This is a genomic window from Rhodococcus sp. Z13_19A (assembly GCF_058133575.1).
This window is the reverse complement of the sequence record NZ_JBYUNN010000004.1, coordinates 336951-393936: the sequence shown is the minus strand read 5'-3', so window position 1 is coordinate 393936 and position 56986 is coordinate 336951. Positions and strand designations below refer to the sequence as shown.

Genomic DNA, 56986 nt, shown 5'->3' with positions numbered 1-56986 from the left:
AGGTTGCGCTTGGAGATGTACTGCACCACGCCGTCGGGCACCAGGTACCAGACGGGCCGGCCCTGTCCGGCGCGCTCGCGGCAGTCGGTGGAGGAGATGGCCATGGCCGGGATCTCCACCAGGGTCAGCTGGCCCGGCGCGAGGTGCGTCAGGTGCTTGGCCTCCAGCGCGTAGCCCGGACGGGTGACCCCGACGAAGCGGGCGAGGTCGAACAGCTCCTCCACCCGGTGCCAGGACAGGATCGCCTCCAGCGCGTCGGCGCCGGTGATGAAGTAGAGCTCGGCGTCGGGGTGCTGGGCCTGCAGGTCGCTGAGGGTGTCCGCGGTGTAGGTGACCCCGGCCCGGTCGATGTCCACCCGGCTGACCGAGAACTGCGGGTTGGACGCCGTGGCGATCACCGTCATCAGGTAGCGGTCCTCGGCCGGGCTCACGTCGGTGTGCGCCTTCTGCCAGGGCTGGCCGGTGGGCACGAACACCACCTCGTCCAGCCCGAACCGGTGGGCGACCTCGCTGGCCGCCACCAGGTGCCCGTGGTGGATGGGGTCGAACGTGCCGCCCATCACCCCGAGCTTGCGTCGGGCGGGCGCGGAGGTGGACACGACGCCACATCCTAGTGCGTCGCCCGCGGCCTGGTCCCGGCGCTGGTCGCGGGGCACTCCCGTGCTGTTCGTGGCCGACCTCAGACCGGCAGCAGGCGGGAGACGACGGCGGCGAGCTGCTCGGCGGTGCGGCACTCGTGCATCGGCACCACCGCGGCGTAGTCGGTGGCCGCGGAGTCCCCACTGCCCCACTGCGACTGCGGCTCGGGGTTGAGCCAGTAGGCGTGCTTGGCCACCGAGTCCAGCCGCCGCAGCACGGCAAGGTTGGGGTCGCGGTAGTTGGTGCGCCCGTCGCCGAGGATCAGCAGCGAGGAGCGCGGGGTGAGGGCGTCGCCGAACTGCTCGGCGAAGGTGCCCAGCGCGTGGCCGTAGTCGGAGTGCCCGTCGTAGGTGACCAGCTGGGCCTCGTGGGTCATCCGGGTCATCGCCTGGGCCAGGTCGGCGCCGCCGGCGAAGTACTGGGTGACCTCGTCGGTGGTGTCCACGAAGGCGAAGATGCGCACCCGGGAGAACTGCTCGCGCAGCGCGTTGACCAGCAGCAGGGTGAAGTGGCTGAACCCGGCCACCGAGCCGGAGACGTCGCACAGGATGACCAGCTCGGGACGGCCCGGCCGCGGCTTGCGCTGCTCGAGCTTGAGCGGCACTCCCCCGGTGGACATGGACTTGCGCATGGTGCGGCGCATGTCGATGGTGCCGTGGCGGCTGCGGCGCCGGCGGGCGGCCAGGCGGCTGGCCAGGCGCCGCGCCAGCGGGGTGACGGTGCGCCGCAGCTCGGCCAGCTCGTCGCTGCGGGCGCGCAGGAAGTCGACCTGCTCGGCGATGCGCGGCACCGAGGAGGCGGCCACCTTCTCCTTGCCCACCCGCTCGGCAGTGCGTCGGCGCACCTCCTCCTCCACCGCACGGCGGAACTCGGCGATGCGCTCGCGGGCGGTGCGCCTGGCGATCTCGCTGTCGAAGTCGCTGGCCTCGGCCACACCCTCGGGCCCGCCCAGCAGGCCCTCCAGGATCTGGGCCAGCAGCGTCTCCGGGCTGATGCCGCGCAGCGCCTGGTAGGCGGAGTAGGCGGGGCCGCTGCGGGTCTCGTAGCGCCCCATCTGCTCGGCCACCTCGCGGGCGAGCAGCCGCATCAGCTCGCGGCTCTCCGCGGAGCCGTCAGCGAGGAAGTCGGCCAGCAGGTCGCGGATGGCGTCGGTGTCGATGTCCCCCTGCTCGTCGCGGGGCAGCTCGGTGTCCACCGGCCGCTCGGCGCGGTCGCCGATGACCGCGGGAAACCACAGGTCGAACAGGCTGTCGTAGGTGCGCCGGTGGGTGGGCCGCCGCAGCAGCGCGGCGGCCAGGCCCTCCCGCAGCGCCTCCCGGTCGAGCAGGTCGAGCACGCTCATGACCTGGCCGGCGTCCACCGTCTCCGACGGTCCGACCCCGATCCCCCTGGCGCGCAGTGCCTCGACGAAGCTGACGAGGTGCCCGGGCAGCCCGTGTGGGGCCGCGGGACGGTCCGCGGCGAGCCACGGGGGTCGGCTGGTCATGGTCTCGGCCCTCTCAGTTGAGCCGCAGCTCGCCGGCGGCACGCTGCTGGTCGCTCTGGTGCTTGAGCACCACGCCCAGGGTGGAGCGCACGGCCGCGTCGTCCAGGGTGTCGATGCCCAGTGCCAGCAGTGTGCGCCCCCAGTCGATGGTCTCGGCGACGGAAGGCAGCTTCTTCAGCTGCATGCCGCGCAGCACCCGCATGGTGCGCACCAGCTGCTCGGCCAGCGCCTCGGGCAGGTCGGGCACCCGGCTGGCCAGGATGCGTCGCTCCAGGTCGGCGTCGGGGAAGTCCAGGTGCAGGAACAGGCAGCGCCGCTTGAGGGCCTCGGACAGCTCCCGGGTGGCGTTGGAGGTGAGCACCACGAACGGCTTGCGGGTGGCGGTGATGGTGCCCAGCTCGGGCACCGTGACGGCGAAGTCGCTGAGCACCTCCAGCAGCAGGCCCTCGATCTCCACGTCGGCCTTGTCGGTCTCGTCGATGAGCAGGACGGTGGGCCCGGTGCGCCGGATGGCGGTGAGCAGCGGACGGCTGAGCAGGAACTCCTCGGAGAACACGTCGGTCTGCAGCGCCTCCCAGTCGCCGCCGCCGGCCTGGCCGGCCTGGATGCGCAGCAGCTGCTTGGCGTGGTTCCACTCGTAGAGCGCGCGGGCCTCGTCCACACCCTCGTAGCACTGCAGCCGGATCAGCTCGGAGCCCGTGGCCTGCGCGACGGCGCGGGACAGCTCGGTCTTGCCCACCCCGGCGGGGCCCTCGATCAGCAGCGGCTTGCCCAGGCGGTCAGCCAGGAACACCGTGGTGGCGGTGGCCTTGTCGGCCAGGTAGCCGGTGGTGGCCAGCTTCGCCATCACGTCGTCGACGGAGCTGAACAGGGGCGGGGTGGTGGGGAGTACGCGGTCCACGCGGGGCCTCTCGGTCGGGTGCTGGTGGTGGCGATCAGTGTCGTTGTCGGCGAGGCCGTTGCGCGAGAGTCACTCCCGGACGTGCCCGTCGCCCTGGAACATCATCCCCGGACGTGCCCGTCGCCCTGGGACATCATTCCCGGACGTGCCCGTCCCCCCAGGCGATCCACTTGGTCGACGTCAGCTCCGGCAGTCCCATCGGCCCGCGGGCGTGCAGCTTCTGGGTGCTGATGCCGATCTCCGCGCCGAAGCCGAACTGCTCGCCGTCGGTGAACGAGGTGGAGGCGTTCACCATCACCGCGGCGGCGTCCACCCGGGCGGTGAACTCCCGGGCCGCGGCCAGGTCGGTGGTGACGATGGCCTCGGTGTGGCCGGTGCCGTAGCGGTCGATGTGGCGCACCGCGGCGTCCAGGTCGTCCACCACCGCGAGCGCGACGTCCATGCTGAGGTACTCCTCGGCCCAGTCGGCCTCGGTCACCGGCACCATGCCGGCGCCCTCGCCGTGCACGGTCACCCCGGCCTCGCCCAGCGCGGCCAGCAGCTGGGGCACCGCGACGTCGGCGACGGCACGGTCGACCAGCACCGTCTCCGCGGCGTTGCACACGCTGGGGCGGCGGGTCTTGGCGTTGAGCACGATGCGCTGCGCCATGTCCAGGTCGGCCGCGGCGTGCACGTAGACGTGGCAGTTGCCCACCCCGGTCTCGATGGTGGGCACCAGGGCGTCGCGCACCACGGCGGCGATCAGCCCGGCCCCGCCCCGGGGGATCACCACGTCCACCAGCCCGCGGGCCTGGATGAGGTGCGTGACGCTGGCCCGGTCGGACGCCGGCAGCAGCTGCACCGCGTCGGCGGGCAGGCCCTGCGCGGCCAGCGCCTCCCGCAGCACCTGCACCAGGGCGGCGTTGCTGTGCGCGGCCGAGGACGAGCCGCGCAGCAGGACGGCGTTGCCGGACTTCAGGCACAGCCCGGCAGCGTCCACGGTGACGTTGGGCCGCGCCTCGTAGACGATGCCGACCACCCCCAGGGGGACCCGCTGCTGGCGCAGCTCCATCCCGTTGGGCAGCGTCGACCCGCGCAGCACCTCCCCCACCGGGTCGGGCAGCCCGGCCACCTGGCGCAGCCCGGCCGCCACGCCCGCCACCCGCTCGTCGGTCAGCCGCAGCCGGTCCAGCAGTCCCTCGCTCATGCCGGCCGCACGACCGGCGGTGAGGTCGGCCTCGTTGGCCGCCAGGATCTGCGGGGTGGCGGCCAGCACAGCATCGGCGGCGGCGTGCAGCGCAGCGTCCTTGTCGGCGCGGGTGAGCAGGGCCAGCGTGCGGCTGGCCACCCGCGCGCGGCGGGCGGCCTCGTGCACGGTCTCGCGGAGGTCCTCGCTGGTGTGCGACACGGCGTCGGTGGCCTCAGCGGCCTGAAGATCGGTAGCCACGGTCATGACCCCAGCCTATGGCAGAACACCGTCGCGATCCCGCTCTCGTGTGCACCCCCACGGGAACCGTCGGGCTCGGCGGGCACCATGGGGCCATGACCACCTCCACCGTCCCCGCCGGCACCACCGAGCTGCGCGCCCAGGCTGAGCAGCTGCTGCAGCGCCTCGCCGGCGAGGGGGCGGTGCTGCGGGAGGACCAGTGGGTGGCCATCGAGGCCCTGGTGGTGCAGCGCCGCCGCGCCCTGGTGGTGCAGCGCACCGGCTGGGGCAAGTCGGCCGTGTACTTCCTGGCCGCCTCCCTGCTGCGCAGCCGCGGCTCGGGCCCCACCGTCATCGTCTCCCCGCTGCTGGCCCTGATGCGCAACCAGGTCGCCGCCGCCGAGCGCGCCGGGGTGCGGGCGGCCACCATCAACTCCGGCAACGTCACCGAGTGGGACGAGGTGCGCGCCCAGGTCACCGCGGGTGAGCTGGACGTGCTGCTGGTGAGCCCGGAGCGGCTGAACAACCCCGACTTCCGCGAGCAGGTGCTGCCCTCGCTGGCCGCCAACGCGGGCCTGGTGGTGGTGGACGAGGCGCACTGCGTCTCCGACTGGGGCCACGACTTCCGCCCCGACTACCGCCGCATCCGCACCCTGCTGGCCGACCTGCCCGACGGCGTCCCGGTGCTGGCCACCACTGCCACCGCCAACGACCGGGTGGTGGCCGACGTGGCCAGCCAGCTCGGCGTGGGCGGCGGCGACACGCTGGTGCTGCGCGGCGGGCTGGACCGGGAGTCGCTGCACCTGTCGGTGGTGCACGTGGACGGCTCCCAGCGACGCGCCGCGTGGCTGGCCCAGCACCTGGACCAGCTGCCCGGCTCGGGCATCATCTACACCCTCACCGTCTCCCAGGCCGAGGAGCTGGCGGGCCACCTCACCGACCAGGGCCACACCGTCGCCGCGTACACCGGGCGCACCGACGCCGCCGAGCGCGAGTCGCTGGAGGCCGACCTGCTCGGCAACCGGGTGAAGGCACTGGTGGCCACCTCGGCGCTGGGCATGGGCTTCGACAAGCCCGACCTCGGCTTCGTGGTGCACCTGGGGGCACCGGCCTCGCCCATCGCCTACTACCAGCAGGTGGGCCGCGCCGGCCGCGCCAGCGCCCGCGCCGAGGTGATCCTGCTGCCCGGCGCCGAGGACCGCGACATCTGGGCCTACTTCGCCTCGCTGGCCTTTCCCGCCGAGCCGGTGGTGCGCTCGGTGATCGAGGCCCTGTCCGCGGCGAGCAAGCCGCTGTCCACCGCCGCCCTGGAGCCGCTGGTGGAGCTCAACCGCAGCCGCCTGGAGATGGTGCTCAAGGTGCTCGACGTCGACGGCGCCGTGCAGCGGGTGCGCGGCGGCTGGATCGCCACCGGCGCCGACTGGTCCTACGACGCCGCCCGCTACGAGCACCTGGCTGCTGCGCGGGCCACCGAGCAGCAGGCGATGCTGGACTACCAGCGCACCACCACCTGCCGGATGGACTTCCTGCGCCGCCAGCTCGACGACCCGGAGCTGGGCAGCGAGCCGGTGGCCTGTGGGCGCTGCGACGTGTGCTGCGGACCCACCTGGTCACCGGAGGTGGACGCCAGCGCCGCCCAGGCCGCCCGCGCCCGGCTGGACCGCCCGGGCGTCGACCTCGCTCCGCGCAAGCTGTGGCCCACCGGCATGTCCCGTCTCGGCGTGGACCTCAGCGGGAAGATCACCCAGGGTCCGCAGCCGGGCAAGGCGCTGGGCCGGCTCACCGACCTGGGCTGGGGCCAGCGGCTGCGGCCGCTGCTCGCCGGCCCCGACGCCGAGGTGAGCGAGGAGGTGGTGCAGGCCTGCGTGCAGGTGCTCGCCGCCTGGGACTGGGCGCAGCGCCCGGTGGCCGTGCTCAACCTGGACTCCGGCAGCCACCCGGTGCTGCTGCGCAGCCTGGCTGCGCGGCTGGCATCGGTGGGGCGGCTGCGCGACCTGGGGGTGCTGCGCTACCGGGAGGGGCACGTGCCGCCGTCAGCCGCCAACTCCGCGCACCGGGTGGCCGGGCTGTGGGACGCCTGGGACACCAGCAGCGTGCCCGGTCTGGCCGAGCTCGACGGCCCGGTGCTGGTGGTGGACGACCTGCTGGACACCGGCTGGACCATGGCCATGGCCGCGCGCACCCTGCTGGCTGCCGGCGCCCCCGCGGTCCTGCCGCTCACCCTGGGCAGCGTGGCCTGAGCCGAGCGGCTGGGTCAGGCCTGCACGTTGGTCAGCGCCATGCCCGCCACCGCCGCGAGCGCCCCGGGGGCCTGCTCGGGGGTGACGCTGCCGGGAGCCATGGACACCAGGATGGCGTAGGTGCCGGTGGCGGCCACCAGCACGGGGCCGTCGGGCAGGGCCAGGTAGCTGGCGTTCATCCGCCCGATGGTCAGCGGCACGGCCTCCACCCCGGGGGTGCGGCGCGCCTCCACCGTGACCGGGACCCGCACCGCGGCCGCGGCCACGTCGGTGTAGGCGGTGAGGCTCACCTCGAGGGCGTACGTGCCTGCGGGCGAGGGAATCCCGTAGCTGCAGGTGACCCGCCCGGTGAGCCCGATGTCCGGGTTGGGCACGCCCACCAGCGTCTTGACCACCGCTGACAAGGGCATGCCCAGAGCGGCGTCCAGCTGGTCGCCGTTCATGAGGTCCTTGCAGCTGGTGGGCAGGCCCTCCTTGGTCAGCTGGGCGGTAGCCGGCGGCGGCGTGGCCGAGGTGGTGGCCGGGAACGTGGGCACCACCGGCGCCGCGACGGGGGAGACCAGCGAGCACCCGCCCGCCAGCACCGCGATCGCCGCCACACCGATTGCCAACCCTGCCCGCATGGTGCCGATGTTAGACGCGGACACGCCCGTCCACCCCTCGCCACGCGGCCCGTGCACATACCGTGACCTGCGGGGGTCTCAGGTCACAAAGTGGTGACACCTGGTGAGTCGATGTGGCTCTAAGTGATCAGCGCCAGGCGCTCTGCGGCACCGGACCTGGTGAGATCAGGCCCGCACGAGGTCGTCGGCGTGCACCACCGGCCGACGCAGCTCGGGGGGCAGCTGAGACGCTGGGACGCCCACCATCCCGGCCAGCTCGGCGGCGTCGAAGGCGACCACGCCACGGGCCACCGGAGTGCCGTCGGGTCCGATCAGCCGGACCACGTCGCTGGCGTGGAAGTCGCCCTTGACGGCCGTGATCCCCGGCAGCAGCAGCGAGCGGCGCCCGTCGATGACGGCGCTGACCGCACCGGCGTCGAGGCAGATGCTGCCCGAGGTCTCCGCGGCGTAGCGCACCCAGAACCGGCGGGCGGAGAGCCGTCGAGCGCGAGCGGCGAAGGCGGTGCCCACCTGGGCGTCGCCGAGGGCCTCCGGGGCCTGTGCCGCCGAGGCCAGCAGCACCGGGACCCCGGCGTCGGCGGCCAACCGGGCGGCGGTGAGCTTGGAGGCCATCCCGCCCGTGCCCAGGGTGCCCCCGGAGCCGGCCACCACGCCGTCCAGCTCCGCGCCGTCGGCGCTCACCTCGCGGATGAGGGTGGCCCCGCCCTGGCGCGGGTCTCCGTCGTAGAGCCCGGCGACGTCCGACAGCAGCACCATGGCGTCGGCGCTGACCAGGTGCGAGACCAGCGCGGCGAGGCGGTCGTTGTCGCCGAAGCGGATCTCGGCGGTGGCCACGGTGTCGTTCTCGTTGACGATGGGCACCACGCCCAGCACCCGCAGCCGGTCCAGGGTGCGCTGGGCGTTGCGGTGCTGGGAGCGCCGGGCGACGTCCTCGGCGGTGAGGAGCACCTGCCCCACCGTGCGTCCGTAGCGGGCGAACGAGGTGCGCCAGGCCTGCACCAGCTCGAGCTGGCCCACCGCGGCCGCGGCCTGCTGGGTGGCCAGGTCGCGCGGACGCGCCCGCAGACCCAGCGGGGCGATGCCTGCGGCGATGGCGCCGGAGGAGACCACCAGCACGTCCGAACCGGCAGCCATCCGGGCCTCGAGGGCGTCCACCAGCCGGTCGAGGCGCTCCAGGTCGAGGCCCCCGCTGAGGCTGGTCAGGCCCGAGGACCCGATCTTGACCACGACACGACGGGCGGCCGCAACAGCATCCCGGGTCTGCACGGCTAGCTCATGCCCTCCACGTCGAGCCCACGACGCACGCGGTGGGCAACCTTGCGCTCGGCCGCACCGATCCGCTCGTCGGCGTCGATGCGGATGTCGGTGCCGCGACCGGTGCGGGTCATGGCGATGCCCGCAGGAGTGGACGGCTCCCAGTCGAAGGTGACGTCGCCGATGGTCACCGACGATCCCGGCACCGCCCCCATCTTGGCCAGCTTGTCCTCCACGCCCAGCCGGGCCAGGCGGTCGCCCAGGTAGCCCACGGCCTCGTCGTTGTCGAACTGCGTCTGGCGGATCCACCGCTCGGGGCGGGTGCCGCGGACAATGAAGCCGTTCTCGTCCTCGGGGTCGTGCTCCACGGTGAACCCCTTGTCGTCCACTGCCGTCGGGCGCAGGACGGTGCGGGTGGGCGCCGCCGGCGGGTGCGCCGTGCGGTAGGCCTCCACGGCCTTGCCCAGCGCGAAGACCAGCGGGCGCAGTCCCTCGTGGGTGGCCGCGGAGATCGCGAACACCGGCCACTGCCGAGCCTTGAACTCCTCGCTGACCATCTCGGCCAGCTCGGCTGCCTCGGGCACGTCGACCTTGTTCAGCACCACGATGCGGGGCCGGTCGGCCAGGTCGCCCAGGCTGACGTCGGTGGTCAGCGCGGAGCGGTAGGCGGCCAGCTCGGCCTCGAGGGCGTCCACGTCGGAGATGGGGTCGCGCCCCGGGTCCAGGGTGGCGCAGTCCACCACGTGCACCAGCACGGCGCAGCGCTCCAGGTGGCGCAGGAACTCCAGGCCCAGCCCGCGGCCCTGGCTGGCACCGGGGATGAGGCCGGGCACGTCGGCCACGGTGAAGGTGGTGTCGCCGGTGGTCACCACGCCCAGGTTGGGCACCAGGGTGGTGAAGGGGTAGTCGGCGATCTTCGGCTTGGCCGCCGAGAGCACCGAGACCAGCGAGGACTTGCCGGCGGAGGGAAACCCGACCAGGCCGACGTCGGCCACCGACTTGAGCTCGAGCACCAGGTCGCGGGTGATGCCGGGCTCGCCCAGCAGCGCGAAGCCGGGAGCGCGGCGGGCCTTGGAGGCCAGCGCGGCGTTGCCCAGTCCCCCACGACCGCCCTGCGCGGCGACGAAGCGACTGCCCACGCCGACCAGGTCGGCGAGCAGGTTGCCGTCGGGATCGAGGACCACGGTGCCGTCGGGCACGGGCAGGATCAGGTCCTCACCGCGTGCCCCGTCCCGGTGGCTGCCCATGCCCTGCTTGCCGCGCTCGGACTTGACGTGCGGGTGGTGGTGAAAGTCCAGCAGCGTGTGCACGTTGGGGTCGACGACGAGCACGACGTCGCCACCGCGTCCACCGTTGCCACCGTCGGGACCACCGAGGGGCTTGAACTTCTCCCGGTGCACGGAGGAGCAGCCGTTGCCACCGTCTCCGGCAGAAACATGCAGGACCACACGATCGACGAATCGGGACATCGGGCCCTCCTAACCTGTGCGAGTGCGGATCCGGAGCCCGCGCCGGAGGCGGCGGGTCGGACCCTGATGAGACAACGGCGGGGACGGGCGGGGTTGCTCCCCCTGCCCGTCCCCGCCGTCGTCAGGACGTGTGTTGCGTGGTGAAGCTCAGACCGCTGCCGTCTCGAGTGCCTCGACGGGCACGATGTTGACGGTCTTGCGGCCACGCTTGCGGCCGAAGAGCACCGAGCCGGCGGCAAGCGCGAACAGGGTGTCGTCACCGCCGCGGCCGACGTTGTCGCCCGGGTGGAAGTGCGTGCCACGCTGGCGGACGATGATCTCGCCGGACTTGACGACCTGGCCGCCGAAGCGCTTCACGCCCAGGTACTGAGCGTTCGAGTCGCGACCGTTGCGGGAGCTGGAAGCACCCTTCTTGTGAGCCATGGAGCGTCCCTCCTGGGGGAAGTCTGGGCAGGGGCTGCGAGCACCTGCTCCGGGTGACCTACTTGCTGATGTTGGTGACCTTGACCACGGTCAGCTTCTGGCGGTGGCCCTGGCGCTTGTGGTACCCGGTCTTGTTCTTGAACTTGTGGATCCGGATCTTGGGGCCCTTGGTGTGCTCCACCACCTCACCGGTGACGGAGGCCTTGGCCAGCGCGCCGGCGTCGGTCGTGACGTCGGAGCCATCGACGAGCAGCAGCGCGGGCAGCGCGATCTCCACGCCCGGGGCTCCGTCGAGCTTCTCGACCTCAACAAGGTCACCAACGGCGACCTTGTACTGCTTGCCACCGGTCTTGACGATCGCGTACATCGGAGGGCTTCTCCTGTTGCTCGTTCGAACTCTGGCCGCGCCCGCCTCGAGGGTCGGAACGCGCATCTGGGTCAGTGTCGGTCTTCCTCCGACATCGCGTGCGCCTAGGCGCAGGCGCGCGACAACGACGCCACCAAAAGGTGACCGGCCAAGGTTACGGGGCGTGCACCGGCGGGGTCAAACCGCCTCCCCGCAACCTTGGCCCAGCGCACTACTGCTCTTCCACCGGCGGTCCCGCAGGGCGGGCCGCCGCACGACGGCGCCTCGGCCGGGTGGCCGTGGCAGGGGCTGCCACGGCGGTGGCGGCGGCTGCTGAGCCACCCGCTTCCCCGGGCTCCGCCTCGGACGGGGCCGGTGCGCTCGCCGCAGGGGCGGGCTCGGCCGGGGCAGGGGCGGGCGCCGCAGGGGCGGGCTCGGCCGGGGCAGGGGCGGGCGCCGCAGGGGCGGGCTCGGCCGGGACAGGGGCGGGCGCCGCAGCGGGCACCACGATCGGTTCCACCGGCGTGCTGAGCGCCTCGGGGGCCGCGGTGGGCCGGGAGGCCCGTCGCGCCCTGCTGCGCCGCGGTGGGCTCGCCACGGGAGCCGGCTCCACGCCGTTGCGGTCGGCCTGCTCCACCTGCTCCACCGCCTGGGTGGCCTCAGCCACCTCAGCGGCCACGGGCTCGACAGTGGTGGTGCTCGGTTCCACCGCGGGCGCCGGAGCGGCCTCGGAGGCGACCACCACCGGCTCCAGGTCCACCGCGGCCGGGGCTGCGGTGGGCCGGGAGGCACGGCGCGAGCGGCTGCGGCGCGCCGGCGCCTTCACCTCGGCCTGCTCCGCCTGCGGGTGCTCGATCACGGCAGGCTCGGCCTGGCTCGACTCGGCCTGGGCCGGCTCGGCCGCGGTCTGCTGGGCCTGGGTCGACCCAGCCTGCTCGGTGCTTTCCGGCTGGGGTGCGACCGCGGCAGCTGCCGCGCTCTGCTCCACCGCAACGGGCTCGGTCGCCGCCACCTCGGCCAGCTCCGGCTGCGGCGCGGTCGACTGTGCGGTGGCGGTCTGCGCCTTGGCCGACGACGCCGGGATCAGCGCGGCGGGCCAGGGCTCCTTGACGGTGGGCACCACGGCGGGCTTGGGCGCCGGCGGCTGCTGCTTGGGCTGGCTGGGCTGGTTGTCGCCACCCTTGCCCCGACGCGAGCGCCGTCCGCTGTCGCCGTGCACGTGCTCCGACTCGTGCGCCACCACCGGCTCGTCCTGCACGATCACGCCACGGCCGTGGCAGTGCTCGCAGGGGGTGGAGAACTCCTCGATGAGACCGGCACCCATGCGCTTGCGCGTCATCTGCACCAGGCCGAGCGAGGTGACCTCGGAGACCTGGTGGCGGGTGCGGTCGCGGCCGAGGCACTCGGTGAGGCGGCGCAGCACCAGGTCGCGGTTGCTCTCCAGCACCATGTCGATGAAGTCGACGACGATCATGCCGCCGATGTCGCGCAGGCGCATCTGCCGCACGATCTCCTCGGCAGCCTCCAGGTTGTTGCGCGTCACCGTCTCCTCGAGGTTGCCCCCGGCGCCGGTGAACTTGCCCGTGTTGACGTCGACCACGGTCATCGCCTCGGTGCGGTCGATCACCAGGGTGCCGCCGGAGGGCAGCCACACCTTGCGGTCCATCGCCTTGGCCAGCTGCTCGTCGATGCGGTACGCGGTGAACACGTCCACGTCCCCGCTGTAGCGCTCGACGCGCTCGGCCAGGTCGGGTGCAACCTCGTTGACGTAGCCCTCGACCACGTCCCAGACGGAGTCACCGGCCACGACCAGCTTGCTGAAGTCCTCGTTGAACTGGTCGCGGACCACCTTGAGCAGCAGGTCGGGCTCCTCGTAGAGCGCGACCGGGTTGGTGGACTTGGCCTCCATCGCCGCGGTGGCCTTGGTGTTGATGGCGTCCCACTGCGCCCGCAGCCGCTCGACGTCGGTGGTGAGCTCCTCCTCGCTGACCCCCTCGGCCGCGGTGCGGATGATCACCCCAGCCTCGGCGGGCACGATGCGCTTGAGGATCTCCTTGAGGCGCTTGCGCTCGGTGTCGGGCAGCTTGCGGCTGATGCCGGTGGAGCCACCGCCGGGCACGTACACCAGGAAGCGGCCGGGCAGGCTGATCTGCGTGGTGAGCCGGGCACCCTTGTGGCCCACCGGGTCCTTGCTGACCTGCACCACCACGTTGTCGCCGGAGTGCAGCGCCTGCTCGATCTTGCGGGACTTGCCGCCGAGGCCGGCGGCGTCCCAGTCGACCTCGCCGGCGTAGAGCACGCCGTTGCGACCGCGGCCCACGTCGATGAAGGCGGCCTCCATGCTGGGCAGCACGTTCTGCACGCGGCCCAGGTAGATGTTGCCCACCATCGCCGAGGAGCTGGCGCTGGTGACGAAGTGCTCCACCAGGATGTCGTCCTCGAGCACGGCGACCTGCGTCTGCTTGCCGCGCTCGCGCACCACCATCTTGCGGTTCACGGCCTCGCGGCGGGCGAGGAACTCCGACTCGGTGAGGATCGCGGGGCGGCGGCGGCCGGCGTCACGGCCGTCCCGACGGCGCTGCCGCTTGGCCTCCAGCCGGGTGGAGCCGGTGATGCCCTGCACCTGGTCGCTGCTGGCCTCGCGACCCTGCCGGCTCTTGCCGCGGCTGCGGGGCTCGCGCTCGTGCACCACGGTGTTGGGCGGGTCGTCCTCGCGGTTGTCGCCGGAGTCCTCACCGCTGGCGTCGCCGCCCTGGCCACCGCTCTTGCGGCGACGACGGCGACGGCGACGGCTGCCGGTGCCGTCCTCGCTGCCGGAGTCGTTGTCGGCGTCGGTGCCCTGGTCGTCAGCGCCCTGGTCGTCGCTGCTCGTGTCCGCGTCGTCGGCACCCGTCTCGATCTTGTCGGCGTCGCCGGTCGACTGCTCGTCCGAGCTGGTCTCGCTGGCGGGATCCACGTCGGTCTTGTCCGCTGCCGCTCGGCCGCCGCGGGAGCGGCCACCACGAGAGCGACCACCACGAGAGCGACCACCACCGGAGCTCTCGGACTCCTCCTCGGCGACCTCCGGCTCCACGGCCTGGGGCTCGGGCGCACTGGTCTCGGCCTGAGCCTCGGCGGTGTCGTCGCCGTCGTGGCCCGAGTCGTCGCCGTCGTTGTCGTCGTAGCTGTCCTCGCCCTGCGGGCCCCGGCCCCGGCCACGGCCACGACGACCGCGGCGGCGGCGCTTGGGGGCGTCGTCGTCCTCGTCTCCGCCGGTGACGGCCGGGGCGTCGGTGGTGGCCTCGGTGACCGCGGCGGCCGCTGCCTCCTCGACCTCCTCCGGCACGTCCTGCGGCACCGCGGGGGCGGCGGGACGGCTCGCCCGGCGACGCGGCGGTGCCTTGACCACCTCGGGCTGGATGAACAGCGGGGCGGCGACCGGCCGGGCCGGGGCGCGGGTCTCGGCGATCGCGGGCTCGGGCTGCGCGGGCTCGGCCTGCGCGGGTGCTGCCGGTGCCGGCTCGGCGACCGGTGCCGCCGCGACGTCGGCGCCGGGGTTGAGCTCGGCGCGCACCTGCTCGGCGACGTCGCGGTTGATGCTCGACTGGGCCGAGCGCACCGGGGCGCCGAGCTTGTCGAGCGCGGCGGCGACGGCCTTGCTGGTCACCCCCAGCAGCTTGGCCAGGGCGTGCACGCGCATCCGCGCAGGCAGCTCGTCAGTGTTCTGGGGCGGCACGTTCTCGGCCACGTTGTTCTCCTCGGCCCCCGGGCGCGTCCACCGTTGAGGTGTCACGCGGCCACGCGGGGGCTACTCGTCCGTATCCGACCACCTGCGGGGGTCGGCAGTGCAGGTCGTGCCAGTTCTGGCGCTGTAAAAGGTGGTGCCGTTGTCACTTAACACTTGGTTCGGTGACGTGCGACTCGTGCTGCCCCGCGTGCTGCGACCCTGTGGGATCGTCCTGCACCCGGTCAGGCGCGAAAGGATCGCCGAGCGTCCTGTCGTCATCGTCGAGCGGACCCTGCGCCAACCGGGTTGCCTTGACAGGCACGGTCGGCACCAGATCAGCGACGACGAGCAGCGCGCTCATGACGTCATCGGGTCGCACCGCAGGACTTGTCTGCCGCACGACTGCCCTTATTGTCCCACACTGACGGCCAGGCGCCATGTCCCCTGCAGGTGTGGACGGCGTTTCGTCCTCCGGCACCGCCATGCTGACCACTGCCCCACGGGCGTCGAGCTGGCGGCGACCGTCCTTGGTGAGCCGTTCCACCATCGCGGTCTCCTGGGCGAGGAACTTCTCCACCGCCGCGCGCAGCGCCGCCGGCGCCACCCCCTCGACCGCGATCTCCCACAGGCTGGCGTGGATGCGCTCGGGCAGCGAGCCGGTCACCGCCGTCACCGCGTCGATCACGTCCAGGCCCGGCGGCAGCGCCTTGTCCACCTCGTGGGCGAGGACCTGCGGGTCCACCACCCGCACCAGCGACATCTCCACGTACTCGGCCTCGCTGGCCACCCCGGTCGGCGCGGCGCCCACCCAGGAGATCTTGGGGTGGGGGTTGAAGCCCTGCGAGTACGCCATCGGCACCCCGGCCCGGCGGATGGCGCGCTCGAAGGCACGGGCCACGTCGCGGTGGGACGTGAAGCGCAGCCGGCCGCGCTTGGTGTAGCGCAGCCGCACCTTCTGGACGGGCGGGGCGGAGGGGTTGGGTTCGTGCTGCTTGGCCACGGGCGATCAGCCGGCCAGCGCGGGGTTGGTGATGGGGCTGCCGACGCTGACGGGGGCGATCGGGATGAGCGTCTTGCCGGTGGGGCCCACCTCGATGTCGGTGCCCATGGACGGGCACACGCCGCAGTCGAAGCACGGCGTCCAGCGGCAGTCGTCCTGCTCCTCGGAGTTGAGCGCGTCCTCCCAGTCAGCCCAGAGCCACTCCTTGTCCAGCCCCGAGTCCAGGTGGTCCCAGGGCAGCACCTCGGTGCGCTCGCGCTCGCGGGTGGTGAACCAGTCCAGGCTCACTCCCAGCGGGGTGAGCTCCTCGGCGGCAGCGTCCACCCAGCGGTCGTAGGAGAAGTGCTCGCTCCAGCCGTCGAAGCGGCCGCCGTTGCGCCACACCCGCTCGATGACGCGGCCCACCCGGCGGTCGCCGCGGGAGAGCAGTCCCTCGATCAGGCTGGGCTTGCCGTCGTGGTAGCGCATGCCGATGGCGCGGCTCATCTTGCGGTCCGCACCGACCTCGGCGCGCAGCTTGCGCAGCCGGTCGTCCACCACGTCGGGGTGGCACTGCGCCGCCCACTGGAACGGGGTGTGCGGCTTGGGCACGAACCCCCCGATGGAGATGGTGCAGCGGATGTCCTTGTGCCCGGCCGCCTCGCGCCCGGTCTTGATGACCTCGCGGGCCATCCGGCCGATCTGCAGCACGTCCTCGTCGGTCTCAGTGGGCAGCCCGCACATGAAGTACAGCTTCACCTGCCGCCAGCCGTTGGCGTAGGCGGTGGAGACGGTGCGGATGAGGTCTTCCTCGCTGACCATCTTGTTGATGACCTTGCGGATGCGCTCGCTGCCGCCCTCGGGGGCAAAGGTCAGCCCGGAGCGGCGGCCGTTGCGGGAGATCTCGTTGGCCAGGTCCACGTTGAAGGCGTCGACGCGGGTGGAGGGCAGGCTCAGGCCGGTGCCGGTGCCCTCGTAGCGGTCGGCCAGGCCCTTGGTGACGTCGGCGATCTCGGAGTGGTCGGCGCTGGACAGGCTGAGCAGGCCCACCTCGTTGTAGCCGGTGGCGGCCAGGGACTGCTGCACGATGGCACCGATGCCCTCGATGGAGCGCTCGCGGACCGGACGGGTGATCATCCCGGCCTGGCAGAAGCGGCAGCCGCGGGTGCAGCCACGGAAGATCTCCACGCTGGCCCGCTCGTGCACGGTCTCCGCCAGCGGCACCAGCGGCTTCTTCGGGTAGGGCCAGGCGTCGAGGTCCATGGTGGTGCGCTTGAACACCCGGTAGGGCACGCGGGGGTCGGTGGGCACCACGCGCTGGATGCGGCCGTCGGGCAGGTAGTCCACGGCGTAGAAGCGCGGCACGTACACGCCGCCAGTCTCGGCCAGGCGCAGCAGCAGCTCCTCGCGCCCGCCCGGGGAGCCCTCCTCCTTGTGGGCGCGGATGATCTCGGTGATCTCCAGCACGGCCTCCTCCCCGTCGCCCAGCACCGCGGCGTCGATGAAGTCCGCGATGGGCTCGGGGTTGAACGAGGCGTGCCCGCCGGCGAGCACGATGGGGTGGCGCTCGTCGCGGTCGGCGGCGTGCAGCGGGATGCCGGACAGGTCCAGCGCGGCGAGCAGGTTGGTGTAGCCGAGCTCGGTGGAGAAGCTGACGCCGAGCACGTCGAAGTCGATGACGGGGCGGTGGCCGTCCACGGTGAACTGGGGCACGCCGGCCTCGCGCATGAGGACCTCGAGGTCGGGCCACACGGCGTAGGTGCGCTCAGCGAGAACGTCATCCATCTCGTTGAGCAGCTCGTAGAGGATCATGACGCCCTGGTTGGGCAGGCCGACCTCGTAGGCGTCGGGATACATCAAGGCCCAGCGGACGGCGGTGTCGTTCCACTCCTTGAGGCTGGCGTTGAGCTCACCGCCGACGTACTGCACAGGCTTGGACACGCGGGGAAGCAGCGGTTCCAGCTCGGCGAAAACGGACGCACCAGGCGTACGGGTGGTAGTACTCATGGTCCCCAGGGTAGATGGGGCGTCTGCAAGTACCACCCACTGCGGGCAGCAGGGTCTGCAACTACCACCAAGCCAGAGACCCGGGTCTCCCCCGGCCGAGCCGCAGCCCTGTGCTCAGGTGCCGGCGCGGGCCAGCGCCCGACGGACGGTGTCGACGAAGCGCTCGGTGTCGTGCACCACGTCCCACCAGGTGAAGCGCAGCACGCGCCAGCCGGCCGCCTCCAGGGCGTTCTGCCGGAACCGGTCGCGCAGGATCGCCTCGGGCGCGGAGTGCACCGAGCGTCCGTCGAGCTCCAGGCCCAGCCGCAGCTGCGGGTAGCCGCCGTCCAGCCGGCCGATCAGCCGCCCGTCGGCGTCGTGCACCTCCAGCTGCGCCACCGGCAGGGGCACCTGCGCGTCGGCCAGGGCGAGACGGCTGGCGGTCTCCAGGATCGACTCGGCCAGCCCGTCCGCCTGCCCGATCCGCTCGGCGGCCCTCGCCTCCCCCGGCCCGCCGCGGCGCACCTCGACGGTGGCCCGCAGCTGCGCACGGGTGAGCAGCCCGCGGCGCAGCGCGTCGTCCACGCACCACACCGCCTCCCGCCGAGGCAGGGTCGCGCACAGGTCGAACACCGTGCGCGCGACGCTGGTCAGCTGCACCCCGCCGACCAGCTCCACGTCGCCCAGCGCCAGGGCGCGGCTGTGGAAGTGCAGGTCGCGGCGGCGGATGCGGCGCTGCTCCCGGCGGACGGTGACGTGCTCGGCGGCCGGGCGGTCCGGCACCGCGAGGTCGTGCACCCGCGCCGCGGTCTGGTGGCTGGCGACGGCGTCGAGCACCCCGCTGGAGAGCACCGCGGCACGGGCCCTGCCCAGCGCGGTGGGCGGGTGCGCGCGGGCGCAGTAGACCCCGCGCTGCACCCGATACATCCGCCCGGTGCGCAGCGCCACCACGAGGTGGTCGGGATCCACGCCCTCGGTGAGCACCTGCTCGCGCAGGATCAACCCGTCGGGCGCCGTGTACGGCTTCCACCACTGCTCCATGCGGCAGAGGCTCGCACCCCGGCGCGCGGCGCTCGGGGGTCGTCCGGCGGCTGTGGAGGACGCACCGCGGTGTGCACAACGCTGGGTAGCGGTTGCAGACCGGTCTCGGCGCGGATGGTGGTACTTGCAGACGCCCCTAGAGCTCGGGGAACCAGAGCGCGATCTCCCGCGCGGCGCTCTCCGGGGAGTCTGACCCGTGCACGATGTTCGACTGCGTCTCCAGCGCCAGGTCGCCGCGGATCGACCCGGGCGCGGCCTTCTCCACCGGGTCGGTGCCACCGGCCAGCTGGCGGAACGCCGGGATCGCCCGGGGGCCCTCCACCACCGCGGCCACCACGGGCCCGGAGGTGATGAACTCCAGCAGCGACTCGTAGAAGCCCTTGCCCTCGTGCTCGGCGTAGTGCGCCGCGGCCAGGTCACGGGCCACCGGCACCATCTTCAGCGCCGCCAGGGTCAGCCCCTTGCGCTCGATGCGGGCCAGCACCTCGCCGGTGAGCCCGCGGGCTACGCCGTCGGGCTTGATCAGGACCAGGGTGCGCTCGCTCACGGGGTGCTCTCCTCAGCTGGGCCCGTGCAGCCACGCCGGACGCGGGTGGACGGGGGTGGTAACGGTCGCGCTCAGGGTAATCGACGCCCTGCCGACGACCGGCACGCTCAGCCCTGCTGGCTGGGCAGCCGGCCCGTGGCGATGCGTTGCTGCACGTCGCGACGCAGGTACAGGATGTAGGCCCACACCGCGGCGAACACCAGCCCCATGATCCCCAGCGAGGGGTGCACCGCCCAGCCCGCGATCATCGCCACCTGCAGCGCCACGTCCACCGGCACCGCCCACGGTCGCCGCTGCATCCCGCTGGCCACGATCATCACCACCGCCAGCGCCACCACGTACCCGCCGGACAGCCACGACACCCCGCCGCCGAGCTTGGCCACCACCGGCAGCACCAGCAGCACCACGATGGCCTCCAGGACCAGCGTCCCGGCCATCACTCCGCGCAGGCCCTTCCACGGGTCGGTGGCGGGGGCCCGGACCGGCTCGGGGACGCTCACGCCGGCTCCTTGCCGAGCAGCGTGCGCGCCTCACCCGCGGTGACGACCGATCCGGTGACCACCACGCCGGCGCCGGACACCGACTCCCCCGGCTCGGCCACGTCCTCGGCCATGGCGATCGCCTGCTCCAGCGCGCCGGCCATGTCGTCGGCCACCACCACCCGCTCGTCGCCGAAGCGGGCCACGGCGAACTCGGCCAGCTGCTCCACGTCCATCGCCCGCGGCGAGCTGTTCTGCGTCACCACGATCTCGTCGAGCACCGGCTCCAGCGCGGCCAGCAGCCCGGCCACGTCCTTGTCCTCCAGCACCGACACCACCCCGACGAGCTTGCGGAAGTCGAACTCCTCCGTGAGCGCCGCGGCCAGCGCCTGGGCCCCGTGCGGGTTGTGCGCGGCGTCGATGAACACCGTGGGCGCGCTGCGCACCCGCTCCAGCCGGCCGGGCACGGTGACGGTCGCGAACGCCTCGCGCACCGCCTCCACGTCCAGCTGGCGCTGCGGGCCGGCGCCGAAGAACGCCTCCACCGCGGCCAGCGCGAGCACCGCGTTGCGCGCCTGGTGGGCTCCGTGCAGCGGCAGGAAGATCTCGTCGTACACCCCGCCCAGGCCCTGCAGCTGCAGCTGCTGCCCGCCGACGGCCACCTGCCGGCCGAGCACGGCGAACTCCGAGCCCTCCCTGGCGACGGCGACGTCGACCTGCACGCAGCGGCGCAGGATCACCTCCTGCACCTCCGGCTGCTGCTCGGCCATGATCACGGTGCAGCCGGGCTTGATGATCCCGGCCTTGTTCTCGGCGATCTCGCTGAGGTCGGTGCCCAGGTACTCGCTGTGGTCCATGGCGATCGGGGTGATCACCGCGACCTGCGTGTTGAGCACGTTGGTGGAGTCCCAGGTGCCGCCCAGGCCCACCTCGACCACGGCGACGTCCACCGGGGCGTCGGCGAAGGCGGAAAACCCCATCGCGGTGAGCACCTCGAACTTGCTCATCGCCGGCCCGCCGGCGGCGGTGGAGCGCTCGTCCACCATGGCCACGAAGGGCTCGACGTCGGCGAAGGTGCTCACGTAGCGCTCCGGGCTGACCGGCTCGTTGTCCACGCTGATCCGCTCGGTGGCCAGCTGCAGGTGCGGACTGGTGTAGCGCCCCGTGCGCAGCTGCAGCCGGGTGAACAGCGCGTCCACCATGCGGGTGACCGAGGACTTGCCGTTGGTTCCGGCGACGTGCACGGCCGGATAGCTCAGCTGCGGGGAGCCGAGGATGTCCAGCAGCGCGTTGATGCGGGTCAGCGACGGCTCGATCTTGGTCTCCGGCCAGCGCTCGTTGAGCCGCGCCTCCACCGCGGCCAGCGCGGCGAGCTCGTCGCGACCGGGACGCGCCCCCTCCGAGGTGCTCACTGTGCCGCCAGCGCGCTGAGGCGGGCGTTGATGCGCTCCACCTCGGCCTGGGCGGTGGCCTGGCGAGCCTTGATCTTCTCGACCACCTGCGGCGGGGCCTTGCTGGTGAAGGACTCGTTCGCCAGCTTGGCCGTGGTGCCGGCGAGCTCCTTCTCGTTCACCGCCAGGTCCTTCTCCAGCCGGCGACGCTCGGCGGCGACGTCCACGGTGCCGGAGGTGTCCAGCTCCACCACCACGGTCGCCGCGTGCAGGCGCACCTCGATGGATGCGGTGGCGGCGAAGCCAGCGTCGGGCTCGGTGAGCCGGGCCAGGGAGGTGACCTGCCCGGACAGCCCGGTGAGGTCGGCGGTGTCCAGGCCGGAGATGCGGGCGGCAACCCGGCGCGAGGGCGCCACGCCCTGGTCGGCCCGGAAGCGGCGCACCTCGGTGATCAGCTTCTGCGCGTCGGCGACCCGCTGGGCGGCAGCATCGTCGGGCACCACACCGGTGGCGGTGGGCCACGCCGCGACGACCAGGGACTCCCCGCCGGTGAGCACGGTCCACAGCGTCTCGGTGACGAAGGGCATCACCGGGTGCAGCAGGCGCAGCAGCACGTCCAGGACGTGGCCCAGCACCGCCCGGGTGCCGGCCGCGGTGGCCTCGTCAGCCAGCTGGGCCTTGGCCAGCTCCAGGTACCAGTCGCACACCTCGTCCCAGGCGAAGTGGAACAGGGTCTCGCAGGCGCGGCCGAACTCGAAGCGGTCGAAGTAGCCGTCCACCTCGGTGACCACCGCGTCCAGGCGGTCCAGGATCCAGCGGTCGGGGTCGGTCAGCGCCTCCCGCGCCGGCAGCGCACCCACGGTGGCCTGGTTCATCAGCGCCAGCTTGGTGGCGTTGAACAGCTTGGTGGCGAAGCGGCGGGAGGCCTCGGCGTGCTCGTCACCCACGGACAGGTCGGCGCCGGGGTTGGCTCCGCGGGTGAGGGTGAAGCGCAGCGCGTCGGCGCCGTAGCGGTCCACCCAGTCCAGCGGGTCGATGCCGTTGCCGCGGCTCTTGGACATCTTCTTGCCCTCGGCGTCGCGCAGCAGCCCGTGCAGGAAGACGTCGTGGAAGGGCACCGAGTCGGCGGCGGCGCGCCCGTCGCCCTCGGCGGCGTAGAGGCCGAACATCATCATCCGGGCGACCCAGAAGAAGAGGATGTCGTAGCCGGTGACCAGCACGCTGGTGGGGTAGAACTTCGCCAGCTCGTCGGTCTGCTCCGGCCAGCCCATGGTGGAGAACGGCCACAGGCCCGAGGAGAACCAGGTGTCCAGCACGTCCGGGTCCTGGGTCCAGCCCTCGCCGGTGGGCGCGTCCTCGTCGGGACCGACGCAGACCACCTCGCCGTTGGGGCCGTAGAAGATTGGGATGCGGTGGCCCCACCACAGCTGGCGGGAGATGCACCAGTCGTGCATGTGGTCCACCCAGGCGAACCAGCGCGGCTCCAGGCTCTCCGGGTGGATGGTGGTGCGGCCGTCGCGCACGGCGTCGCCGGCGGACTTGGCCAGCTTGTCCACCGCCACGAACCACTGCAGGCTCAGCCGCGGCTCGATGGGCTCCCCGGTGCGCTCGCTGTGCCCGACGCTGTGCACGTAGGGGCGCTTCTCGGCCACCACCCGGCCCTGCTCGGCCAGCGCCTCGCGCACGGCCACGCGCGCCTCGAAGCGGTCCATCCCGTCGAACTGGGTTCCGGTGCCGGTGATGCGCCCGGACTCGTCCATGATCGAGGGCATCGGCAGGTCGTGCCGCTTGCCCATCTCGAAGTCGTTGGGGTCGTGCGCCGGGGTGATCTTCACCGCGCCGGTGCCGAACTCCGGGTCCACGTAGGAGTCGGCGATCACCGGGATCCGTCGCCCGGTGAAGGGGTGCTCCAGGGTGGTGCCGATCAGCGCGGCGTAGCGCTCGTCGTCGGGGTGCACGGCCACCGCGGTGTCACCGAGCATGGTCTCCACCCGGGTGGTGGCCACGACGACGTGCGGCTCGTCGTCGCGCAGCGAGCCGTAGCGCAGCGAGACCAGCTCGCCCTCCACGTCGGAGTAGCTGACCTCGATGTCGCTGATGGCGCTCTGCAGCTTGGGCGACCAGTTGACCAGCCGCTCCGCGCGGTAGATCAGGCCGTCGTCGAAGAGCCGCTTGAAGATGGTCTGCACGGCGCGGGACAGGCCCTCGTCCATGGTGAACCGCTCGCGGGACCAGTCCACGCCGTCACCCAGGCGTCGCATCTGGGCGCCGATGCTGCCGCCGGAGGTGTGCTTCCACTCCCAGACCTTCTCCAGGAAGGCCTCCCGCCCCAGCTCGTGCCGGCTGGTGCCCTGCGCGGTGAGCTGCTTCTCCACCACGGTCTGGGTGGCGATGCCGGCGTGGTCCATGCCCGGCAGCCACAGCACCTCGTAGCCCTGCATCCGCTTGCGGCGGGTGAGGGCGTCCATCACCGCGTGCTCCATGGCGTGGCCCATGTGCAGGCTGCCGGTGACGTTGGGCGGGGGCAGGACGATGGAGAACGGCGGCTTGTCGCTGGTCGCGTCGGCGGTGAAGTACCCGGCGTCCACCCAGCGCTGGTACAGCGCGTCCTCTACCTCGGCCGGCTCCCACTTGTCGGGGAGCTGGGCAGGTGCAGGGGTGTTCTCGGGCGGGGTCACCCGGCAAGTCTAGGAAACGTCAGCAGCGCCGATCACCGGGCCGGTGCCGCTGCCGCGCGGCGGCCAGCTCGGCCGGGGTGTTCACGTTCAGCAGCGAGTCCAGCTCCGGGTCGGCGGCGGCCAGCGCGGGGTCGGCCAGCAGCTCGGCACGGGTGATGCGGCGCACCCGGCAGCGCGCACCCAGCGCCCGCACCCGCCGCTCCCCCGCCGCCAGCAGCTCCGCGGCCGGCCCGGCCAGCGCGGTGGCGTAGGCCGCCGCCAGCGGGTGCTCGTGGTCGGCGTCCACCGGCATCACCACGTCCGGGCGCGGCTCCGCCTCCGGACCGCGGGCGGCGAGCACGGCGGCCACCAGCGCGGGGTGCAGCAGCGGCATGTCGGTGGCGCAGACGAAGGCGGTGTCCGCGCCCAGCTCCCCCGCCCGGGCCAGGCCGGTGGCCAGGCCCTGCAGCGGACCCTGGTCGGCCACCGCGTCGTGCAGCACCTCCGCGCCGGTCACCGTGAGCAGCTGCCCGGGGGCGGCGACCACCAGCACCCGGGCACCGTGGTGGCCGAGCACGTCCACGGTGCGCTGCAGCAGGGTGGCGCCGTCCCACTCCAGGGCAGCCTTGGGCGAGCCCATCCGGCGAGACCTCCCCCCGGCCAGCACCACTCCGCACACACCCACCAGCGCAGGCTAAGCCTCGTGTGTCGCGGGGGACTCACGTGGCGCACTATGGGGCCATGGCGCACGAGATCGAGATCGACAGCACCGGTGGGCACAAGCGGTACCGCGGCAAGGTCAGGCGGCCCGACATCGACGAGAGCAGCCTCAAGGTCACCAAGCCGGAGAAGTCGGCCGCGGGCGTGCCCGCCGTCCTTGTCGCCGCCCAGCGCGGACTCAAGCTGATGGGCGCGGACCGCACCGCCCGCACCTGGCTGCGAATCAACCAGCGCAACGGCTTCGACTGTCCCAGCTGTGCGTGGCCGGAGCCTGCCGACGGCCGCAAGACCTTCGAGTTCTGCGAGAACGGCGCCAAGGCGGTGGCCGACGACGCCACCACCCGCACCGTCACGCCGGAGTTCTTCGCCCAGCACTCCATCGACGAGCTGAACAGCAAGAGCAGCTACTGGCTCAACCTGCAGGGCCGGCTCACCCACCCGATGGTGGTGCGTCCGGGCGGAACGCACTACGAGCCGATCACCTGGGACGACGCCATCGCCCTGGTTGCCGACGAGCTCAACGGGTTGGCCAGCCCGGACGAGGCGCTGTTCTACACCTCCGGCCGGGCCAGCAACGAGTCCGCCTTCGTCTTCCAGCTGCTGGCCCGCAGCTTCGGCACCAACAACCTGCCGGACTGCTCCAACATGTGCCACGAATCCTCGGGCCACGCGCTCACCGAGTCCATCGGCATCGGCAAGGGCACCGTCACCATCCTGGACGTCCAGGAGGCCGACCTCATCATCATCGCCGGGCAGAACCCCGGCACCAACCACCCGCGCATGCTCAGCTTCCTGGAGGAGGCCAAGCACAACGGCGCCAAGATCGTGGCCATCAACCCGCTGCTGGAGGCGGGGCTGCGCCGCTTCCACGACCCGCAGTCGGTCAGCGGGGTGCTGGGCAACGGCACCAAGCTGGCCGACGAGTACCTGCAGATCAAGCTCGGCGGCGACATGGTGCTCTTCCGCGCCCTGGCCAAGATGCTGCTGCAGGCCGAGGAGGACAACCCCGGCAGCGTCGTCGACCGCACCTTCATCGACACCAAGTCAGCCGGCTTCGAGGAGTGGGCGAAGGCCGCCCGCGACCTCGACCTGGGCATCGTCGAGGAGGCCACCGGCCTCACGCTGGCCGACATCGAGAAGGTCGCCGCCCTGATGGCGAGCTCCCAGCGCACGGTGCTGTGCTGGGCCATGGGGCTGACCCAGCACCGGGCCGGCGTGGCCACCATCCAGGAGGGCACCAACCTCATGCTCATGCGCGGCATGATCGGCAAGCCCGGTGCCGGCCTGTGCCCCGTCCGCGGCCACTCCAACGTGCAGGGCGACCGCACGATGGGCATCTGGGAGCAGATGCCCGAGGGGTTCCTGGCAGCGCTGGACACCGAGTTCGGCATCACCTGCCCCCGCCCGCACGGGGTGGACACGGTCGGCGCGATGCACGCGATGAAGGAGGGCAAGGCCAAGGTGTTCATCAGCCTGGGCGGCAACTTCGCCTCGGCCACCTCCGACACCGACTACACCGAGGAGGGCCTGCGCCAGTGCTCCCTGACGGTGCAGATCTCCACCAAGCTCAACCGCAGCCACCTGGCCCACGGGCGCACCGCCCTGATCCTGCCCTGCCTGAGCCGCACCGACCGCGACATCCAGAACGGGCGCAAGCAGAAGGTGTCGGTGGAGGACTCCATGTCCATGGTGCACCTGTCCCGCGGGAACCTGAAGCCGGTGAGCGAGGACCTGCTCAGCGAGATCGTCATCATGGGGCGCCTGGCCCTGGCCACCCTGGGCACCGACCACCCGGTGCCGTGGCGGGCGTTCATGAAGAACTACGACACCATCCGCGACTCCATCGCCCGGGTGGTGGGCGGCTGCGAGGACTACAACCAGCGGGTGCGCCAGCCCGACGGCTTCATGCTGCCCAACCCGCCGCGGGACGGTCAGGACTTCACCGACACCGACAACGGCAAGGCCAACTTCGTCACCAACGAGCTGGAGTGGGTCAAGGTCCCGCCGGGCCGCCTCGTCCTGCAGTCGCTGCGCAGCCACGACCAGTTCAACAGCACCATCTACGGGCTGGACGACCGCTACCGGGGCATCGACAACGCCCGCAAGGTGGTGATGGTCAACCCACAGGACATCACCGAGCTCGGCCTCACCGACGGTGCGGTGGTGAACATCATCTCCGAGTACACCGGCAAGGACGGGGTGCTGCAGGAACGCCGCGCGGAGGGCTACCGGGTGGTCTCCTACGACACCCCGAAGGGCAACGCCGCGGGCTACTACCCGGAGACCAACGTGCTCTACCCGGTCCACGACGTGGCGAAGAAGTCCAACACCCCGGTCTCCAAGGCCGTGGTGGTGCGACTCGAGCCGGTCGGCTGATCCGTCCGCGCGCCGGTCGACCGCGGGGGTGTCTAGGCTCGGTGGATGGCCACCCTCTTCACCCGCATCCTCAACGGGGAGCTGCCCGGTCGCTTCGTCTGGCGTGACGACGTGTGCGGGGTCTTCCTGACCATCAACCCGCTCGCTCCGGGTCATGTGCTGGTGGTGCCGCGGGTGGAGGTCGACCACTGGATCGACCTGCCCGCCGACGTCGCCGCCCATCTCTGGGACGTCAGCCAGAAGGTCGGGCAGGCCCAGCAGCAGGCGTTCTCCCCGTCCAAGGTCGCCGTCCTGGTGGTGGGTGAGGAGGTACCGCACACCCACATCCACCTGGTGCCCTACCACCAGCTGTCCCAGGTCAACTTCGCCAACGCCGACCCTGACCCCAGCCCGGAGAGCCTGGACGCCGCCGCCGACAAGCTGCGGGCGGCGCTGCGCGAAGCCGGGCACCCCGAGGCTGGGCACCCCGAAGCAACCACCTGACTGGAGCCCCACCATGGGTCGCGTCACCACCCGACGACCGGTTCGCCGCATCACCGCTGACGGGGAGCTCCGCCGGCCGGACACCCTCGCCGTCGAGGAACCGATGGAGCTGCGCGTGGGCGGCCGGGCCCTGGCCGTCACCATGCGCACCCCGGGCAGCGACATCGAGCTGGTGCACGGCTTCCTGCTCACCGAGGGCGTCATCGGCGACCGGGAGGACGTCAGCATCGCCCGCTACTGCAACGGCGTGGACGACGAGGGCCGCAACACCTACAACGTGATCGACGTGGAGCTGGCGCCCGGCGTGGCCCCGCCCGAGGCCGGCGTGGAGCGCAACTTCTACACCACCTCCTCGTGCGGGGTGTGCGGCAAGGCGTCCCTGGACGCGGTGCGGCTGAAGAGCCGCTACTCCCCCGCCGCCGACCCGGTGTCGGTCAGCACCTCCGTGCTGGCCACCCTGCCGGACCAGCTCCGCGCCGCGCAGAAGGTCTTCGACACCACCGGGGGGCTGCACGCGGCCGGGTTGTTCACCGCCGACGGTGAGCTGCTGGCCGTGCGCGAGGACGTGGGCCGGCACAACGCGGTGGACAAGGTGATCGGCTGGGCGGTGCAGTCTGGCCGGGTGCCGCTGAGCGGCTGCGTGCTGATGGTCAGCGGGCGCGCGTCCTTCGAGCTGGTGCAGAAGGCGGTGATGGCCGGCATCCCCGTGCTGGCCGCAGTCTCCGCGCCGTCGTCGCTGGCGGTGGAGCTGGCCGCCGAGACGGGCATGACGGTGATCGGCTTCCTGCGCGGGACGAGCATGAACGTCTACACCGACGCTGCGAAGGCCCGCGTGGTGGTGCCGGAGCACAGCACGGCCTGAACACGCCGCCAGGCCCGTCCCCGTGGTGGTGGGGGCCGGACCTGGCGGTCAGTGCAGCGGATCAGGCGGACTTGTCGCGGCGCTCGGCCCGGGTCGGCTTGCGCGGCACGATGGTGGGAAGCACGTTGTTGCGGACCACGTCCTCGGTGATGACCACCTTGGCCACGTCGTCGCGGCTGGGGATGTCGAACATGATCGGCAGCAGCACCTCCTCCATGATGGCGCGCAGCCCACGGGCCCCGGTGCCGCGGAGGATGGCCTGGTCGGCGATGGCCTCCAGGGCCTCCTCCTCGAACTCCAGCTCCACGTTGTCCATCTCGAAGAGCCGCTTGTACTGCTTGACCATCGCGTTCTTGGGCTCGCGCAGGATGGTCACCAGCGACTGCTTGTCCAGGTTGGTGACGCTGGCCAGCACGGGCAGCCGACCGATGAACTCCGGGATGAGCCCGAACTTGATCAGGTCCTCGGGCATCACGTCGGCGAAGCGGTCCACGGTGTCGGTCTCGATCCTGGAGTGCACCTCGGCGCCGAAGCCCAGGCCACGCTTGCCCACTCGGTCGGACACGATCCGGTCGAGCCCGGCGAAGGCGCCGGCCACGATGAACAGCACGTTGGTGGTGTCGATCTGGATGAACTCCTGGTGCGGGTGCTTGCGGCCCCCCTGCGGCGGCACGCTGGCCTGGGTGCCCTCCAGGATCTTCAGCAGCGCCTGCTGCACTCCCTCGCCGGAGACGTCCCTGGTGATCGAGGGGTTCTCGCTCTTGCGGGCGATCTTGTCGACCTCGTCGATGTAGATGATGCCCGTCTCGGCGCGCTTGACGTCGTAGTCGGCGGCCTGGATGAGCTTGAGGAGGATGTTCTCCACGTCCTCGCCCACGTAGCCCGCCTCGGTGAGCGCGGTGGCGTCGGCGATGGCGAAGGGGACGTTGAGCATCTTGGCCAACGTCTGCGCCAGGTAGGTCTTGCCACAGCCGGTGGGCCCCAGCAGCAGGATGTTGGACTTGGCCAGCTCGATGGACTCCTCGCGCGGGTCGCGCAGCTTGTCCCCGGCCTGGATGCGCTTGTAGTGGTTGTAGACCGCCACCGCCAGCGTCCGCTTGGCCTTGTCCTGGCCGATGACGTACTTCTCCAGGAAGTCGCGGATCTCGTTGGGCTTGGGCAGCTCCTCGAGCTTGACCTCACCGGTCTCGGCGAGCTCTTCCTCGATGATCTCGTTGCACAGGTCGATGCACTCGTCGCAGATGTACACGCCCGGACCAGCGATCAGCTTCTTGACCTGCTTCTGGCTCTTCCCACAGAAGGAGCACTTCAGCAGATCTCCACCGTCTCCGATGCGTGCCATACCTGTCGCCCTCTACTTCCGTGTGCGGATGACGCCTTCGAGCTCAACGACTTCGAAACCAACGCGTGCCCGGCCCGAGCCCGTAACCGCTGCGGGACAGGACTTCCGCTGCTCCGCCGGTACCGGCGTCGTCGCTGCCCGTTCCTGATGACGTTACCCGTGGATCCCGACGAGCTCGCCGGTGAACGCCGAGCGCGGTCTCGGTGTGTGCCGCCGGGTGCCGCGCCGGGCTACAGCGTGCCTGTCCGGTTCGCCGCTCGAGCGCAGGCTGGCTCGAGCGGCGTGTCGGACAGGCACGCCGAGCTGGTCAGGACTGGGCCGACAGCTTCCGGTACGGCAGCACCTGGTCGATGATGCCGTAGGCCTTGGCCTCCTCGGCGGTGAGGATCTTGTCGCGCTCGATGTCCGTGCGCACCTGGTCAGCCTCGCGGCCGGTGTGCTTGGCCAGGGTGCTCTCCAGCAGGCGCCGCATGCGCTGGATCTCCGCGGCCTGGATGGCGAGGTCGGAGACCTGGCCGTAGACACCCTCGGTGGCCGGCTGGTGGATGAGCACCCGGGCGTTGGGCAGCGCCAGGCGCTTGCCAGGGGTGCCCGCGGCGAGCAGCACCGCAGCGGCCGAGGCGGCCTGGCCCAGGCAGACGGTCTGGATGTCGGCCCGCACGTACTGCATGGTGTCGTAGATCGCCATCAGCGAGGTGAACGAGCCACCGGGTGAGTTGATGTAGATGGTGATGTCGCGGTCGGGGTCGTCGGACTCCAGGCACAGCAGCTGCGCCATGATGTCGTTGGCCGAGGCGTCGTCCACCTGCACCCCGAGGAAGATGATGCGCTCCTCGAAGAGCTTGTTGTAGGGGTTGGACTCCTTCATGCCGTAGCTGGTCCGCTCGACGAACGAGGGCAGCACGTAGCGGGAGCTCGGCATCTGCATGCCGTTCGGGAAGCTGGTCATCGTGTCTCCATCAGGTTCGGGTCAGCCGGGACTGGGGGTGAGGTCGGACCGGCTACGCGCTGCCGGTTCCGCCGACCTGCGCGGCCCGGCTGATGACGTGGTCGACGAACCCGTACTCCAGTGCCTCCTGGGCAGTGAACCAGCGGTCCCGGTCGGAGTCCTTCTCGATCTGCTCCACGGTCTGCCCGGTGAACTGGGCCTGCAGCTCGTTCATCTCACGCTTGGTGTGCTCGAACTGCTCGGCCTGGATGGCGATGTCGGTGGCGGAGCCGCCGATGCCGGCCGAGGGCTGGTGCATCATGATCCGCGCGTGCGGCAGGACGAAGCGCTTGCCCTTGGTGCCGGCGGCGAGCAGGAACTGGCCCATCGAGGCGGCCAGGCCCATGCCGTAGGTGGCGACGTCGCACTCGGCGAACTGCATGGTGTCGAACATCGCCATGCCCGCGGTCACCGAGCCGCCGGGAGAGTTGATGTACAGGGAGATGTCGCGGGTGGGGTCCTCCGCCGAGAGCAGCAGGATCTGGGCGCAGACGCGGTTGGCGATCTCGTCGTCGACCTGGGTGCCCAGGAAGATGATGCGCTCCTGCAGCAGACGCTCGAATACCGAGTCGCTGAGGTTCAGTCCTGTGGTTCCTGCCATCTGAGGGTTCTGCGGCGTCGGGTTCTGCGGCGTCACGAGCGGGCCTGCCTTCCGGTGTGTGTTGAGCTTGTCTCTGACCCTAACGAACACGGGCGGCACCGGAGTCCCGGTACCGCCCGTGTTCGCTGTGAGCGTCAGTCGTTCTTACTTGTCGGCGTCAGACTTCTCGGCGTCGGCCTCGTCGGTCACGGCCTCCGCAGCGGCGTCCTCGGTGCCCGCCTCAGCGTCGGTGTCCGCAGCGTCGGTGCCCTCAGCGTCGGCGTCCTCAGCCTTGCGGCCGAGCAGCTCGTCGAGGTCGATGGCGTTGCCCGCGGTGTCGGTGACGGTGGCCTGGGCCACGACCCCGGCCAGCGCCTTGCCGCGGCGGACGTCGGCGAAGATCGCGCCGAGCTGGTTGGCCTGCTGCGCCTGCTGGATGTACTCCTCGGGGCTGACCCCGAAGCGCTGCGCCTGGTAGACGATGCGCTCGGTCAGCTCCTCGTTGCCCACCGTGGTGCCCTCGGCCTCCGCGATGGCGTCCAGCAGCAGCTGGGTCTTGACCGACTCCTCGGCCTCCTTGCGCGACTCCGCGTCGAACTCCTCGCGGCTGCTGCCCTGCGCCACCAGCGCGGCGGCCAGCTTGTCCTCGTCGTGGTCGAAGGGGTGCACCGCGTCGTGCAGGCGGGACTCCACCTCGGCCTCCACGACTGCCTCGGGCACCGGGATCTCGGTGACCTCCAGCAGCGCCTCGAGCACCTTGTCGCGAGCGGCGGTGGCCTGCTCGACCTTCTTCACCCGGGTGAGGCGCTCGCGCAGGTCGGCGAGCAGCTCGTCCATGGTGTCGAACTCGCTGGCCATCTGGGCGAACTCGTCGTCGGCCTCAGGCAGCTCGCGCTCCTTGACGTTGTTGATCACCGCAGTGACCACCGCGTCCCGGCCGGCGAACTCCCCCGCCAGCAGGGCGGTGGTGAAGTCCGCGCTCTCGCCGGCGGACTTGCCGATCAGCGCCTCGTCGATGCCGTCGATGAGCTCGCCGGAGCCGACCTCGTAGGACATGCCGGTGGTGGAGGCCTCGGGGACGTCCTCACCGTCCACGGTGGCCGACAGGTCGATGCTGACGAAGTCGCCGTCCTGGACGGGACGCTCGACGCCGGTGAGGGTGCCGAAGCGGGCCCGCAGCGAGTGCAGCTGCTCGTCGACCTCCTCGTCGGTGATCTCGATGGGGTCGACGGTGACGGAGAGCTCGCCGAAGGCGGGGATGGTGATGTCCGGGCGGACGTCGACCTCCGCGGTGAAGGCGACCTCCTGGCCGTCCTCCAGCTTGGTCACCTCGATCTCGGGCTGACCCAGCGGCCGGATGTCGGCGTTGGTGATCGCCTCGGAGTACTTGTTCGGCAGGGCGGCGTTGATGACCTGCTCCAGCACGGCGCCTCGGCCGACACGGGCCTCCAGCAGGCGCGCGGGAGCCTTGCCGGGACGGAACCCGGGCAGGCGGATCTGCTGGGCGAGGGTCTTGTACGCGGCGTCAAAGTCGGGTTTGAGCTCCTCGAAGGGCACCTCGACGTTGATGCGCACCCTTGTAGGGCTCAGCTGCTCGACGGTGCTCTTCACAGACATGCTCCTCAGGTAATACGTGAGTTCGGCAAATTGACCCAGGATGAACCTGGTCGGGGTGACAGGATTTGAACCTGCGACCCTCCGCTCCCAAAGCGGATGCGCTACCAAGCTGCGCCACACCCCGTCGTGACGATCCTACTGGGCCGTTAGGTAGCATCTGACACCGCACACGAAGAGCCGGTAGCTGAAGGGCCACTGGCAGGCGCGGGTGCACGCGGGCGTAGCTCAATGGTAGAGCCTCAGTCTTCCAAACTGATTACGCGGGTTCGATTCCCGTCGCCCGCTCCACGGTGCCAGTCGAGCACCCACGAGCGACCACCTCTCCCGCGCCCGCCGCGGCGGGCAGCCTGTGGCACAACACCTCTCGGTCGCAGCGCCGCTGAGCCACCGCCGTATTGTCGGCGGGTGCGCCTGATCCGGGCGCGTCGTGACGAAAGGTGAACCATGTCCACCCGAATGAAGACCGCGCTGGCGCTGGCGACGGTGGGCATCGCGCTCGCCGCCGGCTGCAGCTCCGAGGAGTCTGGCGCCGCCCAGGCCGACCCGGCCGCCACCACCTCCGCCGCCGCCTCCAGCAGCACCGCGTCCTCATCGACCTCCAGCGCGCCCACGTCGACCACCACGTCGGCCGCGCCCACTCCCGCGCCCGGCTCGGTGACGCTGACCAGCCCGGACCCCCGCGCCCCCAAGCTGACGGTGACTCCGCCGGCCGGCTGGACCCAGTCCACCGAGAAGATCTCCGAGAGCCCGGACCTGATCGGCGCCTTCCTCGTCAACGACGCCCGGGCCAACGACTTCACCCCGAACACCACCATCGTGATCAGCAACATCACCGGCAAGGCCGGCTCCAAGGAGGAGGCGCTGGCCCTGGACAAGAAGACCCTGAGCACCCAGCTGGCCGGCTACGTGGAGACCGGCACCAAGCCCCTCACCGTGAGCGGCAGCCCCGGCCAGCGCATCACCGGCCAGTGGACCAGCCCGCAGGTGGGCTCGCCGCTGCTGGTGACCGTCACCTCGGTGGCCGTCAACAACGACGAGGGCCTCTTCCTGGTGGACCTGGTCTCGCAGAGCACCCAGACCCTCGCCCCCGGCTGGGAGCAGGCAGTGCAGAGCTTCCACGAGAGCCTCGTCATCAGCTGACGAGCACCCGGCTACGAGAGCGGCCCCGGACACCGTTGCAGGTGTCCGGGGCCGCTCTGTCTTCGCTGTTCAGGTGGGCCGGTGCTCAGGCCTCGGGCAGTGCCGGCGGTGTGCCGGTGCGCTCGTACTCGGCCAGGATGTCGATGCGACGCTGGTGCCGCTCGTCACCGGAGAACGGCGTCTGCAGGAACGCGTCCACGATGGCCAGCGCCTCCTCCAGGCTGTGCATCCGACCGCCGATGCCGATCACCTGCGCGTTGTTGTGCTGGCGGGCCAGCTGCGCGGTCTCCACGCTCCACGCCAGCGCCGCACGGCAGCCGGGCACCTTGTTCGCGGCGATCTGCTCACCGTTGCCCGACCCGCCGAGCACCAGCCCGAGGCTGCCCGGGTCGTCCACCACCCGCTGGGCGGCGGCGATGCAGAAGGCCGGGTAGTCGTCCACGGCGTCGTAGGTGTGCGCACCCACGTCGACCGGGTCGTGTCCCGCCTCCTGCAAGTGCTGGACGATCTGTGCTTTGAGCTCGAAGCCGGCATGGTCGGCACCCAGGTAGACGCGCATGGTCCCAGTGTCCCAGGTTGTGGCACGCGCGTCGTGCCTGGGTGAGCGTCAGCGCTGGATGGACTTGACCTCGCAGAACTCCTCCAGGCCAAAGCGGCCCAGCTCGCGGCCGTTGCCCGACTGGCCGTAGCCGCCGAACGGGGCCAGCAGGTTGAACGACCCGCCGTTGACGTCGACCTGCCCGGTGCGCATCCGCTTGGCGAACTCCACCCCGGACTCGGTGTCGCCGGCGAACACCGCACCGGCCAGGCCGTACACGGTGGAGTTGGCGATCTCCGCCGCCTCGTCCAGGTCCTGGTAGGGCATCACCGACAGCACCGGGCCGAAGATCTCCTCCTGGGCGATGCGCATGTCCGGGCGGACGTCGGCGAAGATCGTGGGCTGCACGTAGGCGCCGTCGGTGGGCAGGTCCGCGCCCGCCTGCGGGCCGCCGTAGGCGACGGTCGCCCCCTCGGCCACCCCGACGTCCAGGTAGGAGCGGACCTTCTCCTGCTGCGCCGCCGAGGACATCGGGCCGATGCGGGTGGCGGGGTCGGACGGGTCGCCCACCTTGTAGGCCGCCGCGGCCTCGCGCAGCAGGTCCAGCATCTCCTGCTGGCGCTCGGCGGGCACCAGCATGCGGGTCCAGGCGGTGCAGGTCTGGCCCCCGTTGATCCAGCCGTTGCCCAGCCCACGCTGGGCAGCGACGGCGAAGTCGGCGTCGGGCAGCACCACGCAGGCCGACTTCCCGCCCAGCTCCAGCGCCACCCGCTTGACGGTGTCGGCAGCGCCGATGCTCACCTTCTTGCCCGCGGCGGTGGAGCCGGTGAAGGAGACCATGTCGATGTCGGGGTGGCGGGAGATGGCCTCCCCCACCACCTCACCGGTGCCGTGCACCAGGTTGAGGGCGCCGGCCGGCAGCCCCGCCTGCTCGGCGATCTCGACCAGGATGCCCGCGCTGAGCGGGGCCACCTCGCTGGGCTTGAGCACCACCGTGTTGCCCGCCAGCAGCGCGGGCGCCACCTTGGCGACCACCTGGTGCAGGGGGTAGTTCCACGGGGTGATCGCCCCGACCACCCCGATCGGCTCGCGCAGCACCAGCGAGTTGCCGATCTCCTCCGACCACGGGAACGAATCCGCGACGTCGGCGAAGACGCCGGCGTTGATCCCGGGCATGGACGCCTGCACCGCGGTGGCGAAGCCGATGGGCGAGCCCATCTCCGCGGAGATGGTGGCCGCGATCTCGTCCCTGCGGGCGGCGATGCCCTCGGAGATCCGCCGCACCACGGCCGCCCGCTCGGCCACCGGCACCTGCGACCAGCTGGCGAAGACCCGACGGGCCGCGCGGACCGCGTCGTCGACGTCGGTGGCGGTGCCGGCCGGGACCGTGGCGAGCAGCTCGCCGGTGGCCGGGTTGGTCACCTCGATGCGCTCACCGGAGCCGGCGCGGCGCTCGCCGTCGATGACGTGGTCGGTGCAGGAGGTGGTGGGTGCGGGGGCTGTGGTCACGGCGGATCTCCTCGGGGTGGGACGTGGGCGGGCGGCGTGCGGGCGGGCGGTCAGTCGAACTCGGGGTCCTCGTGCCGGGTGCGCTTGAGCTCGAAGAAGTGCGGGTAGCCGGCCAGCAGCACCGAGCCGTCCCAGACCTTGCCGGCGTCCTCCCCGCGCGGGATGCGGGAGAGCACGGGGCCGAAGAAGGCCACCCCGTTGATGTGGATGATCGGGGTGCCCACGTCGTCGCCCACCGGCTCCACGCCGGCGCGGTGGCTGGCGCGCAGCGCGTCGTCGTGGGCGTCGGACTCGGCCGCCTTGGCCAGCTCGGCGGGCAGGCCCACCTCCGCCAGCGCCTCCGGGACCACCACGGAGAAGTCCTTGTTGCCCTGGTCGTGGATGCGGGTGCCCATCGCGGTGTACAGCGGGCTCAGCACCTCGTCGCCGTGGTCGGCGGCGGCGGCGATCGCGACCCGGACCGGCCCCCACGCCTTGGCCATCGCCTCGCGGTACTCCTCGGGCAGGTCCTTGCCCTCGTTGAGCACGCCGAGGCTCATCACGTGGAAGCGGACGGTGACGTCGCGGACCTGCTCCACCTCGAGGATCCAGCGGGAGGTGATCCAGCACCAGGGGCACAGCGGGTCGAACCAGAAGTCCACCCGGTCCTTGCTGTCCTGCTGTGCCGCGCGGTCGGCGTCCTGCGCCGCCACTGCCGTCGTGCTGCCGTCACTCACGTCGAGACCTCCTGATGTCTGTGGTGCTCTTCACACCCTGCCACGCGCAACAACGGTGAGCCCTGGCGCCTTCCCGCAGGGTGGGCTTCCGCTCGTCGCTGGCGCCAGCCGCCACGGCCAGGCAGCGCCGGCGAGCGGGGTCATGATGGGATGGAACAGCTCTGTCGTACACACGAAGAAGGTGCTGATCCGTGACCGCTCCCAACCTCACCCGCGAGCAGGCTGCACAGCGCGCTGCCGTCCTGACCGTGCTCGGCTACCGCGTCGAGCTGGACCTCACCGACGACAGCGGTGGACCTGGTGCCGGCACGTTCGCCTCCTCCAGCACCGTCCACTTCGACGCGACGCCGGGAGCGAGCACCTTCGTCGACATCATGGCCGAGCGGGTGCACCGGGCCGTGCTCAACGGCACCGAGCTGGACGTCAGCGACTACGACGAGGAGAAGGGCATCACCCTGCCCGCCCTCGCCGAGCACAACGAGCTGACCGTGGTGGCCGACTGCGTCTACTCGCACACCGGCGAGGGTCTGCACCGCTTCGTCGACCCCACCGACGACGCGGTGTACCTCTACAGCCAGTTCGAGACCGCCGACGCCAAGCGGATGTTCGCCTGCTTCGACCAGCCCGACCTCAAGGCCACCTTCGACCTGACGGTCACCGCACCGGCCAGCTGGGAGGTGCTGTCCAACGGCGCCGCCGAGCAGGTGGAGCAGGTCGCCAGCGGGGCGCGCCGCCACGTGTTCGCCACCACCCCGCGGATGAGCACCTACCTGGCCGCCCTGGTCGCCGGCCCCTACGCCAAGTGGACCGACACCTACGCCGACGCCCACGGCGAGATCCCCCTGGGCCTGTACTGCCGCGCCTCCCTGGCCGAGCACATGGACGCCGAGCGGCTGTTCACCGAGACCAAGCAGGGCTTCGAGTTCTACCACCAGAACTTCGGCCTGCCCTACGCCTTCGGCAAGTACGACCAGTGCTTCGTCCCAGAGTTCAACGCCGGGGCGATGGAGAACGCCGGCTGCGTCACCTTCCTGGAGGACTACGTCTTCCGCAGCAAGGTGACCGCCGCCTCCTACGAGCGCCGGTGCGAGACGGTGCTGCACGAGATGGCGCACATGTGGTTCGGCGACCTGGTGACCATGCGCTGGTGGGACGACCTGTGGCTCAACGAGTCCTTCGCCACCTTCGCCTCGGTGCTGGCCCAGACCTCCAACACCGAGTACACCAACGCCTGGACCACCTTCGCCAACGTGGAGAAGAGCTGGGCCTACCGCCAGGACCAGCTGCCCTCCACCCACCCCATCGCCGCGGACATCCCGGACATGGCGGCCGTGGAGGTCAACTTCGACGGCATCACCTACGCCAAGGGCGCCAGCGTGCTCAAGCAGCTGGTGGCCTACGTGGGCCAGGAGCCGTTCCTGGCGGGGCTGCGTGCCTACTTCGCCGAGCATGCCTACGGCAACGCTACCTTCGACGACCTGCTGCACGCGCTGGAGGAGGCCTCCGGTCGCGACCTCTCCGAGTGGGGTGCCCAGTGGCTGAAGACCACCGGGCTGAACACCCTGCGCGCCGACATCGCTGCCGACGAGCACGGGAAGATCACCTCCTTCGCCGTGGTGCAGGGCCCGGCCAGCCCCGGTGCCGGTGAGCGCCGCGTGCACCGGCTGGCCGTCGGCATCTACGACGACGCCGCCGACGGCTCGCTGGTGCGCACCCACCGGGTGGAGCTGGACGTCTCCGGCGAGCGCACCGAGGTGCCGGAGCTGGTGGGCGTGCACCGGGGCAAGCTGGTGCTGGTCAACGACGACGACCTCACCTACTGCGCGCTGCGCCTGGACGCCGACTCCCTGACCACCCTCATCGACCGCATCGGCGACGTCGCCGAGCCGCTGCCGCGCACGCTGTGCTGGTCGGCGGCGTGGGAGATGACCCGCGAGGCCGAGCTGAAGGCCCGCGACTTCGTGGCGCTGGTGAGCTCCGGGGTGGAGCGCGAGACCGAGATCGGGGTGGTGCAGCGGCTGCTGCTGCAGGCGCAGAGCGCGCTGGCCCACTATGCCGACCCCGCCTGGGCGGCCGAGCAGGGTTGGCCGGCGTTCACCGACCGGCTGCTGGAGCTGGCGCAGGGGTCCGCTCCGGGTTCGGACCACCAGCTGGTGTTCACCTCGGCGCTGGCCTCGTCGGTGCTGTCCGAGCGCCACCGCGACGTGCTGCGCCAGCTGCTGGCCGGCGACGTCGACGGTGCCGGGCTGACCGGGCTGGAGGTGGACACCGACCTGCGCTGGTCGCTGGTGCAGGGACTGGCCGCGGCCGGTGACCTGGACGGAGACGGGCTGGAGACTCCGCAGATCGACGCCGAGGTGCGGCGCGACCCGACCTCGGCCGGCGAGCGGCAGGGGGCGCGGGCGGCGGCGCTGCGGCCGCAGGCGGCGGCCAAGGAGCGCGCCTGGGGCCAGGCCGTGCACCAGGACGAGCTCTCGCACACCCTGGGCCGGGCCATCATCTCCGGCTTCGGCCACCCGGCGCAGGCGCAGCTGCTGCAGCCGTACGTGCGTCGCTACTTCGCCGAGGTGGCCGACGTGTGGGCCCGCCGCTCCAGCGAGCGGGCGCAGGCCGTGGTGGTGGGCCTGTTCCCGGCGTGGTCGGTGCGCCAGTCCACGGTGGAGGCTGCCGACGCGTTCCTCGCCGGTGAGCACCCGCCGGCGCTGGTCCGCCTGGTCAGCGAGGGCCGCGCCGGAGTGGTGCGCGCGCTCAAGGCGCAGGAGTTCGACGCCAGCTGAGCTCCCTCGGTGGGGTCGTTCCGGGCCCTTGTCGTCCTCTTCTGGCCCGGCCAGGGGCGACAAGGGCCCGGAACGCCCTGGCGGGCGCGGAGGCGGGGCGGTCGCTGGTTGCTGCGCCGGCTCCGCGGGCCGTGCCTCCCCCGAAACGCCTTCAGGGCCCGCAACGCCCTCTGGAGTGTCCAGAAGGGGCGTTGAGGGCCCTGAAGGCCGGAGAAAGCTAGTGGTGCGAGGCGCTCGTGCTGGCGCCGGGACCGGCCTGGTCGGCCAGCATGCGCAGCCCGGCGAGGATGCCGCCGATCAGGTCGCCGTCGCGGAACGAGGCCACCATGGCCATCACCGCGAGGCGGGCGGCACGGTCGGAGACCCGCCGCTGCGCGCGCTCGCTGGTGACCACCTCGACCACGCGCTCGCCCGGGGAGACCGCGATGAGCACTGCATCGGGGCTGCCGGTGCTGACCAGCAGCTCCTCGGCCCGAGCCCGGGTGTCCGCACCGAGCGGGCCCAGGTAGACGCTGAAGTCGATGCCGGTGGCGCGGGTGCAGAAGGTCAGCGCCTCGTCCACCTGCGACAGCTGCTTGGTGCTGAAGGGGAGCGGCTCGTCCTGCTGCCACACGTCCCTGGCGACGGAGAACCGTCCGGTCTCCATCAGGGCCACGCCGCGGTCGAGCTGCTCGCCACCGCGAACGCTCACTGCTGCTTCACCAGGTGCCACGAGCTCCTCCTCCTACAACGCCAGCGGCGGCGTGTGCGCCTTCCCGCTGTCCCAGCTCCGGCAGGTCGTGGTGCGTGTCCCCCTCAACCCCCGCGGGGTTGGCTGACCACCACATCGGTGCGAAGTCCCAGCTCTCGCCGGACTTGTACCGCGGTGCCTTGTTGCGCGTGTTCGGCACCATGGTGAGCAGGGCGAAGAGGACGAGCACCCCCACCGGGATCCCTACGTAGATGAGCACAGTCTCCGCGATCGTCACACCGATGACGTTAGCCGAGAGGCGGCGCCCGTGGGCACGCGGGTCGAGCCGTGTCGTGCGGTGACCGGCCGGGGTGGCGTCACGCCGCGGGCTCCCCCAGGTACTGCAGCCAGGTGGGGTCGATCTCCTTGGTGGAGGCCAGCAGCCGCCAGTGCACTCCCTTCGGCGGGGTGAGGTCGTGGCGCAGCACCCAGCCGAGCTCGCTGAGCAGCCGCGCGGCCTTGCGGTGGTTGCAGGAGGCACAGCAGGCCACGCAGTTCTCCCAGCTGTGCGCGCCGCCGCGGCTGCGGGGCACCACGTGGTCGATGGTCTCGGCCTTGGCGCCGCAGTAGGCGCACCGGAACCGGTCACGGTGCATCAGCGCGGCTCGGGTCATCGGGATCCGCGCGCGGTAGGGCACTCGCACGTAGGTGCGCAGCCGGATCACGGAGGGCACCTGCACCGACGCCCCGGCCGAGTGCAGCACCAGCCCCGCGGGGTCGTCGTCGACCACCACGGCCTTGCCGCACACCACCAGCACCACCGCTCGGCGCATCGGCACGGCCGTGAGGGGCTCGTAGGTGGCGTTGAGCAGCAGCACGCGGCGGCGCACCCACGCCGGCACGGCGTCCTCGTCCAGCACCGGAGGCGGACCGTCGACGGAGGCGCAGGGGCCGGCGGCGAGATGCGCACCCGAGGCGGCCTGGTGCGGCGCCCGACCGCGCCGGGCGCCAGAGCCTCTGCGATGTCCGTCGGCCAAGAGCGCACCTCCCCTGGAGATGGTGACAGTCGACCACGTTTGACCACCGCGTGCACGCCTTTCTTGCCCGGTCGCGCCCAGGCGTCCGGCCAGCGAGCGACAGGCGCCTAGGGTTCGTGGGTGACCACCTCTGTCTCCAGCTATCCGTCCGCCGAGCGGCTGCCCCTCGTCGACGACCTGCACGGTCACCTCGTGGCCGACCCCTACCGCTGGCTGGAGGAGCGCGACGACCCGCGCACCGTCGCCTTCCAGCAGGAGCAGAACGCGTTGTCCGCAGCGACGCTCGCCGAGGCGCCCGGTCGCGCGGCGCTGGCCGCCCAGCTGCACCGGCTGATCGACGTGGGCTCGGTGTCCGCCCCGGCCTGGCGGGCGAACCGGCAGTTCTTCCTGCGCCGCCAGCCCGGCCAGGAGCACTCCGTGCTGCTGGTCCGTGAGCCCGACGGCAGCGAGCGGGTGCTGCTGGACCCCATCGCGCTGGACGCCAGCGGCAAGACCACCCTCGACTCCTGGGTGCCCAGCCGCGAGGGCACCCGGCTGGCCTACCAGCTCTCGGTGGGCGGCAACGAGGAGTCGCTGCTGCACGTGCTGGACGTGGACACCGGTGCGTTGCTGGACGGCCCCATCGACCGCTGCCGCTACTCCCCCGTGGCCTGGCTGCCCGGCGGGGAGGAGCTCTTCTACGTGCGTCGGCTGGCGCCGGCCGAGGTGCCCGCCGACGAGGCGATGTTCCACCGCCGGGTGCGCCGCCACCGGGTGGGCACCGACCCTGACAGCGACGAGCTGGTCACCGGCGCGGGGATGTACGACGACCTGACCTTCTACTTCGGCTGCCGGGTCAGCGCCGACGGCGCCTGGCTGGTGGTGGACGCCTCGCCGGGCACCGCCCCGCGCGACTCGGTGTGGATCGCGGACCTCGCCGCAGGCACCGCACCCACCCCGGTGCTCACCCAGGACGACGCCGTCCGGTGCACCGCCTGGGTGGAGTGCCCGCCCGAGGGCCCCGCCCGGCTGTTCCTGCTCACCACCGATGGCGCGCCGCGCTTCCGGCTCTGCGCCGCCGACCCGCACACCCCCACGCGGGAGCACTGGCAGGAGCTGGTGGCGGAGGAGCCCGACTCCGTGCTGGAAGGGGTGCGGCTGCTGCGCGCGGGATCGCGCCTGGTGGTGGCCCGCTCCCGACACGCCGTCGGCGAGCTGCACCTGCACGAGGCGGATGGCAGCTACCTGCGCCAGCTGCCGGTGCCCGGTACCGGATCGCTGACCGGGCTGAGCGTGGCCGACGCCCACACCGCTGGTCACGACAGCGACATCTGGATCGGCTACACCGACTTCACCACCCCCTCGCAGGTGCACCGCATCCGGGTGAGCGGCAGCGACGGGACGGACGCCGCCACGCTGGTGGAGGCGGCTCCTGGCGCGGTGGACCTGCCGGAGCTGTCCGTGCAGCAGGTGCAGTACCGCTCCACCGACGGCGAGACCATCCGCATGTTCCTGGTGAGCGCCGCGCCGCTGCCCGACCGGCCCCGTCCCACCCTGCTCACCGGCTACGGCGGCTTCTCCCTCAGCCGGGAGCCCGGCTACGCGGCGTCTGCGCTGACCTGGGTGCAGGCCGGTGGCGTGTGGGCGCTGCCGTCGCTGCGCGGTGGCGGCGAGGAGGGCGAGGACTGGCACCGCGCTGGGATGCGGGCGCACAAGCAGAACGTGTTCAACGACTTCCACTGCGCGGCCGAGCACCTCGTCGCCGAGGGCTGGACCACCCCCGCCCAGCTGGCCATCATGGGCGGCTCCAACGGAGGGCTGCTGGTGGGCGCGGCGCTCACCCAGCGCCCGGACCTCTACCGCGCCGTGGTCTGCTCCGCACCGCTGCTGGACATGGTGCGCTACGAGCTGTTCTCCCTGGGCCGCACCTGGAACGACGAGTACGGCACCGCCGCCGACCCGGAGGAGCTGGGCTGGCTGCTGGGCTACTCGCCCTACCACCACGTGCAGGAGGGCACGGCCTACCCGGCCACGCTGTTCACCGTGTTCGCCTCCGACAGCCGAGTGGACCCGGTGCACGCCGAGAAGATGTGCGCGGCTCTGCAGCACGCCACCGCCGCGCCGTTCGACGTCGCGCCGATCCTGCTGCGCACCGAGCTCGACGTGGGCCACGGCGCCCGCTCCCTGAGCCGCACGGTGACGCTCGCCACAGACCAGCTGGCATTCCTCGCCCAGCACACTGACCTGCGGCTGGACGCCGACTGAGCCGGCTGGACCCCAGCGGCACCCGCCGAGGTCCTCAAGATCATCGGCGCTCGTCGTTACAGTGACGTGAATGTCTCCACTTCCTGCTGACGTCGCCCTGTCCGAGTTTTCCGCGACCTGGCTGGTCCACAAGCCGATCGCCATCGCGGTCATCGTGGTGGTCGCGGTGGTCGTGCGGTCGCTGGTCCACCGCTCCATCGACCGGCTGACCCGCGAGCCCGATCCGGACAAGGCTCCCCTGCTGCTCCGCCCGCTCAAGGAGCGCAGCCGGGAGGCGGTGGCGCGCAACCTGACCAACTCCGTGATGCGCGAGCGGCGCAACCAGCGGGCCAAGACCATCGGCTCGGTGCTGAAGTCCTTCACCTCGGTGGCGGTGCTGTCGCTGGCGGCGGTGCAGGTGCTCGACCAGCTCGGGGTGAACATCGCCCCGCTGCTGGCCTCCGCCGGCATCGTCGGCGTGGCGCTCGGCTTCGGGGCGCAGAACCTGGTGAAGGACTTCCTCTCCGGCGTCTTCATGATCCTGGAGGACCAGTACGGCGTGGGTGACGTGATCGACGTGGACGAGGCGGTGGGCACCGTGGAGTCGGTGGGGCTGCGCGTCACGACGCTGCGCGACTACCAGGGCACTGTCTGGTACATCCGCAACGGGACGGTCACCCGGGTGGGCAACATGAGCCAGGACTACGCCGTCGCCGTGGTGGAGATGCCGCTGGCCCACAACGCCGACGTCGACCAGGCCTCGGAGGTGACCCTGGCCACGGCCAAGAAGGTGCTCACCGAGGAGCGCATGAAGGCGGCGGTGCTGGGCGCCCCAGAGGTGCTGGGCGTGAGCAAGGTGACTGCCGACACCGTCACCTTGCGGATGACCGTCACGGTGCGGCCGGGCAAGCAGTGGCTGGTGGAACGCGCGCTGACGCAACGCATCCTGGAGGCCTTCGACGAGGCCAAGGTCCGGGTCCCGTTCCCCCGGGGCAGTCTGGCCAAGATCGAGTCGGAGCTGCAGGCACAATGAGTGCCGTGCCTGAGACGAGTGAGCCCCGCAGCTTCTACGACGAGGTCGGCGGTCACGAGACGTTCCGCGACCTGGTCGCAGAGTTCTACGCGCACGTGGCCACCGATCCGGTGCTGCGCCCGCTGTACCCGGAGGAGGAGCTCGGCCCGGCCGAGGTGCGCTTCCGGATGTTCCTGGAGCAGTACTGGGGCGGGCCACGCACCTACTCCGAGCAGCGCGGCCACCCCCGCCTGCGGATGCGGCACTTCCCGTTCACCATCGGTGCCGCCGAGCGCGACGCCTGGTTGCGGTGCATGAAGATCGCCGTGGACTCCATCGGCGAGGACCGCCTGGACGCCGAGCACCGCGCGGCCCTGCTCGCCTACTTCCACGCGGCGGCCGAGACCATGGTGAACAGCCAGACCTAGCCGCGCAGCGCCGGCGGCGAGCTCAGCCGAGCAGCAGCGGGATCTGCGGGTGACGGCGGCGCAGCACCGAGCCGTACCGCGCGTCCAGGCGCAGCCAGCCGTCGGTCACCCGCACCCGCACCGGGTCGTCCCCGGCGCCGTTGTCGAGGAAGCCCATGCCGCTGAGCGCGAAGACCACCCGCAGCGGCACCCCGACCTCGTCGTGCTCGCCGCGGACGGTGAGCACCTCCTGGTCGAGCAGCGACGCCGGTGGACCACCGCGCGGCCCCGGGTTGTCACGGGCCAGCTCCACGCCGCGCTCCACCAGCTGGTCGATGACGTGGGCAGGCACGTCATCGACGTGCCGAAAGCCGGTGGCCGGGGGCAGCGCACCGGGCCACTCCGCGTCCAGGGCGCTGCCGGGGTCGACGGCATCGCTGCGCAGCACCGCCAGGGCGGTGAGCAGCTCCCGGGCCTTGACCGTGGTGTCGCGGGGCGCCACGGTGCCGGTGACCGAGCGGGCCACGATCGCGTCGAACCCGGTGGAGGCCCACACACCCACGGTGCCGTCGTCGCGCGAGCGCAGCCGCACCAGGGACGAGGAGTCCAGCCGCACCGCGCGGCCGACGAAGCTGGCCAGGTCGTCACGCTCGGTGGGGTCGGGGACCCGCAGCGCGCGGCCGGGGCCGCTCACCGCGGTGGCGCCGGACGGGGCCCGCTCACTCACGTCGCCACTGCTGCAGCGTGGCGCGCTCCACCTCGCTGAGCCGCCGCGGGCGCTGGGCGGCGATGTCGAAGGCCACGATCTGCGTGCTGGCGGTGACGGCCGGACGGGTGGACTCGTCCTCGCCACGCGGACGCAGCTCGTAGCAGAGGGTGAAGTCGGCGGCGCGCAGGCGGGAGACCCACATGAGCACCTGCAGCGGGGAGTCGTCGTGCACCAGCTGGCGACGGTAGCTGACCTGCAGCTCGGCGACCACGGCGCCGGCCCCCAGCGTGCCACTGGGTGAGCCCGGCTTGAAGACGGTCTCGACCCGTGCCTCCTCGAGGATGGTGACGGTGCGGCTGTGGTTGACGTGGCCGTAGGCGTCCATGTCCGACCAGCGCACCGGGACGTCGATGCGCACCCCGGGCAGGGCAGGCGGAACCGCACTCCCGTCCGAGCCTGCGGGCGTGCCCGTCGTCGGAGCACTCATTGCTGCCTCCACTCGTCTGCGCACGTCCCTCACGCAGGTCGTCTCACGCGCCCGGTCCCCCGCGCGACCTCATCGCGCACCACTGCGCGCTGCCCGAGGGCGACGCACCGACGCGCCGTCCCCACGGCTTCCGCGGCTGATCTTCGCACCCGCGGGGCGAGCACCACCACTGTCCTGTGCCGGCCCGCGCCGCTGCGGGCCGGCACAGGGGGCAGATCAGTCCCGGGTGAGGCGGCGGTGCGTCACCCGGTGGGGACGCGCCGCGTCCGCGCCGTAGCGCTCGATCTTGTTGGCCTCGTAGCCCTCGAAGTTGCCCTCGAACCAGTACCAGGCGGCGTCGTTGTCCGACAGCCCACCCTCCCAGGCGAGGATGTGGGTGCAGGTGCGGTCCAGGAACCACCGGTCGTGGGAGATGACCACGGCGCAGCCCGGGAACTGCTCGAGGGCGTTCTCCAGCGACCCGAGCGTCTCCACGTCCAGGTCGTTGGTCGGCTCGTCCAGCAGGATCAGGTTGCCGCCCTGCTTGAGGGTCATGGCCAGGTTCAGCCGGTTGCGCTCACCACCGGAGAGCACCTCGGCCTTCTTCTGCTGGTCGTGGCCCTTGAAGCCGAAGGCGCTGATGTAGGCGCGCGAGGGCATCTCGGTCTGGCCGACCACGATGTAGTCCAGGCCGTCGGAGACGACCTCCCAGACGCTCTTGTTGGGGTCGATGCCGGTGCGGTTCTGGTCGACGTAGCTGAGCTTGACCGTCTCGCCGATCTTGACGCTGCCGGAGTCCGGCTCCTCCAGACCGACGATGGTCTTGAACAGCGTGGTCTTGCCGACGCCGTTGGGGCCGATGACGCCGACGATGCCGTTGCGGGGCAGCGTGAAGGACAGGTCCTTGATGAGCAGCCGGTCCTCGAAGCCCTTGTCCAGGTGGTTCACCTCGACGACGACGTTGCCCAGCCGCGGCGGGGCAGGGATCTGGATCTCGTCGAAGTCGAGCTTGCGGGTCTTCTCCGCCTCGATCGCCATCTCCTCGTAGCGCGCCAGGCGGGCCTTGCCCTTGGTCTGGCGGGCCTTGGCCCCGGAGCGCACCCAGGCGAGCTCGTCCTTGAGGCGCTTCTGCAGCTTCTGGTCCTTCTTGCCCGAGACCTCCAGGCGAGCGGCCTTCTTCTCCAGGTAGGTGGAGTAGTTGCCCTCGTAGGGGTACAGGTGGCCGCGGTCGACCTCGGCGATCCACTGCGCGACGTGGTCGAGGAAGTACCGGTCGTGAGTGACGGCCAGGATGGCGCCCGGGTAGGCAGCGAGGTGCTGCTCCAGCCACAGCACGCTCTCGGCGTCGAGGTGGTTGGTGGGCTCGTCGAGGAGCAGCAGGTCGGGCTTGCTCAGCAGCAGCTTGCACAGCGCCACGCGGCGCTTCTCACCACCGGAGAGGTGGACGACGGACTCCTCCGGCGGCGGGCAGCGCAGCGCGTCCATCGCCTGCTCCAGCTGGGAGTCGATCTCCCACGCGTCAGCGTGGTCGAGCTTCTCCTGCAGGTCGCCCATCTCCTCCATCAGCTCGTCGGAGTAGTCGGTGGCCATCAGCTCGGCGATCTCGTTGTAGCGCTTGAGCTGCACCATGGTCTCGCCGAGGCCCTCCTCGACGTTGCCGCGGACGGTCTTGGTCTCGTCCAGCTCGGGCTCCTGCATGAGGATGCCCACGCTCGCACCGGGGGCGAGGAACGCCTCACCGTTGCCCGGCTGGTCCAGTCCAGCCATGATCTTGAGGATGCTCGACTTGCCGGCGCCGTTGGGGCCGACGACGCCGATCTTTGCCCCGGGGTAGAACGACATCGTGACGTCATCGAGGATGACCTTGTCGCCGTGCGCCTTGCGCACCTTCTTCATGGTGTAGATGAACTCAGCCATACCCGCCAGCCTAGTGGTGCCAGCGGCGCCGGCACACCACGCCCGACGGCGTCTCCACCCCGCCGTCCTCGGCGGGGTGGAGGCCGCTCGGTCAGACGGTGGCCAGCTCGTGGGTGTCCTCCCCCAGCGCCGCCCCGTCCAGGTCCACCCTTGCCCCGTAACCGTTCTCGCTCTCCGCCCGGTCGTCGCCACCCGCGGCACCACCGGCGGGCGGGTCGGTCACCGGAGCGCCGTCGGGGGCGCCGGCGTCGCCCCCGAGACGGCGAGTGTTGTCGATCACGGCCACGCAGCGGGCCAGGTCCGGCCCCACCGTGCTGGCGTCGAGCTCCAGGCTGGAGCGCCGGCCGCCCTCCTCCATCCACTCGCGGGTGTAGAGGCGGCCCACCACGATCACCGGGTCGCCCTTGCCCACCGCCGCACCGACGCCCTTGACCAGGCGTCGCCAGCAGATGACGTTGACGTAGAGGCTGTCGCCGTCCACCCACTCCTGGGTGGCGCGGTCCAGCCGGCGCTCGTTGCAGGCCATCCGGAACTTGATGAAGGGCGCACCCTCGGCGGTGTGCCGGCGGTACGGGTCGGTCACCACGGTGCCCACCAGGGTCACGGTCGTCTGGGTCATTGCTCGGGTCCTCACTGCTCGGCCCGCCAGAGCTGCAGTGGATTGCCGCTCCTGGTCGGTCCCCGGCCGCCGTCGACCGGTGAGATGACCCTGCGCCCGCGCTGCCCACCGGACCAGGTACCGCGCGGGTGCTGTGTACAGCCGGCGTGGCTGTGCACCAGCTCCCCGCCCGGCAGCAAAGCTGTCGGCGCGGTGTGCCGACCCGGACGTCAGTGCAGCTGCTGCTCCTGGTCACGACGCCGGAGCTCGGCGAACATGTTGTTGTGCGCCTCCAGCTCCGCGTCGTCGTCGCGGTCGGCCACCCGGTCCACCCGCTTGGCGGTGCGGGAGTCCTCCCGCGACCACTGCACCAGCAGGGCCACCATCACCAGCATCAGCGGCACCTCGCCCGCCGACCAGGCGATGCCGCCGCCCAGGCGCTGGTCGCCGAGCAGGTCGCTGTTCCAGGTGAGGCCGAGGGTGCGGTAGTGGGCCGCGGCCACGATGGTGGAGGAGCCCATCAGGATCACGCCGAAGAAGGCGTGGAAGGGCAGCGCCGCGAAGACCATGCCCAGCTTGGCCACCGACGGCAGCTTGCGCGGCGCCGGGTCGATGCCGATGGCGACCCAGTAGAAGAGGTAGCCGGAGATGAGGAAGTGAGCGTTCATCGCCACGTGCGCGGAGTGGTACGGCACCAGCACGTCGAACAGCCCGCCCAGGTACAGCGCGTAGAAGCTGCCGACGAACATCAGCAGCGCGAACACCGGGTGCGTGATGATCCGGGAGAAGCGGCTGTGCAGCGCCGTGAGCAGCCACTCGCGCGGTCCGGGCGGTGCGCCCGCGGGCGAGGTGGGCAGCGCCCGCAGCGCCAGCGTGACCGGCCCGCCCAGCACCAGCAGCACCGGCACCAGCATGGAGAACACCATGTGGGCGCTCATGTGCGCGCTGAACGACGCCATCGCGTACTTGCCTAGCCCGGAGGAGCTGACGAACAGCAGCGCCACGCAGCCCAGCAGCCAGGCGACCGTCCGGCCCACCGGCCACGCGTCGCCCCTGCGGCGCAGCCGCACCACGCCCCAGACGTACATGCCCGCCAGCACCAGCGCAGCGGTGCCGTAGACCAGGTCGAAGCGCCAGCCGGTGAGCATCTCCTGCACGCTGAACGGGTTGGGCAGGTTGTAGCCCAGCGCGACCTCGCTCACGGTGGGCACCGCGCCGCCCTGCGGCGGCGGGGTGCGGCTCAGACCGATGGCCAGACCCACGGTCGCGGCCAGCAGCACCACCTCGATGGCGGCCAGCCGCAGGAACGGGGCCCGGTTGGTCGGGTCGGCCTGCAGGGCGGCGACGGCGTGCCGGCGCTGCAGGTACCCGAGGACGCCCAGGGCGAGCAGGGCCACGGCCTTGGCCAGCACCAGCACGCCGTAGGTGGTGGTGAACAGGTCGGACAGCGGCAGCCGGACGGAGGCGTTGATCACGCCGGTCACGGCCATCACGCCGAAGCAGACGAGGGCGACCTTGGAGAAGCGCCGCACGGCGAGGTCGGCGAGCTCACCGCGGTGGTAGCCGTGCAGCAGCACCGCCACCAGTCCGCCGGCCCACAGCGAGGCCGCGACCAGGTGGAACACCAGGCTGTTGGCGGCCACGTCGTGCGAGCCGCCGGCCGAGGAGTGCCCGGACAGCCCCAGCGGCACCAGCGTGAGCAGGCCCAGCGCCAGCAGCGCCGGCGTCCAGTGCCAGCGCAGCACCACCCGGCAGCCCACGGCCAGCAGGAACGCCAGCCCGGCGGTCCACGCCCAGGCCCGGGTCACCTCCACCTCGCCCACCAGGTCCCACATCAGGGCGGGGTCGAGCGCGTCCTTGAGCGGCTGGCCCGAGGTGTCGGAGAGGGTGAGCGGCACGAGCAGCAGCGCCGAGATGCACCACACCGTCGCCGCGACGGCGGCCACCCGCATGGCGCGGTAGCCGTCGACGGAGAGCACCCCCGAGCGCTGCGGCGGCACGAAGAACGCGGCCAGCAGGATGCAGCCGATGGCCAGGACCGCCGAGGTCTCCCCCACCGCGCGCACGATCGGCAGCCCGTAGGTGGTGAGCACGCCGGGGTCGGGCAGACCGAGCAGGGACAGTGCCTCGGTGGTGGAGAGCGCGGCCAGCGCGGCCGCGACCACCGCGGCCACCACGCCAGCAGCGAGCAGCACTCCGCCGGGGCGTTGCGTGGGTGGGGTCGAGGTGTCCTGCGAGGCCATGGCTGCCAGCGTAGGAGCACTCGCTGCCCACAGCCGCCCCAGGTCGATACCCTTGCCGCTGTGCGCAGGCGGAGGACGGGGGCTCTGGCGCTGCTCGCCGCCCTGCTCAGCGTCGCGGCGTGCTCACAACCGGTACCGGGCACGCCGATACCGGCGGTGTCAGCCCCCTCCTCGACGGGGCCCACGTCACCCGGTGACAGTGCCCACACGCCGGAGCTGGTGAGCAGCGGAGCCCACCTGTCCACGCCGAGGCAGGCCGACGTGGTGCCCCCCTGCAGCATCGCCGCCGAGGCGCAGGTGGTGAGCACCCTGGGCGCGGTGACCGGACCGCCGGCCCCGCTGCCGGGCACGCCCAGCAGCTGCGTGTGGCCCCTGCTGGGCGGCAGCGAGTCCGGCTTCCTCACCGGCTACGGGGTCTCCTTCACCGACGTCGCGGCCACCCACCCCGCCGAGCAAGGTGGGCTGGAGCGCGCCACCGACGGCAACAGCACCTGGTTGTGGTGCGAGCGCTCCGAGGCACGGCAGACCATCACCTGCGGCGCCGCGGTGGCCATCAGCGCCGAGCGCACCTTCGTCACCGGCCTGGTCCGCCCCGTCACCGTCGATCGCACCACCACGACGGTGCTCGCCGAGCTCCAGAAGATGACCATCCCGCTGCTGCGCTCGCTGCCGGCCATCTAGAGCGGGCGCCGTGGAACGGCACCGCCCCGCGCGGGTCCACCCGGGACCCGGCGGAGGGCGCTAGGCTCCCTGCGTCCGTTCGCGGGCACGCCTCCGTAGCTCAGGTGGATAGAGCAAGGGCCTTCTAATCCCGAGGTCGCAGGTTCGAGTCCTGCCGGGGGCACTCACCCGCACGCACGGGCTCGAGCACTGCCCGGGTGCCCGTCCCGCCTGGTCGCGGGGGTCGCACCGGCGAAGTTCGGCTCGCCTAACTTGCGGGTGCGGGACGCCGAACATACTGTCCCGGCATGCGTGCACGACGTGCCTCGGTGATCGGCTCGGTGCGAGCGCTCACGGCCGTCCTGGTGCTGGCGCTGGCGGGGTGCAGCAGCGCGGCGGGCGAGGAGGCCGACGACCGTCCGACCGTGCTCACCACGTTCACGGTGCTGGCCGACATCGCCCAGAACGTCGCGGGCGAGCACCTGCGGGTGGAGTCGATCACCAAGCCCGGCGCGGAGGTGCACGGCTACGAGCCCACCCCCGGAGACGTCAAGAAGACCGCCCGCGCCGACCTGGTGCTCAACAACGGCATGAACCTGGAGGCCTGGTTCGCGCAGTTCGTCGAGGATCTCGACGTCCCCCACGTGACGGTCAGCGAGGGCGTGGAGCCCATCGACATCGCCGAGGACGACTACCGCGGGCTGGCGAACCCGCACGCCTGGATGTCGCCGCTGAACGTGCAGATCTACGTGGCCAACATGGTCACCGCGTTCAGCGAGCTCGACCCGGCCAACGCCGACGCCTACCGCGCCAACGGAACCGCCTACCAGGCCCGGCTGCAGCTCGTGCAGGACGAGCTGACCTCCGGGCTGGCGGGGCTGCCGCCGCGCCAGCGGGCCCTGGTCACCTGCGAGGGGGCCTTCTCCTACCTCGCCCGCGACGCCGGGCTCACCGAGAAGTACGTGTGGGCGGTCAACGCCGAGCGCCAGGCCACGCCGAAGCAGATCGCCAGCGTCATCGAGTTCGTCCGGAGCAACGAGGTGCCTGCGGTGTTCTGCGAGTCGACCGTCTCGGACGCGCCCATGCGCCAGGTGGCACAGGCCACCGGCGCGAGGCTCGGCGGCACCCTCTACGTGGACTCGCTGTCGGCTGCCGACGGACCCGTGCCCAGCTACCTGGACCTCGTTCGGCACGACACCACCGTCATCGTCAGTGGCCTCACGGGGGCGGCCCGATGAGCACGCCGGCCATCGAGGTGGACGAGGTGACGGTGCGCTACGGCGAGGTCCTCGCCCTGGATCGCGCCACCCTCAGCGTGGCGCCCGGCCGGGTGTGTGGGCTGGTCGGGATGAACGGCTCCGGCAAGTCCACCCTGTTCAAGGCCGTGATGGGCATCGTCCGGCCGGAAGCAGGTCGGGTGCTGCTGCACGGCAGCACCCCTGCCCAGGCCCGTCGGTCCGGCGTGGTGGGCTACGTCCCGCAGAGCGAGGACGTCGACTGGGCGTTCCCGCTGTCGGTGCGCGACGTGGTGATGATGGGCCGCTACGGACATCTCGGCCTCACCCGCCGACCCCGCCGTGCCGACCACCAGGCGGTGGACGAGGCGCTGGAGCGGGTGGAGCTCAGCGAGCACGCCGGACGCCAGATCGGGCGGCTGTCCGGCGGGCAGCGCAAGCGCGCCTTCGTCGCCAGGGGGATCGCCCAGGACGCCACGGTGCTGCTGCTCGACGAGCCCTTCGCCGGGGTGGACAAGCGCACCGAGGCGACCATCACCCGGCTGCTGCGCGAGCTCGCGGGGGCAGGCACCACCATCCTGATCTCCACCCACGACCTGCGCGCCCTGCCCGGTCTCGCCGACGAGGCGGTGCTGCTGCGCCAGCGGGTGCTGGTGCAGGGCGACCCGCGAGAGGTGCTGCAGCCGGCCAACCTGGCCCGGGCGTTCGGCTTCGACGTCCTGGACCGGCTGGAGACGACCACGTGACCGCCCACGAGCTGTTCCTCGAGCCGCTGACCTACGGCTTCATGACGCGGGCGCTGGCCACCACGGTCGTGTCCGCGGTGGTGTGCGCCGTCCTCTCCTGCTGGCTGGTGCTGGTGGGGTGGTCGCTGATGGGTGACGCGGTCTCGCACGCGGTGCTGCCCGGGGTGGTCATCGCCTACGTCCTGGGTGCGCCGTTCGCTGTGGGTGCAGTGGTCTTCGGGTTCCTGGCGGTGGCCCTCATCGGCGTGGTGCGCGACACCAGCCGGATCAAGGAGGACGCGGCCATCGGCATCGTCTTCACCACCCTGTTCGCCCTGGGCCTGGTCCTCATCTCGGTCACCCCGAGCCAGACCGACCTGAACCACATCATCTTCGGCAACCTGCTGGGCGTCAGCCGCGCGGACCTGGTCCAGGTGGCGGTGCTCGGTGCGGTGGTGCTCACCGCGCTGGTGCTCAAGCGCCGGGACTTCACCCTCTACGCCTTCGACCCCGTCCACGCCCAGGCCATCGGGCTGCGTCCACGGGTGCTGGGCGCGGTGCTGCTGGGTCTGCTCGCCCTGACCTGCGTGGTCGCCCTGCAGGCGGTGGGGGTGATCCTGGTGGTGGCGATGCTCATCATCCCGGGAGCCACCGCCTACCTGCTCACCGACCGCTTCGCCCGGATGCTGCTGGTCGCGCCCACCATCTCGGTGCTGTGCTCGGTGACGGGGCTGTACCTCAGCTACCACCTGGACACCGCCTCCGGCGGGATGATCGTGCTCAGCCAGGGGGCTGTCTTCACCCTGGTCTACCTCTTCAGCCCCACCCACGGCGTCCTCGGTCGTCGCCTGCTGGCTGCCCGGCGCCGCACACCGGTCACCGACCCCGTCAGAGCCGTCGGATGACCAGCGCGATCTCCACCACGCCGATGACCAGCAGGATCCAGCCGGCGGTCTGGGCCAGCGTCACCAGGCTGAGCAGGCTGATGCTCGCCAGCACGATCACCCCACCGAGCACGGAGAGCACGCCCATCACGAACGGGATGCTGGTGAGGTCCCCGCGGGCGCCGAGGCCGAAGGAGATGCCGCTGATCCCGGCGATGATCCAGCCGACGCCGAGGATGGCCACCAGGGTCTCCAGCGAGGAGAACGGGCTGGCGATCAGCAGGACGCCGGCCACCATGGCCAGCACGCCCAGCAGCGCCCCCAGCACCCGCAGCGCCGTGGGCGCCACCAGCAGCGCCGCGGCCTGCACCGTGCGCCAGGCCCCGAAGATGATCAGCTGGACTCCCAGCAGCACCGCCAGCACCACCAGGGTGGCGGTGGGCCACACCAGCACGATGAGCCCCACGGCCACCGTCGCCACGCCGGCGAGCACGCCCAGCGAGCGGGCCACCCTGCGGGCGGACGACACCTGCCGCCGAAAGATGTTGTTGGCCTCTGCAGACGACATCGCGGGGCCTCCCCCAGGTGCTGGACGCGCGGCAGCCTCCCTCGACGGTACCCGCGGCAGCACACCGCTGAGCCGGACCGGGGTTGCGTCAACCGGTTACCCTCATCCGGTGATCAGCGTCATCGCTCCGATGTGGAGCCGGCGCTTGCGGAGGACCCGCACTGGTCGCCTCACCACCACCGAGGCCGTCCGCCCTGATCCGGCCGCGCCCCCCACGACCTGGGCCATCGGGCGCCGCCGGTGGGATCGACCACCACCGATGACTGCTGAGCCGTCCCCATCGGCCCCCACACCAACGAGGTAGGCGCGCGGAACATGGACCTGTCCAAGGCAAAGATCGCGGCACGACTCGCGGAGACCAAGACGTTGGCGCTCGGCCTGGTGCCGGTGGCCCAGTCGGGCATCATCGCGCCGATGCGCCCGGACCGGCTGGCGCGCGTCGCCGCTGCCTGGGTGCGGTGGGACTTCACCCCCAGCTCCCTGCTGGCCATCTCCGCGCGCCGTGCCCCCGATCGCGTCGCCGTCATCGACGACAGCGGTGAGCTCACCTACGGCCAGCTCGAGGCCGACGTGATGGCCCTGGCCCGCAGCCTCAGCCGCAGCGGGGTGGGCACCAAGAGCCGGGTCGGCGTGCTCTGCCGCAACCACCGCGGCGTGCTGCAGGTGCTGGGTGCGACCGGTCGGGTCGGCGCCGACCTGGTGCTGCTCAACACCGGCCTGTCCGGCAAGCAGCTGGGTGACGTGCTCACCGAGCAGAAGATCACCGTGCTGGTGGCCGACGGCGAGTTCGCCGAGGTGCTGCCCGACGACATCGACGAGCGGCAGCGCTCCGGTGACCTCCGCCTTGTCGGGGCGGTGGACGGGCTCAAGCTGGGCTCGGACGTGGAGACCGTGGACGACCTCATCGAGCGCTCCCCTGCCGACGTCACGCTGCCCACCCGTCCCCGGCGCGGGCGCACCGTGGTGCTGACCTCCGGCACCACCGGCACGCCCAAGGGCGCGCACCGGCCCGAGCCGCGCAACTGGATGCCCGCCGCGGCGGTGCTCTCGCGCATCCCGCTGCGCAGCGGCGAGACCACCGTGGTCGCCGCGCCGATGTTCCACACCTGGGGGTTCGCGGCGCTGCAGCTGAGCCTGGCGCTGGGCTCCACCATGGTGCTGCGGCGCAAGTTCACCCCGGCCGAGTGCCTGGCCGACGTGGAGCGGCACCAGGCAAAGGCGCTGTTCGTGGTTCCGGTGATGCTGCAGCGCATCCTCGAGCTGCCCGAGGACCAGCGTCGTCACGACACCTCCAGCCTGCGGGTGATCGCGGCCAGCGGGTCCGCCCTCGGTGTCCCGCTGGTGAAGAAGGCGCTCGAGACGTTCGGCCCGGTGCTCTACAACCTCTACGGCTCCACCGAGGTGAGCTGGGTGTCCATCGCCCAGCCCCAGGAGCTGCAGGAGCACCCCTCCACCGCCGGGCGGCCCCCGCTGGGCACGGAGGTGGAGATCCTCGACGACGAGGGCAAGGAGGTGACGGGTGACACCGTGGGCCGGGTGTTCGTCGGCAACGGGATGCTGTTCGAGGGCTACACCCGCGCCGGGGAGGACAAGGAGATCGTCCGCGGCCTGATGAGCACCGGCGACCTGGGCCACCTCGGCGACGACGGGCTGCTCTACATCGACGGGCGCTCCGACGACATGGTGGTCTCCGGCGGGGAGAACGTGTACCCCGGCGAGGTGGAGGACCTCATCAACGCCCTGGACGGGGTGCGCGAGGTGCTCGTGACCGGTGTGGACGACGAGAAGTTCGGGGCGCGACTGGCTGCCTACGTGGTGCGGGAGGGCGACGACGGCTCGGTGCACGCCGACTCGGTCCGCGAGCACGTCAAGAAGCACCTGGCCCGCTTCAGCGTCCCGCGGGACGTGGTGTTCCTGGATGAGCTGCCCCGCAACGCCACCGGGAAGATCGTCAAGCGCGAGCTGCCGGACTCGCAGGAGAAGTCGGAGCAGTAGCCCGCTTCGTGTATCCCCCGTCACACCTGCGGCGCTAGGTTGGTCCCCGTAGTCGTCGGAGGGGGTCTGACATGACCACGTACGTGGTGACGGGCGGTACCGGGTTTCTCGGCAGGTACGCCATTCCGCTGCTGCTGACGCGGCCGGAGTGCGACGCGGTGCACGTCCTGGTGCGGGAGTCCTCAGTGGGCCGGCTGGAGAACCTCGCTGCGGGCTGGGCGGGCGGGCAGAAGGTCCATCCGGTGATCGGTGACCTCACCCAGCCCGGGCTGGGCCTCGCGGAGAACACGGTGCCCGCCCGTGCCGACCACCTGCTGCACCTCGGTGCGGTCTACGACATGACCGCCCCCGCGGAGGCGAGCCACGCCGCCAACGTCATCGGCACCACCGGGGTGATCGAGCTGGCCGGCCGCCTCG

The 56986-nt window shown here is 71.8% G+C and carries 49 protein-coding genes and 3 tRNA genes (2 of these 52 only partly in view); 17 read left to right on the top strand and 35 right to left on the bottom strand.

The window, feature by feature from the left end; all coding sequences use genetic code 11:
• From nadD to AC3YNX_RS16795, 4 genes are all read right to left on the bottom strand, one after another.
• A protein-coding gene (gene nadD / locus AC3YNX_RS16810) for a nicotinate-nucleotide adenylyltransferase (protein WP_489996292.1) crosses the window boundary here: on the bottom strand, window positions 1–560 show its 5' portion. 151 nt of this gene lie to the left of the window's left edge; 560 of the gene's 711 nt are visible here — the first part of the coding sequence; its start codon is at window positions 558–560; the stop codon falls past the left edge of the window.
• A gap of 119 nt (window positions 561–679) precedes the next feature.
• Entirely contained in the window at window positions 680–2125 is a 1446-nt protein-coding gene (locus AC3YNX_RS16805; protein WP_489996204.1) for a vWA domain-containing protein, read from the bottom strand.
• 13 nt (window positions 2126–2138) lie between these two features.
• The gene (locus AC3YNX_RS16800) at window positions 2139–3026 is read right to left on the bottom strand and encodes an AAA family ATPase (RefSeq protein WP_489996203.1); all 888 of its coding nucleotides are present in this window, start codon (window positions 3024–3026) and stop codon (window positions 2139–2141) included.
• 133 nt (window positions 3027–3159) lie between these two features.
• Window positions 3160–4458, bottom strand: a complete 1299-nt coding sequence (locus AC3YNX_RS16795; RefSeq protein WP_489996202.1) for a glutamate-5-semialdehyde dehydrogenase — start codon at window positions 4456–4458, stop codon at window positions 3160–3162.
• Window positions 4459–4547: 89 nt separating this feature from the next.
• Here AC3YNX_RS16795 and AC3YNX_RS16790 point away from each other — a divergent pair, with 89 nt between their 5' ends.
• Entirely contained in the window at window positions 4548–6671 is a 2124-nt protein-coding gene (locus AC3YNX_RS16790; protein WP_489996201.1) for a RecQ family ATP-dependent DNA helicase, read from the top strand.
• Window positions 6672–6685: 14 nt separating this feature from the next.
• Here AC3YNX_RS16790 and AC3YNX_RS16785 read toward each other — a convergent pair whose 3' ends face one another.
• The 14 genes from AC3YNX_RS16785 to mobA form a co-directional block, all read right to left on the bottom strand.
• The gene (locus tag AC3YNX_RS16785; protein WP_127783484.1) at window positions 6686–7294 is read right to left on the bottom strand and encodes a hypothetical protein; all 609 of its coding nucleotides are present in this window, start codon (window positions 7292–7294) and stop codon (window positions 6686–6688) included.
• Window positions 7295–7459: 165 nt separating this feature from the next.
• On the bottom strand, window positions 7460–8560 hold the full coding sequence (gene proB, locus AC3YNX_RS16780; protein ID WP_489982842.1) for a glutamate 5-kinase: 1101 nt from the start codon (window positions 8558–8560) through the stop codon (window positions 7460–7462).
• A 2-nt stretch (window positions 8561–8562) separates the two neighbouring features.
• Complete coding sequence (obgE, locus tag AC3YNX_RS16775) at window positions 8563–10017, bottom strand: GTPase ObgE (RefSeq protein WP_127783486.1); 1455 nt, start codon at window positions 10015–10017, stop codon at window positions 8563–8565.
• A gap of 147 nt (window positions 10018–10164) precedes the next feature.
• A complete protein-coding gene (rpmA, locus tag AC3YNX_RS16770) occupies window positions 10165–10440 on the bottom strand; it encodes a 50S ribosomal protein L27 (protein WP_127783487.1) in 276 nt (91 codons plus the stop codon).
• A gap of 58 nt (window positions 10441–10498) precedes the next feature.
• Window positions 10499–10807, bottom strand: a complete 309-nt coding sequence (gene rplU, locus AC3YNX_RS16765) for a 50S ribosomal protein L21 (RefSeq protein WP_127783488.1) — start codon at window positions 10805–10807, stop codon at window positions 10499–10501.
• Window positions 10808–11018: 211 nt separating this feature from the next.
• Window positions 11019–14513 carry a translation initiation factor IF-2 N-terminal domain-containing protein gene (locus AC3YNX_RS16760; RefSeq protein ID WP_489996200.1) on the bottom strand — a complete coding sequence of 1165 codons (3495 nt, stop codon included), beginning with the start codon at window positions 14511–14513 and terminating at the stop codon, window positions 11019–11021.
• 142 nt (window positions 14514–14655) lie between these two features.
• Complete coding sequence (locus AC3YNX_RS16755) at window positions 14656–15492, bottom strand: TIGR03936 family radical SAM-associated protein (protein WP_206518002.1); 837 nt, start codon at window positions 15490–15492, stop codon at window positions 14656–14658.
• A 6-nt stretch (window positions 15493–15498) separates the two neighbouring features.
• On the bottom strand, window positions 15499–17478 hold the full coding sequence (locus AC3YNX_RS16750; RefSeq protein WP_489996199.1) for a TIGR03960 family B12-binding radical SAM protein: 1980 nt from the start codon (window positions 17476–17478) through the stop codon (window positions 15499–15501).
• A gap of 114 nt (window positions 17479–17592) precedes the next feature.
• Window positions 17593–18498, bottom strand: a complete 906-nt coding sequence (locus tag AC3YNX_RS16745; protein ID WP_489996198.1) for a DUF559 domain-containing protein — start codon at window positions 18496–18498, stop codon at window positions 17593–17595.
• 136 nt (window positions 18499–18634) lie between these two features.
• Window positions 18635–19045: a nucleoside-diphosphate kinase gene (gene ndk, locus AC3YNX_RS16740; protein WP_127783491.1), complete on the bottom strand. Its 411-nt coding sequence runs from the start codon at window positions 19043–19045 to the stop codon at window positions 18635–18637.
• Window positions 19046–19152: 107 nt separating this feature from the next.
• On the bottom strand, window positions 19153–19482 hold the full coding sequence (locus tag AC3YNX_RS16735) for a DUF4233 domain-containing protein (protein WP_127784841.1): 330 nt from the start codon (window positions 19480–19482) through the stop codon (window positions 19153–19155).
• A 59-nt stretch (window positions 19483–19541) separates the two neighbouring features.
• A complete protein-coding gene (gene folC, locus AC3YNX_RS16730) occupies window positions 19542–20936 on the bottom strand; it encodes a bifunctional tetrahydrofolate synthase/dihydrofolate synthase (RefSeq protein WP_127783492.1) in 1395 nt (464 codons plus the stop codon).
• Window positions 20933–23593, bottom strand: a complete 2661-nt coding sequence (locus AC3YNX_RS16725; RefSeq protein ID WP_489996197.1) for a valine--tRNA ligase — start codon at window positions 23591–23593, stop codon at window positions 20933–20935. The genes folC and AC3YNX_RS16725 overlap by 4 nt, the downstream gene beginning before the upstream one ends.
• 19 nt (window positions 23594–23612) lie before the next feature.
• Window positions 23613–24257: a molybdenum cofactor guanylyltransferase gene (gene mobA, locus AC3YNX_RS16720; protein ID WP_489996196.1), complete on the bottom strand. Its 645-nt coding sequence runs from the start codon at window positions 24255–24257 to the stop codon at window positions 23613–23615.
• Window positions 24258–24313: 56 nt separating this feature from the next.
• Between mobA and AC3YNX_RS16715 the strand changes: the two genes are divergently transcribed.
• From AC3YNX_RS16715 to fdhD, 3 genes are read left to right on the top strand one after another with little or no spacing between them, the layout of a single operon-like run.
• Entirely contained in the window at window positions 24314–26668 is a 2355-nt protein-coding gene (locus AC3YNX_RS16715; protein WP_489996195.1) for an FdhF/YdeP family oxidoreductase, read from the top strand.
• Window positions 26669–26713: 45 nt separating this feature from the next.
• On the top strand, window positions 26714–27151 hold the full coding sequence (locus tag AC3YNX_RS16710; RefSeq protein WP_489996194.1) for an HIT family protein: 438 nt from the start codon (window positions 26714–26716) through the stop codon (window positions 27149–27151).
• Between the two features lie 13 nt (window positions 27152–27164).
• The gene (gene fdhD, locus AC3YNX_RS16705) at window positions 27165–28013 is read left to right on the top strand and encodes a formate dehydrogenase accessory sulfurtransferase FdhD (protein ID WP_489996193.1); all 849 of its coding nucleotides are present in this window, start codon (window positions 27165–27167) and stop codon (window positions 28011–28013) included.
• A gap of 61 nt (window positions 28014–28074) precedes the next feature.
• Here the strand turns inward: fdhD and clpX are convergent, their stop codons facing one another.
• From clpX to AC3YNX_RS16680, 5 genes are all read right to left on the bottom strand, one after another.
• On the bottom strand, window positions 28075–29355 hold the full coding sequence (gene clpX, locus AC3YNX_RS16700; protein WP_489996192.1) for an ATP-dependent Clp protease ATP-binding subunit ClpX: 1281 nt from the start codon (window positions 29353–29355) through the stop codon (window positions 28075–28077).
• A 307-nt stretch (window positions 29356–29662) separates the two neighbouring features.
• On the bottom strand, window positions 29663–30304 hold the full coding sequence (locus tag AC3YNX_RS16695; RefSeq protein WP_127783498.1) for an ATP-dependent Clp protease proteolytic subunit: 642 nt from the start codon (window positions 30302–30304) through the stop codon (window positions 29663–29665).
• 52 nt (window positions 30305–30356) lie between these two features.
• On the bottom strand, window positions 30357–30944 hold the full coding sequence (locus AC3YNX_RS16690) for an ATP-dependent Clp protease proteolytic subunit (protein WP_127783499.1): 588 nt from the start codon (window positions 30942–30944) through the stop codon (window positions 30357–30359).
• A 144-nt stretch (window positions 30945–31088) separates the two neighbouring features.
• A complete protein-coding gene (gene tig, locus AC3YNX_RS16685) occupies window positions 31089–32534 on the bottom strand; it encodes a trigger factor (RefSeq protein WP_489996191.1) in 1446 nt (481 codons plus the stop codon).
• Window positions 32535–32587: 53 nt separating this feature from the next.
• A tRNA-Pro gene (locus tag AC3YNX_RS16680) sits at window positions 32588–32664 on the bottom strand.
• A 90-nt stretch (window positions 32665–32754) separates the two neighbouring features.
• Here AC3YNX_RS16680 and AC3YNX_RS16675 point away from each other — a divergent pair.
• Window positions 32755–32828, top strand: a tRNA-Gly gene (locus AC3YNX_RS16675).
• A gap of 156 nt (window positions 32829–32984) precedes the next feature.
• The gene (locus AC3YNX_RS16670; protein WP_127783501.1) at window positions 32985–33680 is read left to right on the top strand and encodes an LpqN/LpqT family lipoprotein; all 696 of its coding nucleotides are present in this window, start codon (window positions 32985–32987) and stop codon (window positions 33678–33680) included.
• A gap of 85 nt (window positions 33681–33765) precedes the next feature.
• On the opposite strand, the gene AC3YNX_RS16665 is transcribed toward AC3YNX_RS16670, so the two are convergent.
• From AC3YNX_RS16665 to AC3YNX_RS16655, 3 genes are read right to left on the bottom strand one after another with little or no spacing between them, the layout of a single operon-like run.
• Window positions 33766–34239 (bottom strand): ribose-5-phosphate isomerase, encoded by a 474-nt coding sequence (locus tag AC3YNX_RS16665; RefSeq protein ID WP_127783502.1) that lies wholly within the window; start codon window positions 34237–34239, stop codon window positions 33766–33768.
• A gap of 48 nt (window positions 34240–34287) precedes the next feature.
• Complete coding sequence (locus AC3YNX_RS16660) at window positions 34288–35727, bottom strand: aldehyde dehydrogenase family protein (RefSeq protein ID WP_489996190.1); 1440 nt, start codon at window positions 35725–35727, stop codon at window positions 34288–34290.
• A gap of 50 nt (window positions 35728–35777) precedes the next feature.
• A complete protein-coding gene (locus AC3YNX_RS16655; protein WP_489983444.1) occupies window positions 35778–36419 on the bottom strand; it encodes a DsbA family oxidoreductase in 642 nt (213 codons plus the stop codon).
• 215 nt (window positions 36420–36634) lie between these two features.
• On the opposite strand from AC3YNX_RS16655, the gene pepN reads away from it, so the two are divergent.
• On the top strand, window positions 36635–39220 hold the full coding sequence (pepN, locus tag AC3YNX_RS16650) for an aminopeptidase N (protein WP_127783503.1): 2586 nt from the start codon (window positions 36635–36637) through the stop codon (window positions 39218–39220).
• A 217-nt stretch (window positions 39221–39437) separates the two neighbouring features.
• On the opposite strand, the gene AC3YNX_RS16645 is transcribed toward pepN, so the two are convergent.
• From AC3YNX_RS16645 to AC3YNX_RS16635, 3 genes are all read right to left on the bottom strand, one after another.
• Window positions 39438–39911, bottom strand: a complete 474-nt coding sequence (locus AC3YNX_RS16645) for a DUF5130 family protein (RefSeq protein WP_489982830.1) — start codon at window positions 39909–39911, stop codon at window positions 39438–39440.
• Between the two features lie 7 nt (window positions 39912–39918).
• On the bottom strand, window positions 39919–40188 hold the full coding sequence (gene ctaJ / locus AC3YNX_RS16640; RefSeq protein WP_127783504.1) for an aa3-type cytochrome oxidase subunit CtaJ: 270 nt from the start codon (window positions 40186–40188) through the stop codon (window positions 39919–39921).
• 79 nt (window positions 40189–40267) lie between these two features.
• A complete protein-coding gene (locus AC3YNX_RS16635; RefSeq protein WP_241248911.1) occupies window positions 40268–40810 on the bottom strand; it encodes an HNH endonuclease in 543 nt (180 codons plus the stop codon).
• A 237-nt stretch (window positions 40811–41047) separates the two neighbouring features.
• Between AC3YNX_RS16635 and AC3YNX_RS16630 the strand changes: the two genes are divergently transcribed.
• From AC3YNX_RS16630 to AC3YNX_RS16620, 3 genes are all read left to right on the top strand, one after another.
• Window positions 41048–43171: a prolyl oligopeptidase family serine peptidase gene (locus AC3YNX_RS16630; RefSeq protein WP_489996189.1), complete on the top strand. Its 2124-nt coding sequence runs from the start codon at window positions 41048–41050 to the stop codon at window positions 43169–43171.
• A 70-nt stretch (window positions 43172–43241) separates the two neighbouring features.
• A complete protein-coding gene (locus tag AC3YNX_RS16625) occupies window positions 43242–44183 on the top strand; it encodes a mechanosensitive ion channel family protein (RefSeq protein WP_489996188.1) in 942 nt (313 codons plus the stop codon).
• Window positions 44180–44590 carry a globin gene (locus tag AC3YNX_RS16620; RefSeq protein ID WP_127783508.1) on the top strand — a complete coding sequence of 137 codons (411 nt, stop codon included), beginning with the start codon at window positions 44180–44182 and terminating at the stop codon, window positions 44588–44590. Before AC3YNX_RS16625 ends, AC3YNX_RS16620 begins: the two co-directional genes overlap by 4 nt.
• Before the next feature lie 22 nt (window positions 44591–44612).
• On the opposite strand, the gene AC3YNX_RS16615 is transcribed toward AC3YNX_RS16620, so the two are convergent.
• The 5 genes from AC3YNX_RS16615 to AC3YNX_RS16595 form a co-directional block, all read right to left on the bottom strand.
• The gene (locus AC3YNX_RS16615) at window positions 44613–45296 is read right to left on the bottom strand and encodes a DUF8185 domain-containing protein (RefSeq protein WP_489996187.1); all 684 of its coding nucleotides are present in this window, start codon (window positions 45294–45296) and stop codon (window positions 44613–44615) included.
• Window positions 45289–45765 (bottom strand): acyl-CoA thioesterase, encoded by a 477-nt coding sequence (locus tag AC3YNX_RS16610; RefSeq protein WP_127783509.1) that lies wholly within the window; start codon window positions 45763–45765, stop codon window positions 45289–45291. Before AC3YNX_RS16610 ends, AC3YNX_RS16615 begins: the two co-directional genes overlap by 8 nt.
• A gap of 216 nt (window positions 45766–45981) precedes the next feature.
• Window positions 45982–47661: an energy-dependent translational throttle protein EttA gene (gene ettA / locus AC3YNX_RS16605; protein ID WP_127783510.1), complete on the bottom strand. Its 1680-nt coding sequence runs from the start codon at window positions 47659–47661 to the stop codon at window positions 45982–45984.
• Between the two features lie 91 nt (window positions 47662–47752).
• Window positions 47753–48280 (bottom strand): single-stranded DNA-binding protein, encoded by a 528-nt coding sequence (locus AC3YNX_RS16600; protein WP_489996186.1) that lies wholly within the window; start codon window positions 48278–48280, stop codon window positions 47753–47755.
• Between the two features lie 209 nt (window positions 48281–48489).
• Window positions 48490–50502, bottom strand: a complete 2013-nt coding sequence (locus tag AC3YNX_RS16595) for a bifunctional copper resistance protein CopD/cytochrome c oxidase assembly protein (RefSeq protein WP_489982826.1) — start codon at window positions 50500–50502, stop codon at window positions 48490–48492.
• 219 nt (window positions 50503–50721) lie between these two features.
• On the opposite strand from AC3YNX_RS16595, the gene AC3YNX_RS16590 reads away from it, so the two are divergent.
• The 5 genes from AC3YNX_RS16590 to AC3YNX_RS16570 all read left to right on the top strand — a co-directional run bounded on the left by AC3YNX_RS16590 (window position 50722) and on the right by AC3YNX_RS16570 (window position 54027).
• Entirely contained in the window at window positions 50722–51183 is a 462-nt protein-coding gene (locus tag AC3YNX_RS16590) for a hypothetical protein (protein ID WP_164860641.1), read from the top strand.
• Between the two features lie 89 nt (window positions 51184–51272).
• Window positions 51273–51346: transfer RNA gene (locus AC3YNX_RS16585), tRNA-Arg, on the top strand.
• A 124-nt stretch (window positions 51347–51470) separates the two neighbouring features.
• Window positions 51471–52400, top strand: a complete 930-nt coding sequence (locus AC3YNX_RS16580; protein WP_127783514.1) for a metal ABC transporter substrate-binding protein — start codon at window positions 51471–51473, stop codon at window positions 52398–52400.
• Complete coding sequence (locus AC3YNX_RS16575) at window positions 52397–53143, top strand: metal ABC transporter ATP-binding protein (protein WP_489982825.1); 747 nt, start codon at window positions 52397–52399, stop codon at window positions 53141–53143. The genes AC3YNX_RS16580 and AC3YNX_RS16575 overlap by 4 nt, the downstream gene beginning before the upstream one ends.
• A gap of 41 nt (window positions 53144–53184) precedes the next feature.
• The gene (locus AC3YNX_RS16570) at window positions 53185–54027 is read left to right on the top strand and encodes a metal ABC transporter permease (protein WP_489983443.1); all 843 of its coding nucleotides are present in this window, start codon (window positions 53185–53187) and stop codon (window positions 54025–54027) included.
• Here the strand turns inward: AC3YNX_RS16570 and AC3YNX_RS16565 are convergent.
• Complete coding sequence (locus AC3YNX_RS16565; protein ID WP_127783516.1) at window positions 54011–54574, bottom strand: DUF308 domain-containing protein; 564 nt, start codon at window positions 54572–54574, stop codon at window positions 54011–54013. The two genes, AC3YNX_RS16570 and AC3YNX_RS16565, sit on opposite strands and share 17 nt — an antisense overlap.
• A gap of 315 nt (window positions 54575–54889) precedes the next feature.
• Here AC3YNX_RS16565 and AC3YNX_RS16560 point away from each other — a divergent pair, with 315 nt between their 5' ends.
• Both AC3YNX_RS16560 and AC3YNX_RS16555 read left to right on the top strand, forming a co-directional pair.
• Window positions 54890–56569, top strand: a complete 1680-nt coding sequence (locus AC3YNX_RS16560; protein ID WP_127783517.1) for an AMP-binding protein — start codon at window positions 54890–54892, stop codon at window positions 56567–56569.
• A 71-nt stretch (window positions 56570–56640) separates the two neighbouring features.
• A protein-coding gene (locus AC3YNX_RS16555) for an SDR family oxidoreductase (RefSeq protein WP_489996185.1) crosses the window boundary here: on the top strand, window positions 56641–56986 show its start. Its footprint extends 1673 nt past the window's final position; 346 of the gene's 2019 nt are visible here — the first part of the coding sequence; its start codon is at window positions 56641–56643; its stop codon lies off the right edge, out of view.

Excerpts from the sequence above, each read along its gene's own strand:
- AC3YNX_RS16665 (WP_127783502.1), bottom strand. The coding sequence starts at position 34,239 with ATGCGCGTCTACCTGGGTGCCGACCATGCCGGCTTCGAGCTCAAAGCA.
- AC3YNX_RS16570 (WP_489983443.1), top strand. The coding sequence starts at position 53,185 with ATGACGCGGGCGCTGGCCACCACGGTCGTGTCCGCGGTGGTGTGCGCC.
- AC3YNX_RS16785 (WP_127783484.1), bottom strand. The coding sequence starts at position 7,294 with ATGCGGGCAGGGTTGGCAATCGGTGTGGCGGCGATCGCGGTGCTGGCG.
- AC3YNX_RS16795 (WP_489996202.1), bottom strand. The coding sequence starts at position 4,458 with ATGACCGTGGCTACCGATCTTCAGGCCGCTGAGGCCACCGACGCCGTG.
- AC3YNX_RS16695 (WP_127783498.1), bottom strand. The coding sequence starts at position 30,304 with ATGACCAGCTTCCCGAACGGCATGCAGATGCCGAGCTCCCGCTACGTG.
- clpX (WP_489996192.1), bottom strand. The coding sequence starts at position 29,355 with ATGGCACGCATCGGAGACGGTGGAGATCTGCTGAAGTGCTCCTTCTGT.
- AC3YNX_RS16790 (WP_489996201.1), top strand. The coding sequence starts at position 4,548 with ATGACCACCTCCACCGTCCCCGCCGGCACCACCGAGCTGCGCGCCCAG.
- AC3YNX_RS16735 (WP_127784841.1), bottom strand. The coding sequence starts at position 19,482 with ATGGCCGGGACGCTGGTCCTGGAGGCCATCGTGGTGCTGCTGGTGCTG.
- AC3YNX_RS16805 (WP_489996204.1), bottom strand. The coding sequence starts at position 2,125 with ATGACCAGCCGACCCCCGTGGCTCGCCGCGGACCGTCCCGCGGCCCCA.
- AC3YNX_RS16620 (WP_127783508.1), top strand. The coding sequence starts at position 44,180 with ATGAGTGCCGTGCCTGAGACGAGTGAGCCCCGCAGCTTCTACGACGAG.
- AC3YNX_RS16750 (WP_489996199.1), bottom strand. The coding sequence starts at position 17,478 with ATGAGTACTACCACCCGTACGCCTGGTGCGTCCGTTTTCGCCGAGCTG.
- fdhD (WP_489996193.1), top strand. The coding sequence starts at position 27,165 with ATGGGTCGCGTCACCACCCGACGACCGGTTCGCCGCATCACCGCTGAC.
- AC3YNX_RS16625 (WP_489996188.1), top strand. The coding sequence starts at position 43,242 with ATGTCTCCACTTCCTGCTGACGTCGCCCTGTCCGAGTTTTCCGCGACC.
- AC3YNX_RS16745 (WP_489996198.1), bottom strand. The coding sequence starts at position 18,498 with ATGGAGCAGTGGTGGAAGCCGTACACGGCGCCCGACGGGTTGATCCTG.
- AC3YNX_RS16710 (WP_489996194.1), top strand. The coding sequence starts at position 26,714 with ATGGCCACCCTCTTCACCCGCATCCTCAACGGGGAGCTGCCCGGTCGC.
- rpmA (WP_127783487.1), bottom strand. The coding sequence starts at position 10,440 with ATGGCTCACAAGAAGGGTGCTTCCAGCTCCCGCAACGGTCGCGACTCG.
- obgE (WP_127783486.1), bottom strand. The coding sequence starts at position 10,017 with ATGTCCCGATTCGTCGATCGTGTGGTCCTGCATGTTTCTGCCGGAGAC.
- AC3YNX_RS16670 (WP_127783501.1), top strand. The coding sequence starts at position 32,985 with ATGTCCACCCGAATGAAGACCGCGCTGGCGCTGGCGACGGTGGGCATC.
- AC3YNX_RS16565 (WP_127783516.1), bottom strand. The coding sequence starts at position 54,574 with ATGTCGTCTGCAGAGGCCAACAACATCTTTCGGCGGCAGGTGTCGTCC.
- AC3YNX_RS16610 (WP_127783509.1), bottom strand. The coding sequence starts at position 45,765 with ATGAGTGCTCCGACGACGGGCACGCCCGCAGGCTCGGACGGGAGTGCG.
- AC3YNX_RS16600 (WP_489996186.1), bottom strand. The coding sequence starts at position 48,280 with ATGACCCAGACGACCGTGACCCTGGTGGGCACCGTGGTGACCGACCCG.
- AC3YNX_RS16560 (WP_127783517.1), top strand. The coding sequence starts at position 54,890 with ATGGACCTGTCCAAGGCAAAGATCGCGGCACGACTCGCGGAGACCAAG.
- rplU (WP_127783488.1), bottom strand. The coding sequence starts at position 10,807 with ATGTACGCGATCGTCAAGACCGGTGGCAAGCAGTACAAGGTCGCCGTT.
- AC3YNX_RS16595 (WP_489982826.1), bottom strand. The coding sequence starts at position 50,502 with ATGGCCTCGCAGGACACCTCGACCCCACCCACGCAACGCCCCGGCGGA.
- AC3YNX_RS16715 (WP_489996195.1), top strand. The coding sequence starts at position 24,314 with ATGGCGCACGAGATCGAGATCGACAGCACCGGTGGGCACAAGCGGTAC.
- AC3YNX_RS16580 (WP_127783514.1), top strand. The coding sequence starts at position 51,471 with ATGCGTGCACGACGTGCCTCGGTGATCGGCTCGGTGCGAGCGCTCACG.
- AC3YNX_RS16575 (WP_489982825.1), top strand. The coding sequence starts at position 52,397 with ATGAGCACGCCGGCCATCGAGGTGGACGAGGTGACGGTGCGCTACGGC.
- ettA (WP_127783510.1), bottom strand. The coding sequence starts at position 47,661 with ATGGCTGAGTTCATCTACACCATGAAGAAGGTGCGCAAGGCGCACGGC.
- AC3YNX_RS16690 (WP_127783499.1), bottom strand. The coding sequence starts at position 30,944 with ATGGCAGGAACCACAGGACTGAACCTCAGCGACTCGGTATTCGAGCGT.